Genomic DNA, 57,671 nt, shown 5'->3' on the forward strand with positions numbered 1-57,671 from the left:
CTGTACAAGGTAAAGAGTAACAATGTGGAATATGAGAATGGAGCTAAATGATGAGTAAAAAATACAAGTATGGTTTGATAGCAATTATCATTGTCCTTGCCTTAAAAGGGGGCTGGCACTACTTAACGGTGACAGCGATCACCTACGGACCGTTTGAAATCCAGATTATGACGCCAGAGCCGATGGAAGATATAGTGGTAACACTGACTTATAACACGGCTCCGAACCATGGTGTTGACGATGATTATTACCATAAAGTGAGAGTGGTTAAGAGTGGCGAATGGGTGACCTTTCCTGCTGGTAAATTTCAATTGGGTGGCAAACCCAGCATGCTTGTGGGGGTATATCACCCCGAACTCTCGACTAAAACGCTGTCGCCGTTTGGTTCCGCGACCGTTAGACAACAGTGGGATGGTAACGGCATAAAATTTCCGCCACTTAAAGTAAAACGTTGGCAAGGTGAAGAGGTAAGAGCGCACCTAATGAGCATGAACCGTTCCTATCTAAAATATTTCCCGCTAGATGAGCGTAAAAAATTGCATAAGTATGCTGCTTTTCTGGAACAGCAAATAGATAACGTTAGTGATGATGTGAATGAAAGATATATCGGCTCTGCTCGCGACAGTTTAGAGCGATTTAAAGCGGCAACACAATGAGATATAAGATAATGGTTATAAAGATAAATAAGATAGTTTTTCTGGTTATACTCGTTATAAATGCTGTAATGCTTGCTGTTGAGAGAGCATGACTGCGAAACTTCGTTTCGGTTTCTCATCGTCTACACGCCGTCAAGGACGGAAGACCAACAAAGAAAGTTAAACCAAGCGCTTACAAGTGTAAGCTTACAAATAACCGATGCGGCTATCAAGATCACCGTGCAGAGAAAAACGGGCTGAAGCCCGCGCCCCGTTTTACCATCTACACGCCGTCAAGGGCGGAACTCCAACAATGAAAGTTACAGCAGACGCTACAAGCGAAAGCTTACAGATAACCTATGCAGCTGGAGCTGAGATTCCCGACAAAACAATTCGGGAATGACAGGGAGGGGATTCGGGAATCGTAATTGACGGTTGAGCCTCGTATTTTCTAACCTCAGCCAATACAGGGACGTAATGTCTGAGGTGGTGCGTTAAAAAGTGGTTGGGCAGTGCAAGATTAAAAAACGTCTCGGACGGCACTGTTAGTTATGCGGCAGCATAGTGGTACGAACAAAACTCTCTTTATCTTATTTTTCTTGCTGTTGAGAAGCATGACTCTCTCGAACTGCGAAACTACGTTTCGGTTTCTCATCGTCTACACTCCGTCAAAGGCGGAAGACCAACAATGAAAGTTACAGCAGACGCTACAAGCGAAAGCTTACAGATAAGCAATGCAGCTGGCGCGGGGATTCCCGACAAAAAAACTCGGGAATGACGGTGGGAAGTTTCTGGAACGAAAAGGAATATTAGGACACTCTCTTTTATTTCATAGAAAACTCACTCTCTTCAAATGCAAGCCAATGCGGCGCCGGTAAATTACGTACGTTTAACGGGTTATCAGAGATGATAAACGTGGCGCGATAAGTCAGCAAAAACCAAGCCTGCTTCGTTCAGCAAAGCCATTCAGCATGCAGTTTTTCACTGTCTCCTAAATAGTTTAATAACCAAATAACAGCAGGATTTAAACTATCGTTGTTCCATGCAAGACAGCAAGGGCTATTGGGATGTGGTTTGCTTAACGTGCGCGTAATCAGCTTCCCTTGTTCAACCAGTGGCCTGGAACGATGCGAGGGCATAATGCCAATTCCCAGTCCGGCAATAAAACACTGCTCTGCACTGTGCCAGTTGGGCACAACTAAACGTTTTTGATTGTCCAGCAGCCATGTTGTACGTTTCGGCAGCTTCCGTGAACTATCATCCAAACAGATACAGGGGTATCGAATTAAGTCAGTTTCCTCAAGCGGCTCAGGTAATTGAGCTATTGCATGATCTGCACTTACCACAAAGTTCCACGCAAGAGAGCCCATCGCGCGATAAGATATATTGCCAGAGATTGGGACCGAAGCCGTAGCACCAATGGCAATATCAGCTCGCCCGTCAGCCAAAGCATCCCAAACACCGTTAAAAACTTCCATGGTTAATAACAACTCAACATCAGGAAATTTATCGTAAAAATCTCTTACCAGCTGATTCACACTGGCTTCCCGAACCACATTATCAAGCGCAATTGAAACACTGCTCTGCCAACCGTTAGCAACCCGTTGAGTTTGAAATTTAACTTCATTCATTTGCTTCAATAGTAAACGCGCCTGCTCAACAAAATAATGTCCAGCAGGTGTTAACTTCACCTTACGGTGCAGACGTTTAAAGAGCAGTACGTTTAACTTATTCTCAATAGATTTAACCGTATAACTTATAGCACTCGGCACTTTATGCAGCTCATCGGCGGCAGCAGAAAAACTACCTCGTCGAGCAACGGCATCAATAACAACAAGATCTTGATTAGAAAACATACGCATCAGTTATTTTGAAAGGAATGGTGAAAACATACCGTTTCACAACGGTAAATAGCAAGCATAAACTAAATAAAATTCATTCTTTCAGAGGTAAAAATGACAAAAGAAAAATTCGTAATTCCCTATATCTGGTTAGCTGGTTTAAGTATGCTTGGGTTTTTGGCAACAGATATGTATCTGCCTGCTTTTGATATTATTCGTCAAGATTTGAACACCAGTGAACTGCTCATCGGTTGGTCTCTTGCTATATTCCTATTCGGTATGGCTTGCGGTCAGCTGGTATACGGTCCGCTAACAAAACAGTTCGGAAAAAAATTCGTTTTATGCAGCAGCTTGATAATTTTCAGTATTGGCAGCATCATTTGTGCATTTTCAAGCAGCATTGAAATTTTATTATTTGGCCGATTTATACAGGCAGTTGGGGCATGTGGTTCGACAATAATATGGCAAGCGTTTGTTATCGAAAAATATGATTCAAAAACCTCACAACGAGTATTTGCAACCATAATGCCGTTAGTTGCGTTATCACCAGCGCTCGCACCATTATTGGGAACCGTCCTTGAATCTCATTTTGGATGGCAGTCTATTTTTTATACATTAGTTGCAATTGGTGCCACTCTGATTATACGCAGCAGCTTCATTAACTTCTCTACACCTAAGGATCTGGCATTTCAACAAGCAGAGTTGCCATTAGCTGATACAAAGCCATTAAGTGCCTTGCAATCGTATAAGACAATTTTAAAATCAAAAAAATTCACTGGCAATATGCTTATTTATGCAGCCTGTTCAGCGGCCTTTTTTGCATGGCTAACGGGTTCACCTTTTGTAATGACTGCCATGGGATACTCTGGCGCGGATATCGGCCTAAGCTACGTGCCGCAAACCATTGCATTTATTATTGGCGGTTACACTTGCCGAGTTTTATTAAATAAATACGAAGGGGCGCAAATACTGCCGTGGTTAATAAAACTATTCATTATCAGTGTGCTGTTAATGTTTATTGTCGCAATGAACCATTCTGCAACTTCCATAGTTCCAGAGCTAGGACTTATGTGTTTCATGGCAATGGCGAATGGTGCGATATATCCGATTGTTGCTAATAATGCCTTATCTGATTTCAGAGAGCACAGCGCTTCAGCAGCCGGTCTGATGAATTTTTTACAGATGATGTTCTGCGTAGTTGCAAGTGCGCTAGTCTCAACCTTTATCAGTGATTATGGTTTAGTTGCAATGACAGCGGTGATGTTCATTCAGGTCCTCGTGGTGATATTTAGTTACCCGTTAATTGGCAAAAAAGTCACCATCGAGCAAGCAGCAGAGGCGCTTAATAACTAAATAAAAACTCCTATAAGCCACGAAGTATTGCGCCTCGCTGCTTATTTAGGTGTTGAACAAACCAAATAATGTCAGGCATCGGACGTAAAGGGGCATTGGCAGTTTTTAATAATTTAGCCGCTTGAATGTTGGCAATCTTTATTGCTGAGTCAGGGAACAAGTGCATTCCACGAGCATGGTCAGCATGGTGATGTGAGTAGATCACATGGGTGACCTATTCTTCTCAGTCCGGCCTGAAGGAGTTTGAGACTCTTTCAGGCCGGTGGTCGCTTAGTGGTTACTGGGCAATAGCAATATCGATGTATACCTCGGTGTCGGATACGCGGACGCCATTTGTTACAGTATCGATAAATGTATTATTGTCGGCAAGTGTAGCTCCAGAGCCTGTGTTGTCGGAATCAAGCAAGAACGTGATCCTCCAGGTACCTGCTTTTCCTGTCGTGATGTCAGCAGGAAGAGTATCGCTCTTGAGGTTCCAAACAAACCCGTAAGTGAAGTTACCTGCGACATTTATCTCTGCACCCAAGTTTCCTGGTCCGTCACCTCCCCAGAGATGCTGATCGTATAGCGGTGAGCCATCTGGCGTCCCGTTGCCATCCAGTTTCTGAATCGTCAGGTGGACATTCGAAGCAAACACGAATGCGCTCGAGTTGTCGTAGGTTGTTCCGTCTGTGCCAAACACCTCATTTAGTTTTGATCCATAGAGGGATTTCATCGTATAAGATGTCATGGGTGTGGCGAGCGCCTTGGAGAGCACCATCTCAATCCGGATCGTGGAATTTGCAGTCAGACTCTGACTGATCAGGTTGTCGCCCCATGCGGCATTAACAAGCTGATTTTCAGCTGCGCCATTTTCCCACTGCCCCTGCCACGTGCTGACCGTTTTTTGTTTCCAGTAGTCCACGCCACCTAGGACAAATATCGAGGTATCATCAAGATATGCCAGTGTAGTTACAGGGACTGTTTGACCCAGTAAACTTGCCACTTCTTCCGAGGATGGACGCAGACCCGTGTTGGTGTCAATCAACGCCAGGTCGGTCGTCCAGCCAGTGGAACCGGCGAGATCCGCAGCGCTAATGCCGATATCGTCAGCGAAGATCAGAGCGGCTGCAAAGTTGTTGCCGTATCCTTCGTCGTCACCGGTGCCCCCAGGAGGACCAATCGGCCTGAACTGGACTTCAAGAGTAGGCGTTTCACCACCCGCGTTCTTGGCGGCAACCACCCAATAGGTATCGTCATTCGACAGCCCGACATTGTCGGTGTATGTGTAGGTCGTTTCGCCAGCCACTGCAGGTACCGAAAAAATTTGATTGTCGTCCTGAAAAACATCGAGGGGCGCCGTGGAGCGGTAGATCTCATAACTGACCGGGTCACCTCCAGCTGCTGGTACCGACCACGACAGTTCCGCTGTCAAGAGGGCGTCCCCCGGTCTAGACACCGTGAAATTCGTTGGTTGTCCGGGTGCGGGCGGTAACATGACTTCAGCAGTGGGCGTTTCACCACTAGCGTTCTTGGCGGCAACAACCCAGTAGGTATTGACAATCGTTGTCTCGGCACTGTCGATGTATGTGTAGATCGTTTCGCCGGCCACAGCCTGTATCGAACCGATTTTATTGCTGTCCTGAAAAGCCGTGCCGGCTGTCGTAGATAGGTAGATCTCATAACTGACCGGATCTCCACCAGTTGCTGGTACCGACCACGCCAGTTTCGTTGTCAAGGGAACCCCCGTTCTTACCACCGTGAGATTCGTTGGTTCTCCGGATGCGGACAGCGGAGATGTACCATCATCGCTATCGCTGCTGCCGAAACAGCCGGTCAGGGCGAAGATGATGACGACGAATGCCGCGAGCGCAGCAACGACTGACAACATACGTCGCCACCCATACTGCGTAGTATCTACATAGGTAACATTTTTCATGACAATTCCCCATTTTGCTTCGTTAGTTTTAATTTAGTTACACAACTATCTGAATATAACACTAGACCAATAGATAAAATATTGATTAAATAATGACAAAAATAGATCAAGTTAATATGTGGGGCTGATGGGTGACCCCAATATTTCGCGGATGATATGTGACATGCAATTCCGGGCAGACTTTGCCTTTTGCCACAACAGAATGAACCAATAGAGTCAGATCTTTAATCTTGACTGTCAACGCAAAAACCGGGGCAGAGTAATACTAAAAGTGCATTCGAGTGCAGCTATAACTTTGGCTTATTAATAATTGTATTTTTTATGGTGCAGCTGAGATTCCCGATAAAACAACTCGGGAATGACGGGGAGGGGATTCTGGAATGGGAGAAAAGGTTTGGCTGTGCTGCTCTTCCTTTTCCTGCTTTTCTTCGTTTAACACTCTCGTTAACGGCTTGTTTCGCACAATCAACTAAAATTCGGTTCTGGACATTTCCCAATTTACTGAATATTTGAATTTATCACTGTGTGGGCGGTATCTTCGTGCATCGCTACACTTGGAATCACATTTTCCCAGCTACCGCCGCTATTATTTTTAATGGTTGAATCTTCGATGTGAATATCGCCAGAGTGATCATTGGTAACAAAGAAGATAGCGCTGCCATAAGAATTGACCTCATTGTTTTCAATGGAGGTTCCGAAGATGGACAACGTCATGGTGTTGCCGTCATTGTAAATAGCGCCGCCACTACCACCACCTGGAGTGCCGATTTCAGACGGGTTCCCTCCATTTCCGATAGCGCGATTGTATTGGAATGAGCTGTTGTAGATAGACCACGAAACACCGATGCTACTGATGGCTCCTCCGTTGGAGCATACATTGGCTAACTCACCAGGACCGCCAAAGGTACTGTTAGCAACATATACTGGAAGACCGTCGTATTGAGAGAATACACGTATGGCACCACCGCCCACATCGGGGCCAGTATCGGCGCAGGTGTTGGAGAAAAAATGACTATTAACGACTTTAAAACGGCCGCCGCGTACCCATATTGCTCCCCCTCCATCAAATTCGGTTTCATTGCGCGAATCACCATCTGTAAAAGTTAAATTTTGAATGGTGAGCTGCGGGTGATCCTGATTTTGACAATGGCTGGTGGTCCATTTTTGGGCTTCGTCACAAGTGTTCATATACAGAATACGTCGCTCACCTTGACCACTCAAGGCTACCTTTCCGCCGCCATCGATAACGATCTTGGGTCCAGTATCATTGACAATCTTGGCCGTTTCATCCATGGGAATACTTACTGGATCAGGACCGCACTCAAAGGTGATAACCCCTCCCTTTGCAATGGCGGTGACAACTGCTTCGCTGGTACAGCTTTGGGGCGTGCCGTTACCAATCACTGTGGTGGGGGATCTGACATCTTCTGCAAGGGCTGCATTGGGAACTAGGGTGTTTTCGTTGGGATTCTCGGTAGTGGGTAACTCATCAGTAAAATCTGTGTACTGGGGATGGGTTCGATCGCCGCTGTCCTCTCCCTTGCAGCCAATAAGCAATACGATGGTCACGCTAATAAGAACAATCTTTCCCAGAAATCTATACATGGTTGCATTCCTTGTTTCTTTTTATTATCAGGGCTATTTTGTATTGTACGATCATTCAAAGGTTAGCACCAAAGTGAGGACCGCCATACCTTTTTGACGGTTTGTGAATTTATACCTACTTTATAATTAGTGGTTTTAACAAAAGGATTGGCGGTCCTGTTTTTTTTGTTTGTTTTTAGCCAGCGCTGTCCTATCTAATGCAGAAGTAATTGATGTGTAATCGCCAGTTTTATTTTCTGCATTCATTACATTTCATCCTTTTCTGCTTTAACAAAAAGAGGTTTTTGATGTTGCGACAAAATCTGTTTTACTTGTTCGGCGAAATCTTGAGTCGACAATTCTGCATGGCCATAGGTTGAAAAACTTGCAAATAGATCCAACATAGAGCGATCTTCATACCAAATCCAGCTGGCAAGTTGCTGATCGTTGGTGGTATTAATAAGTTCAGCTTCAATTGTGATACCACCGTTATCTAATGGAGCAAAAAATGCCAGCATTGTTATTACATTGAGCGTTGGAGAGGAGGTATCTATATCACTCACGGTTAACCTTAACTCAACAGGTGAGGTTGACTCTGTATTAGCAAATGGCGCGAGTGAATTGCTCATTAATTGCTGCATCTTCTCTCTTTCATCCAACCAATCTTCTCTCACCTGAGATTGAGCTTCTGTGATAGATAGGGTAATAGGCATTACCCTTATGCAGCTAAATTCAGGCCACTGCGAGGCTGGTGCAACAAAACGAAATTGTCGGTCATCAACCTTTTGAAGCTGTTGATAGTTATCAATAAAACCTGTTTTAGTTGGCTGCATTGCTGAGCAGCCAGTTAATATAACTAACGCTATAGCAATAAAAACATGCTTCATATGTATCTCCTAATTAATTAAAAAAATATCGCTAATTGAGGACTGCCATACTTTTTTACCGTTGATCACTAGGGCGTTTTGATAAAAGGCTTGGCTCCTATTTTTCTGTTTCTATTTTTCTGTTTTTCTCTTGCTATTTTTCGGTTTTTCACCGCTATGAAAGGAGTTGATGAGTTGATTTTTTGGAGGAAAGGGCGCATTCCGACAGATAACTTTTGTACTATTTATCCCCATTTACATAGCTTTTTCCAACCGCAATCAACATCTTCCAGTGCCAGGCGCGCTTTTGGCAGGCCATTGTTATAGTCTTCGCCCTCCAGGTGATACCCGACATCCAGTGCTACTTCGCACACGTATCCATCAAGATCTTCTTTAAAAATTTCGCCAATCAGCTGGGAATCGACGCTTTCCATTGGGGGTGAATCAAGAATCTTTTAACTGATTCATTTTTTTCCTTTAATTTTGAGGGTAATTGTCAATGTTAAAAATACAGCTGTTTCAATATCAGCTGCAAACCTTAGTGATTTTTTACATCAATAAGATCAAAATTAACTTTACTTGAATAAACTGTACTGTACAGTACAGTTTCTTGCAGGTAAAGTCACTAACAAAGGTTTTTAAATGAAGAAAACAGCAATCGCGTTAACGTTAATTCTGGCAGCTTTAGTAGCGGCCTGCGTTTCAATTTACCAACCGGATAGGGTAACGACAGATAACGCCTACGTGCAATCTGATGTGACTGCAATATCTATCGAGGTAAGTGGTCAGGTAAATAATATATTTGTGACTGATAATCAATGGGTAAATAAAGGTGATCCGCTATTTTCTATCGATAATATGGATTTTTTAGCCAACCAGCAGATTGCCAGATCGACACTTGAAGTTGCAAAAGCGGCACTGACAGCTAACCAAAGCCAAAGCGATATGCAGCAAATAAAAATTGCACAAGCACGGCAGACTATTCACAGCTCTGCGGCGAATGCCGAGTATCAGCGTGCAGAGTTAAAACGCTATGCAAGCTTACTTAAAAAGCACTCTGTCAGTACCAATCAATTTGAAGCTCAAAGAACAAGTTCAATTGCCATGGATAGTAGCTTAGAAACAGCGAAGTTAGGGTTGTCGGCAGAGCAAAAACAATATGAGACTTTATCGGCGCAGAGACTGCAATTAACAGCGCAACTGAAACAGGCGCAGGCTAATCTTCGTTTAGTTAATATCGCATTAGATCGCACCATCGTGAGTTCACCTTTCGATGGTTATGTGGCTAACAGGCAAGTTCAAATCGGTAAATATATTATGCCCGGAATGGGGCTACTGACCATGGTGCCGGACTACATCTGGGTTGAAGCTAATTTTAAAGAGACTCAGCTTAAGCATCTAATGAAAGGGCAGAGTGTGGACGTTATTTTGGATATGTTTCCAGACAGAATTTTGCATGGCCGAGTTGCTTCGATTACACCGGCAACGGGTGCACAATTTAGTCTCTTACCGCCACAAAATGCAACGGGTAATTTTGTAAAAGTAGTGCAGCGGGTGCCTGTACGTATTGAGCTTGATATTCCTGCTGATTTAAAACAACGTGTTTATCCGGGGTTATCTGCTGAAGTTTCTATCCATATTCAGCAGCAAGGTTAACTTTTATGAATAAACGCACTTCTTTGCTGTTATTGCCGCTGTTTTCTGATGAAATTTCTACCGACACTCACTCAGCAGCAAGGTTAACTTTTATGAATAAACGCACTTCTTTGCTGTTATTGCCGCTGTTTTCAGATGAAGTTTCTACCGACACTCACTCAGCAGCAAGGTTAACTTTTTATGAATAAACGCACTTCTTTGCTGATATTAGCGCTGTTTTCTATGGCTGCCTATGGCCTCAGCACGGTTATGTTTAATGACCTATCCTATGAAATGGCTGCTTCTATCGGTTTCTCTATTGATGAAATGTCCCAAGTTAAAGTCGGCTTTACTATTTTTCAGGTATTGGGCCTGCTATTAACGCCACTGTTGATTCGCTTATGGGGCACTTCTCGCGCTTTGCTGATCTCCTTGCTGGTGGGACTTTTTGCTAATCTCGCGCTGGCGATGGCACCATCCAATGAATTGATTTTTATTATTGCGTGGCTGGCCAGCGGATTTATGCTCAGTGTGTTGCTTGCCGTGGTGAATTTACTGGTACTTAACGATTTTGCAGCAAGAGTGCTGCCGGTTATTATTGCGCTTATGCTTATTTTTACAACCTTGCTGCCGCTAGGTGGATATCCCTGGCTTACCGCAGAGCTGTTGGAGAGCTTTAGCTGGTCACTCTTTAGCATGGTCTTAACATGGCTGTTCTTCGCTGCATTAGTGATTAGTTGTGTGTTTCCGCCGAAACCTTTGCAGATTGAACTTCAACCTAAATCAAGTCTTGTTGTGTACCTGTTTATTGCTTCGGCAATCAGTTTGATTGTGTTTTTGTTAATGCGCGGTGATTATTATAACTGGCTGGATTCAGTATTGTATTCAGAGCTAACTGTTATTGCCGTAATACTGTCGCTATCGGCAATTTACCTGTTAGTGAGAACGCGTGGCAAACGGCGCAGCGCAGCAATGCAACTGCACAGCCAATTAAAGATAAATGTTTTTATGTACAACGCTTTTTTAGCGGGCTTTGCCGTTTCGGGCAGCACTATTCTGTTTTCTAATTTCTTAGGGAAAGTACTCAATTACAATAGCTTGAACGCGGGTTATGCTTATTTGCCCTCTTTTTATGCGATGCTTGCAGGTATGATCTTGAGTGTTTTGGTGTTTTGTTATCGACGCCCGCTAAGTGATGCGGTGGTTCCATTTGGGGTGGTGATGATTTTGCTTTCAGTTTACACTTTTAGCCAACTGCCGAGTAATGTCGACCCCGAATCGTTGTTGCGGCCTATGCTGTTGCGCGGGTTTGGTATTGGTTTACTCAACGTCTCAGTAACAATATCGGTTCTGATGCATTTCAAGGTGGATCAGCGCATTGAAGGTATTTGCAACTTCTATCTATTTAGAACCATGGGGAGTTTAATCGGCGGGGCATTCTTTTCCCGAGTGATTCAAAACCAGAGTGCCCAGGCTGCCGGTGAAATCGGTCGAACATTAGACGCTGCCAGTCGCGGTTTTAGGTTTTATCAGCAGGCGCTTGGAGATGCAATTCTGACTCAGGGGCATCTATCCACATTCCCCATTGAAATGGGGCAAATAACTAATCGGGTCACCGAGCAAGCGACAACCTTGGCATTGAATAACACTTTGATCGTGTTTATTTTATCGATATTTGCACTGGCACCGATCTTACTGATCGGTAAAAAATTAGCTGAAAAACAGTCGACAACTTGATAGATGGTGATTAACACGGTTTTTTATTTCTGATAAAGAGATAGAAAAGTACTTACCGCCTTTTTTATGTGTTGACGTAATTGCTCATCACCGGGCAACTCAAGCCCTAATAATGCCAAGTTCTGGTAATCGAGTTTGATCAGTGACAGCAGTTGGGCACAGGCCAGATCGGCATCTTCTATATGTAACGATTGACAGGCTTCGCTGGTTTTCAGAAACTCAATCAAATATTGATGAATACGTAAAGGCCCGGTCTGCCAGAATTGCAGAGGTACCGAGTCATGCTTATTAAAATCGGCTGCAATAATACGGAATAGCCCGAGTATGGTGCTCGTACATATGCCTTTTAGATACTTAATTGCAAAGTGTTCGAGGGTCACCTGTAAAGGTTCATTGTGCTTTTCAGTTAACTGAAATACAGACTCTAAACTGCTTTTCGTATTGTGTGCCAGTACTTCAACAAAAAGTCCTTCCTTATTGGAAAAATAACGATATAAGGTTTGTTTTGAACCGCCGCAGATTGCCACAATTTGATCCAGTGATGTATCTTTATAGCCCCGTTCGATAAATAATTCAGTTGCTACCTCAATAATTTTAATTCTTTTTTTCTGAGTTGAATCGCGCATGTAAAAACCTAACCATAAACAAAGTGTACTGGATAGTATCATTTTTAAAGCTGTCATTAATTACTTTTTGACGATCAACAGACAAGCAGATTTTTCCCCTGCGTATCAGGCAACCAGAATTAAAGGGCAATGCGCACAGCTAAAATTAACTATTGGTAATAATGAGATAAATGCGTTTATCATGACCGGTAGTCGCAAAGCAGAGATTTATATAAGTTCAAAGCATTTGTTGTTAGTATTTTATTAGGCAGCAATAGCAACCATAAAAAATGGAGTGAAATAGATGTTAAATATGAATTTTGACAAAAAAATGGCTATTCAAACCGATTTTCAACCCTGGGTTGCCAGTCCATATTCAGGTGTTTGGCGTAAGCCCTTAGCCCGAGAAGACGCTGAAAGAGGGCATGCAACCAGCTTAGTTAAGTTTGACCCGGGTGCCAGTTTTAAAGAGCATGATCATCCTTTGGGTGAAGAAATACTGGTGTTGTCAGGTATATTCTCTGATCATACTGGCGACTATCAAGCGGGTAGTTACTTTCGAAACCCTGAAGGATTTAGACACGCGCCTTTTAGCAAAGAAGGCTGTGTTATTCTGGTGAAATTACATCAGTTTCAACCCGGTGATAATGAGCATGTGGTTATCAATACGCAAAAAACAGCCTGGTCACCCGGAATAGGTGGTTTGCAAGTGATGCCTCTGCACCATTATAAAGGCGAATCGACAGCGCTGGTTAAATGGCCTGCAGGAGAACACTTTCAAACGCACCGTCATTTTGGGGGAGAAGAAATATTTGTTATCAGTGGTGAGTTTATTGATGAGTATGGTCGTTATCCCCAAGGAACCTGGCTTCGCAGTCCACACTTAAGCGAACACTGTCCTTATGTTGAACAAGAAACAGTTATCTTGGTGAAGGTAGGGCACTTATAAACAGTGCTGCTAAGCAACTATCAGTCAGCTTGGCAACACTCCAATTATTTTTTTAGATGCCTTTTTAGCGCCTCGATAAACTTCAGAACAAGGCTGTAAATCGGCAAAAAATGGACTTTTTACCCTTTTTGAAGAAGATGGAAGGCCGCAGCCCGTTCACACCAACATAACTTCAATATCACTGCGTATATGCGTACTACATGCGAGAACATAACCTTGATTTATAGCATCGTCTGTAAGTACGTTTTTACTCGTATCTTGTACGTCACCTTTTGTAACTTTGCATTTGCAGGCACCGCAAATGCCTGATCGACAATCTTGGTCGATCGGTACATTCATCTCATCGAGTACATCAAGCAAAGTTACAGATCCGTTCACTTCACTGGATGCAGCATAATCAGGAACATTAACGGTAAATAGAGTTGTACCTTGGCGACCTTCACGACTCTCCTGTGATTGACCGAAACTCTCTTTATGGAAGTAGTTCATATCAAAATCACGGCTTTCTAGACAATCTTGTAAAATATCCATAAAAGGCTCTGGCCCGCAAGTGAATACGGCTCGCTTGGTTAAATCAGGTACAAGTTCATCTAGCAATATATTGTTAAGTAATCCAGTTCTATGGCCAGCGCTAGGTTGCTCAGATAATACGATACTTAAGGTCATGTTTTCGTGGTGCTTGGCGAGTCTCTCCAGCTCTTTCCCGAAAATAAGATCATCGACACTGCGTGCAAAATAGATAAATTGGATATGCGACTGAGCGTTCATATCGAGTAAATAACGGGTCATTGACATTTGCGGCGTGATCCCACTTCCAGCGCTAAGAAACAAATAGTGTTCATCTGTTTTGCATTCTGACAAGTTAAATTGACCCGTTGGAGGCATTGCCTGAATCAACATATTGGGCTGAAATTGATCCACCAGATAGTTGGAAATCCGCCCGCCTTGCACACGTTTGACCGTAATAGTCCAAGTTGTTGGACGCGAGGGGGTTGATGAAAGTGTATAGGCCCTGCGATAAATTTTTTGATTAATATTTACCATCAGAATAATGTGTTGCCCCGAAATATAATTAACAGCAGGCGCCTTGAATATGAAGGTTACCGTATCATGAGTCTCATCAATTCGTTCAATACATTGCAGTGTGATAGGTGAGGCTGAAAGAGCAGGAGCAAGCGTCTGATTAGTCATCATAGATTTGCTATGACGTTTGTTAGTAATTAATTCAATAATTCGCATAATAGCCAAACACAGTAGTGCGGGTACCAGAGTCAACACTACGACCTTTACAAATGGCAAAATCATCATCATTAGCGCAGACAGATCCGGTTCATCATGAGCTTCTACAGGTTTAGCATTTATTGTTGCTGCCCACTCGCTCATTGATAATGTCCATAAAATCAGGCAGATAATAAAAGACACGAGAAAAATGATAGCACTGCGTTTTTTCCACTGGTTTGTAATATGTTTCATCGCTCAGTCCTCGGGTCTTATTTTTTACTGAATATTTTGACACTAAGGCTCTTGATCCACTTCCAGTGCATGGCCAAGTGAATACCTAACATAGGCATCAGCAGGTTACTAAATACATCATGGATTTCAGCCCAGAAAGGTTGAATGGTTAACTGAATTCCAAATTGCGGTAATATTGCTTCCGATATTAAGAATCCACTCAGGATAACGATTAACATCGCAAAATAGAAAATCAAATCCCATAATAGATTAAACCGAGCCTGACCTTTAAACGCTTTAAAGTTGCTTATAAGCTGCTTTGGCAGAGATATGATCCAATCCCAATGCAACAATAGATGAATAACAAAAGGGATAATAAATAAAAGGCTTAGCCATTCATGTAATAGGATCCCTGTAATATTGGGCAGACAAAGTAAAATAAACCCCACTAGAAGACAGATATCCATCAGATAGCGAGTGACCGATAAATTATTTTTCCAACTTTTTTGAATCATTTTTTCACCATAAATGTAAACAGCAGGGTGGCAGGCCCCTGTGGTCAGCAAGCATCTTTAATAATAAAATTTGCTATCGATATCTGTACTGCTAGGCATACATGTTAACTATTATTTATTCGGGTTAAGCAGCAAATAACGTAATCGATGGATTAGTTTTTCATTTCCGGCAGCCAGGCCAAAACACCTTGTTTAAAGCTCGGACGCTGGATAATCGCTTTTTTCCATTTTTCCAAATTCGGATAGTTTTCAAATGGATAATTTGCAGCTTTGAGGACGACTAACTGTGGGATCCAGGTAATATCAGCCAAAGAGAAACTATCTCCGACTAGCCAGTTATGGTCGTTTAGTCGCTCGTTCATTTTTTCGAAACAGTCATCAATAACAGCAGTGGCTATCTCTAAATCTGCTTTAGTCAAACCCTGAGCGGAATTAAAGCGTTCATGAAACGCGAGTAAAGCCGTATCAAAGGTTTGATTTTGGCGATACTCAGCCATCTGCTCGACTGTTCTCTTCATATTTTCACTTGCACGTCCAATATTGCCATACATGTAAGTTTTAATGGAAAGGTGATTATCTCTGGCTAAATACATCCAGTAGTAGATCAATTTCTGGTCTTCTGCCGACTCGGGGCGAAGTGAACCAGGCGTAAATTTTCTATCCAAGTAATCAATAATGTCAGCAGAATCGATAATAACGACGCCATCATCGATCAAGGTTGGAACAACAGCATTGGGGTTGATACCAATGTATTCCTTAGTTAGATTCTCGCCCTTTGAAAGGTCGACAGGATGGCTGGTCCAATCCAGACCTTTCTCTTCCAGAGCGATTCTGACACGCATTGCACAATTGGAAAACCCAGTGTGATACAGGTGCAGGCCCTTAAGGCTTTCCACTGATTTATTTGTTGGTTTGATAATTCCCATCTTCGCTACTCCATAATATAAACAGACCCTAGCAACATGAAGGTATTCAGTTTGTTGACTTTACTTCTATACTGATCAGCCTTCTTTACATTACAACACTTAGTTGATAAAGTTAACTATACCTATGTAGTTGATATTGTCAATCAATTCAAAATTAAAAAGATCTTTAATGAATAATTTAACCAGTAAGTATTTGTTTACTTTGATACAAAGCTATCGCACCGAGATGCGCAGAGCGATCGATGCAAAATCACTAAATATCAATGCGATGCATGTCCATTGTTTAAGGATTATTGCACAAATATCCAGCTGTACAGCAAATGATATTGTCCAGGGATTAGGTCGCGATAAATCACAAATATCGATATTAATCAAAGACATGCTTAGCAAAGGGTGGGTTGAAAGAAAACCGAATGAAGTCGACAAACGCAGTAAGCTATTAGTGCTGACCGAATCAGGACGTGATCTGATTGATAAAGTTCATCAAGAAGATATTGTGATCAGCAAACGGATGCAACAGGGACTCTCGAAAGAGGAATTAGCAACCTTTGAAGATGTTATTCAAACCATGATTAATAATTTGAATTTATAGTGCTATCAATCAGCGGTATTTTAAATTTTCAGGTGATTTGAAATCATAAAGACGAAGTAAGACAGGGAATGTATTCCGAATCGAGAAAGAAAATCTCTATGACTTAACGGTAAAAATTATCGATTGTGGCAGCGAAAATGGCAATTACGAAGGACAAGGTTCCTTTATTGAATCTCCTGATTTCCCACCAGTTTGCCCTCACAAGAATTGGCTGACCTACCTTTTTTTTCTCTCTATTACAATGGTTTAACCTTTTTCTGCGCTCCGAAGCGATCCGCATCAACGCCTTTTTTCCAGTAACCTACCGCACTGACATTCAGTCTGTCGAACCCAATCTCTTCCTGCAGCACAGGGCGAAGTGAGCGAATGCTGCCGGCTTCAAGTCCCAAGAAAACATGGGTATCTTTGGCCATCTCTCTTGCCGTTTCGATAACCTTTTCTTCCAGTGTAGTAGTGGCTTCATCTTCAATAAACCATTGGGTATTAAGTGAATCGTCATAATCCATTTTTATGATATCGGCGCGATCAGGCACCGCAATAATGGCTCTAATATTCGCTCCCTTTTTAAACCTTGGTATATAGCCGTTGATCGCGTTTACTGAAGTAAGATCACCAACCAACAGATAGCTGTGATGCTGATAGTTGGTCATTTTTATTGCTCCAGGCCCTGCAATGCCCATACTGTCCCCTATTTTTGCTTCGCGGGCCCAGTGAGTTGCAGGACCATTATGACGATTAACGACAAAATCCAGAGCCAGCTCTTGTGTTTCCGGATTGAAAAAACGAATAGTGTATGAACGCATTTTTAGTTGTTTTTCACCTTTATGTTGAAAAACAACTTTGACATAGGATCCTTCCAGGGCAACCGGAAAATCTTTCAGACTCTCACCAGAAAATACGATGCGTCGCAAATGAGGGGAAAGATCAATAATTTTTGAAACATGTGTTAATCGCATAGTGGGCTTTTTCAGCGGCATTCTATTATTCCTTTTTGGCTTGAATAGACTAAAATAAGTTGATAAAGTCTACTATAAAACAATTAAGTTGACTTTGTCAACTAACTACCAGAGGCTCGTTATATGGATAATAATTTTATTTCAGATACTGTTTTCAGTATTGTTGACTCATACCGGTTAGTGATGCGTTCAACACTTAAAGCCAACGAAATTGGTTTAAACGCCATGCATGTGAAGTGTTTAGGGTTCATCAACAGATCCGAAATTTGCACTGCTAACGATATCGTGCATTTCTTCGCCAGGGATAAGGCGCAAATCGCGCGTCTGATTAAGGAAATGATTGCTAATAAGTGGCTGACTAAAACAGCTAATCCGGAGGACAGAAGAAGTCAGCTTCTGTCACTGACGGAACAGGGAAAAGTGCTGGCAGAACTTATCAGCAAGACTCAGCGCAATGTCCAAAAGAAGATGCAGGAAAACCTGACAAGCGAAGAACTGCAAGCGTTTAAGAGAACGGCAGATATCATATCGACCAATCTTCGGACCTTTAAATAAAAACCAGTGAAATAATGCAGGAAAGTATGAATTCATTTAATAGATGGACAATATCAATCTAGAAGTAAAAGATGAGATTGTCTTAACTCGCTATTTAATATGACCGGGTTAATAAATTATTTTTCCATTTTTATAGGCAATATTTTTCTGCATATTGCCCGGATAAAAAGCTGATAGGGCGGCTATCTATTTTTATAGTCTGCAAATTTTGACGCTAATAGATGATCAACAGAAAACTTGCCTGCGCCCTGAAAAGCCAACGACAAACATGCAGTGGCGAGTATTAGCCCGCACTCATAACCTTTGTTAGCCACAAAAAAACCATGGCTGAAATCAACGGATATTGCCATTAGCATTGTAAAAGCGGTGACCACAGCAGCAGGGCGGGTCAATAATCCAAACAATAATGCAATACCGCCAAAGAACTCAGCACTGCCTGCCATCAACGCCATTAGATAACCGGGTTCAAAACCAATACTTGCCATCCACTTGCCAGTTCCCTCCAGGCCGTACCCACCAAACCAGCTGAACAGTTTTTGAGCGCCATGTGCGGCTAAGATCAACCCCAATGGCACCCGTAATATATACCCATGTCACCTCAAGATGCTTTGTCAGGCGCAAGCTCGGAGACCAGAGCAAGACGCAACATGAGGTAATGGTTATTCCCTTTTCGATTGGTGCAACGCAGCGCTGGTTTTCGAGCTAGTGCCCCGAAGGGCAAGGTAAATTGTGCCCATCTGCGTTGTTATAAAATCTCTATGTAGAATAACTATACTTCAATTTTATGCCTAGCATCTCGGCACAATTTTTCTTGCTGACTTTGCATCTTGAAGTATCATGGGTATGAGTGCCGATACGCCTGTTTTTGATGAAAGTATTTTCTGAATCATAGTTGTTTCCTGTGTTTTTTAGGTTGTGATTGTGCACTCAATTAAGTGTGCTGATTAAATTATTCCACGCAGATATATTCTGGTAGTAGGCTGTATGTGCAAGATGCTGAGGCCCATCAGCCGTCTCTGCAATTAAGCTCGGGTAGCCTTGCACCTTATATTGATTCATCAGTCGATGGCTTGCTTGTACTGCCTCTGTGACTTTTGGCTCGGCTTGCTGCATCTGCGCCTGCCAGCGGGTTTTATGCAGACCAAAAGAGACTGCAATTTCTTCTAAAGTTGCCAGTAATTCGACCTGTTTTCCCTGCTCAAAATGTGCTTTTTGAATTGCCTTGAGCATGATCAATGGGGTCACGCCATTTTCTTCGGCAACCAATATTGCGCGTGTCGTAATATAGGAATCAAAAACCAAATTTTCTCTGTTTTTTAAGCGCGCCTTATAGGGGGCTGCAAAAACGGCACCGGTTTGGCTTGCGATCTCCTGATCATTTTTAAGAATATGCTCCTTAAATGAGGCGGCAATAGTTTGTCGGTTGATCATGCCTCCCGGGTGATAAATCAGTTCAATGTTAGCGGACGCGATCAGTGTTTCAAGCAGTGCGGTGGCGCCGTAACACCAACCGCACATCGGGTCATAGAAGTAATGAACTTTTACCATTTCATCTCTCCCATATGCACTTTTGCAGCAATTCCCAGTGCCAGTGAGGTAGGATCTGCGTACTTCGCCGAAATCTTTTCAATCAGTTCGGTACTGTTCTTACTGGCAGCTTTTGCGGCCTGAAAATCTTTAATATAACCCTGTGAGTAGCTGATAGTTTCAGCGTTTAACTTCGTTCCTGCTTTCATATGACCCGGCACAACCACTTCAGGTTTGAGTGCCTGCATCTCATCTAACTGGGCTGACCAAGCATTAATGGACTGATCCGTCTGTGTATCCGCCATCCAAAGGTGGATATTGCCAAAAACGCCGATATTACCAATAATCGCTTTGTTATCCGGGATCCATAAATAAGGGCGGTGGGCTAGGATGCCTTTGGTGCCGCGAATTTCGATTTTATGTCCATCCACGCTCAGCGAGTCTTGTGTATAGGCCGTAAGAGTCGCCGGTTTTACTGGCGCGTTTGCACCCAGTTTGGGTCCCCAGAATGACAGTTTCTTTTGCAGTTTTTGCTCGAGCGCCTGTTTAACGGCAGGGGTTGTCAAAGCATTTGCTTGAGGAAACAAGTCATGCAGCACCTCTACACCAAAGTAGTAATCGGGATCGGCCTGACTAATAAAGATTGTTTTCAGTTCTTTGCCGGAATCCAATACCTTAGCTGCAATGCGCAGCGCATCTGCTTTGCTAAAACCGCTATCAACCACGATCGCTTCGGTTTCCCCGTAAACGACAGTCGCGTTAACGTTAAAGCTGCCTGCTCCCGCGTTGTATACATCGAGCGTCAATGCTTTGCTGTCTGCCAGCGCAGTGTTCGCGGTTAATAATGTTGCCACTAATAAACTAACTTTATTCATTTTAATCTCCTGGAAAGGTTGTAATTGAGTACGGAGATAATAATAGTGGATTGTGATGTTCGGAAAAACACCCTAAAGTATGCACCATTGTTTCTTAAATCGAGCTAATAAATGGACAGACTCACTGCCGCAAAAGTCTTTATTGACGTCGCTTACTCCCGTAGCTTTACGGCCACTGCCGAGAGGTTGGAAATGTCCCGGCCAATGGTGACCCGTTATATCGAAGCGATGGAAAACTGGTTACATGCACGGCTACTGCACCGTACCACGCGCAAAATCTCCTTGACCACTGCGGGTGAAAGCTGTTTGAAGGATGTAGAGGCGTGGCTTGCACAAGCTGATAATTTAACTGCTTTAGTGGCGCCAGGTGAAGAACTGTCTGGCAGCGTGCGTATTGTTACCAGTATGTCCTTTGGTTTTTCACAATTGATCCCGGCAGTCACCGCGTTTATGAAGCTGCATTCGAAGGTCAATATCGATATTGACGTACAGGATTCAGTGACTGACTTTGTTGAGCAACGAGTGGATTTAGCAATTCGAATTGCTTCCGAACCCGATCCGGCATTGATCGGTAAACCTATTGCTATTTGTGACTCGGTATTAGTTGCCTCGCCTGAATATCTGCAGGACAAGCCTGGCATCGAAAAACCTGAGGATCTAAGCGTGCATGATTGTCTCGGTTATAAGAATTTCGAACGAAATGTCTGGCATTTATCACAACAGGAACAGTTTGAATCGGTAAATATTCACTGCCGTTTAAGCGCTAATGAAGCAAGCACACTGCTTCACGCTGCTATTTTACATGCCGGAATCTCTATGCAGCCCTGTTATCTGGCGAATCGTTACATCAAAGAAGGGGTGCTAAGTGCTGTGCTACCCGACTGGAAGGTGAATGATTTGAAAATTTATGCTCTGTACCCTTCAAGAAAGCATCTTTCCCCTACGGTTAGAGCATTGATTGATTATTTAGATGCCTATTTTCGGCAGTACCCCTGGTGATTGCCCTGTACAAGCGCAGTTAATACAATGAACTTTAGCCTATACGTAGGCGTGATGCAGGAATGCATTTAAGAGAGGGACGATGGATATGGAATGGGTTCAGCGCAAAATAATAAAAGTACATTCGAGTAGAACGATCACTTTGGCTTATTAAGAATTGTCTTTTTTATGGTGCGGCTGGAAAGGGCACGCAGAGCGTGGCTACGAGAAAATAGATCTCCTAATCTTTTGTTGCTGAGATTAGTCTCTTTTAGCCTTTTATGGCAAAAAACAAGCCGTTAAGGTGCTTTTCTGTGCTGAACTAAAATTTTCAATATATGTACAAATCAAGATAAATATTTAGTGTACGTGTGGCAATATGCGTCATTTTAGATTAAATTGCATATTATCTTTATACCTTTTATAAGAGCACCTTATGTTAGAAAATACTCTGCCTCAACTCGAACAGTTGATCGAACAAACAATTGAAAAGAGCAACCAGCTTAAAAAGCAGGTCAGTGAACTTCAAGAGCAAAAAACTAAACTCATCGAAGAAAATGAAATGTTGCAGCTTGCAGCATTAGAAAGCGATGAAAAACAACAACAAACGGAAGCAGGCTTAAACAGTCTGTTATCTAGATTACAAGAAGCACAACATGATACGCACAATGAACATGAGCATCATGAGCACAATGAACATGAACACCATGAACACCATGAACATCATGAACATCACCACGGTTAATCTGACCTTGGCCCCGAAAAATGGGGTCAGAGTAAAATAATAGATGTGCATTGGAGTACTTCCATAACTTTGGCTTATTAAGCGTTGTTTTTTTATGGTGCGGTTGGCGCTGATATTACCGCGCAGAGCGTGAGAACGATAATATTCGCTTAGCCTTTAATTAAATAAGATCTTCACAACTTGTGCTCAAATGCAATCTCATTCCTGTTTTGTCTGTTTTTCTGGTCAACCATCATGCTGCAACCGGTAAGAAATCCTAAGCCGCTAACTAGTCTGTGATTTGCCGGGATGCTTTTGGCTAAAACGGGTATTGATAGTGAAGGCTGCTTTTACTTTAGTTGAGATGCTTTAAGCATGATAGATTGCGATAACTATATATACCGATACTAGCTAGATGCCCTCTATAGTTAGCTTCTATCTAAGAACAAGGTAATTTATGACTAATAAGCCATCTCAGGCGAGCTTTGACCAACGACTTCGCATGCAAATAGATTTTCTCTATCATGGCGCGAGTGTGAGGGCGCGCAATTTTCGTTGGGGGCTACTTGCCTTTGACGGCATTACTATCTTTTATTTTGTAATAGGATCATTTTTTTACACCCTGGATAGTCAGTATCTGCTGGAGCAAGGCATCGGTCTTATCTATCTGATCGAATTCGGCGCCCGGCTGTATATCAGCAAAAAAAGGCTGCGCGATATATTTCATCCGGTTGGATTAGCTGATTTGATCGTCATTGCCTCATTGCTGGCTCCCTCGCTGGCGGGAAATTTCAGTTTTCTGCGCGTTTTACGGTCACTTCGATTGCTGCGTTCTTATCGCATGCTTAGAACTCTGCGCCAGCAATCAACGTTTGTACGTTTACATGAAGATATCATTTTCAGTATTGTTAACCTGATGGTCTTTGTTTTTATCATTACCGCCATCGTCTATGTCAGTCAGGTGGGCGCTAATCCCGCGATAAAAAGCTATGTCGATGCTTTGTATTTTACTATTGCGACGTTAACGACAACCGGTTTTGGTGATATAACGCTGATTGGTACAAGTGGACATATCCTCGCGGTGCTGATTATGATTTTCGGCATTTCCCTGTTCTTGCGTCTGATTCAAACAATCTTCCGACCTGGTAAGATACGCTTTGAGTGTCCTGCCTGCGGACTAAATCGCCACGATACGGATGCTGTTCACTGCAAACATTGCGGACAGGTGTTACATATCACCACCGAAGGGAGCAATAATTAGTTATTAAGCCGCGAAGAAAAACCAAGTGAACTATGTGGATTTGGAATAACAAAGGTTGGTCGAATTTTAGTTGGAATAGTGAGTTAATAAATCCATTGCTTAGGAAAGTGCAATTGAATCAGGATGTAAGTTTTGTTGGTTTAAAGCTAAAGAGCTGATGCACCGATTTATGTAAAATTTAGTCGTCCAAAAACTATTTAAAAAAGTGTTATCAAATAATGGCTGGGGATTAAGCCGCTATTTGATAACACTCTTTTCCTGAGTGCTTTGCTTTACGATTGAATGATCCTTTTCCTTTTTTTGCTTGCACGACTCTCATGCAAAAAACCTTGCTTGTTACGAGCGCGCCAAGTGCAGAGTGGTTGATCGTACCGCGAGCAAGCTCTACCTGTTTTTGTTTTGGGCTCAGCGCAGGCGCTTTTACCAATTTATTATGTTTAGCCATCTGTTTTCTTCTCCTTTGAAGTGCAATCAGTCTATCACTATTATAGTAAATCCGATCAATAACTAATCAATCTTGCTGGTTAAAAGAAGCTATTTAGTCTTTAAAGTTTTGTAAAGGGGATGTTCTCAAGCAAAGCCTGAGAACAAATTTTTTAATTAGTGACCAGAAACAGCTTGAACTGCGGGTTTAATATAAAAGCCTAAAACTTCATATTGAGTATACCAAACAGCAACGGATGCAAAGTAACCGATAACTATCGTCCATGAGTATTTCATGTGCGCACCAAAAGTATATACACCTTTAAGTTTGCCCATTACACCAACACCTGCAGCAGAGCCAAAAGAGATCATGCTGCCACCAACACCGGCCGTTAAAGTAACCAGCATCCATTGAGCTAAAGGAATATCCGGAGACGCTTTTAAAACGGCAGACATAACGGGCACATTATCAACAATTGCCGATAAGAAACCGACACCCATATTTACATACATTGGATCAAACATTGTATATAACTTAACTGCATGACCTAAGAAACCGGCAAAGTGAAGTGCACCTACGGCTGCTAATATACCGAAGAAAAACAGCAGTGTGTCATTTTCAACTTTTGAGACAGATTTATAAATCTGAATATCGTGGTCATGATATTTTTTAAGTGTGTATGCATAAAGTTGTAAAAGCGAAAGACCAAATAACATTCCCCACATAGGCGGCAAGTGCATCAGTTGCTTTCCTAATACGGCTGAAGCGATTGTAAATATACCCAGCCCGATGATTACTTTACCTCCCTTGTGAATATGAACGGGCTCTGAACCTTCAATTTGTTTAGGAGATCCTTCTGGCACAAAACGAGAAAGTAAGAAGGCTGTAACACCCCAACCAATGATAGAAGCAGGAAATAAAAATAAGAAATCAATAAATCCTCCCTTACCCGCAGACCATGCCATGAGTGTTGTAATATCACCAAATGGCGACCAGGCCCCCCCCGCATTCGCCGCGACGACTATATTGATTGCAGCCGGCACTAAGAAAGCTTTGTTGTCTTTTTCTATTGTAATAAGGACGGTGGAAAGAATAAGCGCTGTTGTGAGATTATCTGCAACTGGAGAGATAAAAAATGCTAAAAATCCAGTTACCCAAAAGAGCTGTTTATAGTTATATCCAGCTTTGAGTAGTTTTTCTTTTAAAGCATCAAAAACATTTCTCTCAATAAGTGCTTCAATAAATGTCATCGCTACAAATAAGAAGAAGAAAATCTCTGCAATTTCCAGTATCAGGTGTGCTATTTCTGTGTCAAATGCTGAAAAATCAAGTCCATTTATAGCGTAATAACCGCCGAGCAACATAAACATAAATGTACCGGTAAACAATGCTGGTTTAGCTTTGTTTATATGGTATTTTTCTTCTGCAGCTATAAAATAATACCCGACTATAAATATTGCTAATAATAACCAACCAAATGGTTCAACGGCTAAATCAACTGCTTGAATGCCTCCCTCTGCTCTTGTCATGTTACCTCTTGTATAATTTTGTGAATACTCATAGATATCTCTCTAGCTAATGGCGATAGGAAAATCTATTTTAGCGTCAATCCTCTGAATGTTGAAGCTTTAGCCACTTTTTTCCATTTAAACCTTTGTTTTTTTTCACAATGGAGATGTTTTTGCAGGTAATATCAAGCAAATGGTTCATTTTGCATCTTGCCTTACTGTCTTGGCTGCGAGTTCATCAATAATTTCGTTCGGTAACGGATATCTATTTTCACCGTCATCCTCAAGGAGATACTGATCCGGCATCTTCAAGGAGATATTACTCCGTCGTATTCAAGGAGATATTACTCCGTCGTATTCAAGGAGATATTACTCCGTCATCCTCAAAGTGTTTTGTTGAGGAACTCATTGAGTTCTGCTGCTCTTAGCGCTGAGATTCCCGACAGGACAACTCGGGAATGACGGAAGGGGGACCGCTCGGGAATGACGGAAGGGCCATTACTCTATAGACCTTACTTACTCAGAACTTCATCCAGCCTTTTGTTCTTCACTAATAAGGCCAGAGATTCCCGCAAAGCGGCGACCCATTATTAAGCAAAAAATATCGAGATAAAGCTATAGATGAGATTCTGGACAACATCAATAACCGGATACAAAACACCGGTATAGAGCAATATTAAGATGATGAAAAATCCATAGGGTTCGATTCGCACTAACGGTGCCTGCATCTGCTTAGGGAGAAATTCCATAAGTACTCTAGAGCCATCAAGCGGGGGAATAGGAATTAAGTTAAAGGCCGCTAGCATAATATTGATTTTTGCCACAATAGGTAAAACCGTTGAAAAGATGGAACTCGTACTAAAAACTTCAAACTGCATCAACAATATTGCAGCCATTGCAATGCAGATATTTATTGTACAACCGGCAAGCGCGACACAAATAACACCCAGCCGAGAGGGCTTTAGGTTTGCGAAATTTACCGGTACCGGCTTAGCCCAGCCAAAGCCAATAAGCAAAAGCATCAGCGTGCCAATCGGGTCGATGTGTGCAATCGGGTTGAGGGTTAATCGCCCGGAACGCCTTGCCGTGTTGTCACCAAACCACGATGCAACCAGCCCGTGTGCAATTTCATGAAAAATAATGGAATACAAAAGCGGTATCGCTAACATTAAAAATGTTACCGGGTTTTGCATTAAAAGAGATAATAGACCCATAGCTAATTTTTTAACCCTGTTAAGTTATAATTTTTGTTTAATCACTTTACCATTAATCACTTTACCATTAATCAATGAAAACAGCTCATGCTCGTCACTGCTGCAGTTGCCATAACATGAGTAGAGAGTAGAGAGAAGTGAGGACAGACAGAGGGACTCAGGATGTAAGAATAGATGAGCCGTACGAGATTAATAGATATGTACGGCTCTGTGAGATGGGTGGGGCAGAAGCCTCACCCTACCCGATATTATTAATTAGATAATTAAAAAGTAAATGCTAAATTAGCAGAAGCACCAAGCTGATTTTCACCTGTATAAGCGCCCGCTATATCTATTCTTACTAGATCGAATGGACTAATACCGATACCCGCTGTAAACGTATTATCAATAGTATCCTGCAAATCGACCTCATAACCAGCACGTAACGCAGCCCAACCCCATGCATTGCCTTCTAGGCCAAAACGTAAAAATTGAGTATCATCGTCTAAATTTTGGAAACGCGTTTGTTTGGTTAAATCGGCATCAACAGCGGCAGTAAAATAATCAGAAGAGTAAGCGACAGCGGCAGTGACTTGTGTATCTAAGTTATAGGTATCATTTATACTTGTGCCATTAAATACGTCAATCTCTTGTGCCAATATATCTTTAACTGCGATACCCACACGGAAATTATCTTTATACCACATTGCACCTAAATCAAAGTTAAACGCATTTTTTGTGATTTTATTTTCATCGTAATCTTCAATATCGAAGTCACGGATTGTGACGAGCTGCGCATACGTTGCCATGTTTTGGTATTTAGGCGTTACACCGAAAGAAACTCTTTCGCCTAAGACAGAATATTCCTTGGCCAAGGCTAAACCAACTTCAGAATAACCAAAGGCACGCATATCTGCAGTCGAATTTAAATAACTGGCGGTTATCTGTGTATCTGCAACGATTTCAGTATAACCGTGGGCAAATAAATTAGCAGAAACTACCTTAGTTGGAAATGCAATCGCAAAGCCAAGACCGGCTGTAACCGTTAATGGTGTATTGCCGTCCAGCTGATCAAGGTATCTATTGATATCCTCAAGGTCTGACGCTGAAGTTGAACCTGAAGCTTCAAATGCTTCAATAGACGATTGTAGATCATCAATGGTCGTTAAACTGTCATCTTTATCACTGACAGAAACGCCGATAGCAGGGATAAGTAGACCAAAATTATCGTCGTTTTTAAAACTGGCCCCCAGTGCCGGATTATAAAACGGTGCAGTAAGATAATCAGCAGAAGCAACACCCGTGTTACCCATTGCATTACCTCGGGCATCAGCCACTTTGTTGGATGCATTTACATTTGAGGTTAATAGAAGCGTACTAATGCTCAAGGCTAATATCGTTTTTTGATTCATAAATAGAATATCCATTTTGATTTGCTGAGTTTGAGTAAATAAATTTTGATTTATTGTAATTTAGTTACGCTGAAATATCGATATTATCTTCCTTAAAACGGGGGCAGGGTAAAATAATAAAAGTGCATTCGAGTGCATCTATAACTTTGGCTTATTAATAATTGTATTTTTTATGGTGCAGCTAGTGCGAAGATTCCGACAAAATAACTCGGGAATGACGGGACGGGGATTCTATTCCGTCATCCTCAAAGTGTTTTGTTGAGGATCTCGCTTAGTTTTGGTGCTATTGGCTCTGGGTAAGGGCACGCAGAGCTTAGCCCATTCATGACACTGAACTGTTGTAAATGACTCGGGCGTCCTGACCTACGCCTTTCAGGTCATTGTCGTAAATTCCAACGTTTAAATTTATTCCGGACAAATTTTTCACTTCCCGACAAAATAACTCGGGAATGACATTACCATGCAGAGTGTGGGAACAAGAACATGAACATGAGCATCACCACGGTTAATCCGACCACTAGCGTGAAATTCTGCCTCTAAGTTAACGATGCCTGGTCTTTGATTTTGATGCCATTTACATCCGCATTAGATCCTTTATTAGCTGTATTAAAAACAGCCATCTGAGAGATAGTTTGTCTTTTGTCTTCTATAGAAAAATTGGAGGGTGTTAATGCCGATTCACTATATAGCGAGGATTTAGCTGAAGTTTATTTTTTTAAGCTGTGATCTAGATTGATTATGATTATTTATCAAGCGCTTAAGTGTCACTGTTTTTGTTGTGTGGTTAGCGTATAAAACGCATCAAGATAAATAAATTTTAATAGTGCTACGGCACAGGGAATATTATGAAATTCAAAAAACTATCGATAATTTTCGGTCTGCTTTATTTGCTCGTTACTACGGCTAGTCAAGCCTTTAATGATACCAGTTACCTGCAAGATCCAGAACATCAGTTTTGGTTTGATATTGACGATCTTCCTAAAATGCGACTGCATTTTAGCGAAAACCAGTGGAGCTTATTACTCAGCTCTACCAGTAGCGTTCGTGAAGAGGTGAGTGGCGACATGATCTTCATTAAAGGCGGTGTTGAGTATCCCTTAAGCAATATTGGCATTAAGATCAGCGGCAATACCAGCTTTGTATTACCGCAGCAGCCAAACGGTAATTATACGCAAGCTAACTTCACCCTCGACTTTGATGAATTTGTTGATGACCAAGAGTTGAGTGGCATTGCCAAGCTTAAACTGAAACGCTTTAAAGATGATCAGAGCTATGTCCGTGAGCCTTTGTCTAATCATATTATGCAAAACTTTAATGTTTGGACGACGCACTCTTCTACCTACGCGCGCTTAGATATTAGTGTGGGTGACAGAGTTGATGTTTACTTTGGTGTTTATCGCATGAATGAAAGTGTTAATCGCAAAGAATACTTAGATAAGCGTTTTGGCCCAGACAATGATGGTGGTTTTTTGTGGCAGGGTAATAATAAAGCTTGGGGTAAAGCGCATTTTTCACGGATAAATGGGAGTTGGGGTGGGGTAGGTGAATTTGACCAAGCCAGTTTTGAATATAAAGGCAAGGGCAGTAAATATACACAAGCACATGCCCAACTGGTTGAACTAGCACAGAACTTTAGTAACTTAGAGGGGCCGGATTTTGAGGATTATGTTGCACTGCATATTAATATTCCCCTCTTACTTAAAGGCTTAGCAAGTGAAGCTGTATTAGGACATTGGGATGGTTTCTGGGGTAACGGTAATAACTTTTTTATCTATATTGATGAAAGCGAAGTGATGCATTTTGTTCCTTATGATACCGACAATACCCTAGGCACCTCTTTATTGGTCGGTGATGCGGGGGAGCGCAATCCATTGGAGTTTGCATCGGCTAATGATGCACCACTGTTGGTACGGAAGATTTTAGCCATTGACCACTATAGTGCAGAGTATCAAGGTTACCTTAAAGACTTGGTCACAGAGTCGGGGCTAATGCTTGAAGTAGATTCACTGCCGTGGATAGAAAGTGTCCATCAGCTGATCCGTGACGATCTGAAAAATGATACCGGTGATAATGAAATTATCAATGATAGTCCCGCTTATTGGGGCAATGAAAGCAGCTATAGGATTTTTGATCTAGATGCCGGTAAAAATTGGTATGAGACTCGCCGTGATGCTGTTTTACGTGCCTTGAACCTCGTTGAAAATATCTATTCAACGGTATATTACCGCGGTGTCAGCAATGACTGGGGAGCCAGTTTGATGACGCAAGTAGAGCCTAATGTTTGGCGTATTACCGTAACGAACGATCCCGAAAGTAACGTTACAGACTCGCCACGCTTTAAGTTCGATATATACGCCGATTGGAGTCAAAACTTTGGTGATAATGGTGGCGATGGGATCGTAGATGCCGCTGGTGCAGACATACTCTTTACCGAAGGTGAGGGCGAATACAGCATTACCTTCTATGCGATTGATGGTCGCTATGAGCTTAAAATGTTGAACGATAATGAACCAGAAGCTAGCCCAGAGCCAGAGCCAGAGCCAGAGACTAGCTTAGCGCCAAGCTCAGTGACCGCTGGTAGTAGTTCTGTGACGATAATCTTGTCGTTGTGTTTGATGGTATTGATTAGGCGCCGTAGTCTTGCACCTTAACTAATAGCAAAAGACTCAAGAAGGTGAGTAGTTGCTTGTAAAATAAGGATTATTAATATAAAGGTAGATTCTCCCCAAACAGATTTGGGGAAATGTACCTTTTCAAGTTAAGCCAGTTTAATGACGTTTTTAACCAGCTTTGAAATACCTGCATAGACATCCGCTATCCTGGCACTGCCATCCATATAAGCAGGCGTGGTGACAATTTTATGCGTGACATCGACGACACACTCAGATGTTGCACAGATTTGATGTTTTGCCCCTAGTTTTTCCAGTTCAGCGGCCGTCCCCTGATCTGTACCAATAGTGAGTAGCGGTTTTTGATCGCCAAATGACAGAGCCACCAAGGCAGGGGCAATACAGATTGCACCAATTGGTTTGTTAGCTTTTTTAAACTCTTGTAGTTTGGCAGCAACTTGTTGGTCAACAGAAGCTGTACTGCCATCGAATGCGAATGAACAGAGGTTTTTGGCCACACCAAAACCACCCGGAATAATCAAAGCATCAAAATCACTGGCATTTAACTGCGCCAAATCTTCAATTTCTCCACGCGCAATTCTGGCTGATTCTTCAAGCACGTTTCGGGTGGCACCAGTAACTTCTTCACCTTTAAGGTGATCAATAACATGGTGTTGATCTTTATTAGGTGCAAATATTTTATATTTGGCACCTTCACTGTCCAGAGCTAAAAGGGTCAGAACCGATTCTCTAATTTCTGAGCCATCAAGAAAACCAGATCCAGCCAATATCACTGCTACATATTTCATATTAATTTTCCTCTTATAGTCTTATATAAAGCGATTTATCTGTGCTGAACATTGAACATCCACAAAACAGTAACTCTGCTCCCATTCGTACATTCTAGTCTTTCTGAGTTTAGTTGCTATCACAGCAAACAGTAATCTGAAAGGGGCGGTGAGACTGAACAAAAAGTTGTCTAGTCCAAGCTTTATTGGTTTAGCGGCTAAAAAAAGGATATTCTCCACTTTTTATTATATTGAGTTGGGTAAATGGTTCTTTCTGATCGTTTTGTGATACGGCATCAACATATGCTGCATATTGCACGTGTTGTTATCGCCTGTGCGATAGCGCTCTTCGTTATTCGTGTTTTCGATTTTCCTCACTCAAACTGGGCACTGATCACCATCATCGTTGTAATGGGACCGATTTCCTATCTCGGCTCCGTATTAACTAAAGCCAATCAACGCTTAATCGGAACCATTATCGGCGCCAGTCTGGGCTTAGCACTTTATCTGCTTCCTGCTGCATATATAATGCTGCATGACTTTTTCTTACTGTTAATACTTGCGGTTGCTATGTATGCGGTAAAAGGAAAACACTCGTATGCGGCGGTTTTAGTCGCCTTAACACTGTTTTTAGTCGCCGGAGGGGGCGGCGGAGATATTGCCGTTGCAGAGTGGCGAGCGATTAATGTTATTTGGGGATCGGTTTTAAGCATTATCTGTAGCCGCCTATTTTTCCCATCAAGAGCACTGATCCACTTTCAATTGCTGGTCACTGAATTTTTACAGTTATCCAGTGATTATTATCTAATGCACAGCAAACACTTACATAGCAGCGTACAAATCAGTGATTACAATCTAAAGTTGCTAAGCGTTAACTTGGCAAAACAACGTTCGTTGATGGAACATATATATAAAGAGTGGAAAGGCGAGAATCAAGATATTACCGATATCGTCATTATGGAACGACGAGTGCTAAGTGTTTTAGAAACATTAATTAATCGAGAATGGGACAGTCAAAATGCCGTCCAGACAATCAGAGAAAATTCACAGCTGATTAAAGCGACGGGCCAGCTGTTTAAACGGATCAATAAACTCAGCATGCAGGTTGATATTGGCGAGGTAGATCAATTATTAACCGATGATATTCGTTTATTGTCGATTACTTATGAAACCTTTAGCACCATTGATAGCAGTGAAAATATGGATAATTTCACTTTTTTTGGCTATTTATGGCTAAATCATGAGTTAGCCCACCATATTTCATCTATCTCATTCAACTTAAGTAAAGTCTTTAATAGTGAACATTTCCAAAGAAAAAAATAGTCGGACTTTCAGTGCTGGAATTTTTAAAAATAAATCTAAAAATGGTTGGGGTGTCTTCACTTTTTACATGCTGCTATCTGCTCTGAGATTCCCGACAAAAAAACTCGGGAATGACAGGGGCGATTCTGGAATGGCAGGGGAGATTCGGGAATGACAGAGGGAAATTCTAGAATGGCGGGCCGGGGAGCGAACATAAAAGGTTGGAGACACAGTGCTTAGCGCATGATTTTCACCAAAATAGGGCGTTATCTTTCTGCTGACTTTACTTTAACGACATTGCTCTTTAAGCTCCTACCCTTGATAAGTCAACGGCAGATAAACGATACGAAGTATGAATAAAAAATTGCTATATAAACAACTCATTCTTGCATTAGATGAAACCCATCAAGGTGCAGTTAATGCGGCAAAACGTGCCTATGATACGGCAACGGATAATGAAAATATCGCAGAAAACAGATACGACACGTTAGCATTAGAGGCATCGTATTTAGCGCAAGGACAATCGCAGCGCGTGGAAGAGTGTGCAATGGATCTTGCCGCGTTTCAAAAATTGAATATTAGCGCAGTATCCTCGCAATCGTCGGTTTGTTTAGGGGCGTTGGTTTTGCTGCGTGATATTGACGATAATGAAAAATATATTTTTTTCGGCCCGGCAGCGGGTGGTTTAAAAGTACAATTTGCAGAAAATGAAATTGTTGTTGTCACGCCCGGCTCGCCACTCGGTGCGGCAATCAATCATCGAGTCGTAGGCGATGAAGTGAGTATATCTATTGGCAATAAAGTAATGGAATATGAGATAGCCATAATTTATTAACATGGGATCAGAGTAAAATTAATGGTGAAAGCTCGCCTGTTTTTCTTATTAAAGATCTCGCGCCGCAAACGTTATTAAAATGGATAGAAAAGTATCACAACTGAACTCGAAATAAGGACCATTAATGAAACGATTATTTATAGGTTTAACACTGTTAATGCTAAGCAGTATTACCTTTGCAAGCGAGTCAGATTGGCAAGTCATACAAAATAAAGCCCAAGGGCAAACCGTCTATTTTTATGCATGGGGTGGTAGTAATGAAATTAACAATTATTTACGCTGGGCGAACAAGGCCTTGCAGGAACAATATGGTGTGACCTTAAAGCATGTCAAAGTAACTGATATTGCAGAATCTATCAGTCAGCTTTTAGCGGAAAAAACAGCTAATAAAAACAGTAACGGCAGCGTAGGTATGCTCTGGGTTAACGGTGAAAATTTCAAATCGATGAAACAGCAGCAGTTACTTGGCAAGGCCTTTGTTGCGCAGTTACCAAACTGGCGCTACGTGGATAAATTATTACCTGTTAGCAGTGATTTTTCCGAGCCGACTTTAGGATTGGAAGCCCCTTGGGGTGTTGGTCAACTAGTGTTTATTTATGATAGAAACACCATCACTACACCACCTGATAGCTTTAGCGCTTTACTTGAGTATGCACAGCAGCATCCCCAAAAAATCAGTTACCCAAAACCTCCGGCATTTCATGGTGTCAGCTTTTTAAAAGCCGCATTATTAGAGTTAACAGATAATAATCCGCAATTATATCGCGCCGTTGATAACAAAATTTTCCAGAAAATCAGTGCACCTTTGTGGGCTTATTTAGATAAATTACATGCCGTCGCTTGGCAAAACGGGCAACAGTTCCCCGCTAATGGTGGTGAAACATTGAAACTGTTAGATGATAAACAATTAGATATTGCTATCTCGTTTAACCCTAACGAAGTGATTAGTGCACAAGCTAATGGCACGTTAGCAAAATCCACTGCAACCTATGCAATGCAATCGGGTGCACTTTCTAATATTCACTTTCTAGCTATCCCTTGGAATGCCAGTGCACGAGAGGGGGCATTGGTGGCTATTAACTTTTTATTAAGCCCGGAGGCGCAATCGAAAAAAGGTGATTTGGCGGTTTGGGGGGATCCAACGGTTTTACAAAAACAGTATGTGACCGGTTCAGCTAAAAAGACAACGCTGTTTAAGTCAATCCCAGAGCCTCATCCAAGTTGGCAAACTGCGTTAGAGCTTGAATGGCAAAAACGTTATGGTTTTTAATGTTTAAAAAGACTAAATCCATTGCCAGTATAACCTTTAATTTACTGGTTTTACTGGCAATTATCATCTGCTTGGTACCCTTGTTACCTGCGCTATTAGGATTATTTTCCTCCGCATTTGCTTATCTTCCTGCATTAGGTTTAAGGCAAGTATCTTTACTTGGTTTTGAGCAATTAATAGAGTGGCCAGGTTTAATAAACTCCATTTTGCTGAGTTTATTTATCACCTTTGCTAGTACTTTTTTGGCGGCCTTGTTTAGCTTTGCTATTTTACAATCGATGTGGCAACGCAAAAGCTGGAAATTAATTGAATCCTTACTTTCTCCAATTCTTGCTCTTCCGCATGTGGCCTTTGCTATCGGTTTTGTATTTTTATTTAGTCCCAGTGGTTTGTTAGTGCGCTTTGTCGATCTGCTCACCGGCGATAATAGCAATACAGTTTGGAGCTTAGTACACGATCAATATGGATTAGGTTTAATCGCTGCGCTAACCTTGAAAGAGATACCCTTTGTTTTGTTGATGAGTGTTGCGTTACTTAAACAACTCAACCTTAATCAGACCTTTAATACGGCACAAACGTTAGGTTATTCAACTAAACAGATCTGGCAAAAAATTATCTTTGCACAATGGTTAGTAAAAATTCGCTTCAGTTTATTTGCTATCGCGGCCTACAGTTTGTCGGTGGTGGATATCGCCCTGATTATCGGCCCAACCAAACCCTATCCTTTAGCGGTTTTAGTCTGGCAGTGGTTTAATGACGGTAATATCAATCATTACACAACCGCCTCTGCGGGGGCGTTGCTGTTATTGTTATTAGCCGTTTTTTCATTGCTTATGGTTCGCTGCTTTGAGTGGTTTTTTGTTGAAAAATGCCGTTCCTGGTTAAGCAGTGGCCGTTATAGCTTCCCTCTACCCGGTGCACTGGCAGTTACTCTTTGTTATGGCTTGTCATTATTGATATTACCTGTACTACTGCTTTGGTCTGTGGCATTTCGTTGGCCATTTCCTTTGCTGTTACCCAGTTCATGGTCGTTTGACTATTGGTTAGATGAACTCCCTTATTTTACTCAATATATAAATAACAGCTTATTAATCGCCTTGATCAGTGCGACCTTAGCGTTAGGCTTTGCTATCCTAATTCATGAATTTAATGAGCGACGAACAAGATCTAAAAATTCACTGTTTGTTCCAGAGCTATTGATTGCGCTGCCGATGTTAGCACCACAAATATCACTGCTATTTGGTTTGCAAATTGCAACGATATTAGTCCCGCAATCGCATTACTATTTATGGGTGATTTGGGCTCATATTATTTTTGCTTTCCCCTATATCTATTTAGCTTTAAATGGTGCGTATAAAAGCTACGATAAACGCTTAGATAAGGTTGCGTTAAGTTTAGGATTAAAGCCGTTTAAGGTTTGGTGGAAAATAAAACGGCCGTTATTAATGCCCGCTATACTGATTGCATGGGCAGTGGGCATTAGTGTCAGTTTGGCACAATACCTGCCAACCTTAATGCTAGGTGCCGGGCGTATCACAACCATTACTACCGAAGCAGTTGCGCTCGCCAGTGGACAACAACGCCGATTAAGCGCGATTTATGCGCTGCTACAAACACTATTACCCTTTATCTTTTATCTGTTTGCGATTGTTGTTAGTCGCTATTACATTGTCGATAACATAAACGATAAAAATCAACAAAAAACAGTAAGGAACCGCTCATTATGAGCCTTGAATTAAACAGGTTATCTATTTATGAAAATCGCGGCTCAACGGAGCAAGCTAAAGTATTAATTAGCGATTTCAGCTACACAGTGGACAACGGAGAAATATTAACCTTAATGGGGCCAAGTGGCTGCGGAAAATCAACATTATTGAGTGTGATTGCAGGGTTTCTTAGTCCAGATTTTAGTTATACGGGGGAGCTTTATTTACAAAAAATGCCATTAACAAATATCAAACCAGAGGATCGTAAAATAGGTGTTTTATTTCAAGATGATCTGCTTTTCCCGCATTTAAGTGTGTGCGAAAATTTAATGCTAGCCTTACCTAATACTGTTAAAGGCAAACAACGCAGAGTGGTTGCGCAGCAGACTCTGGCGCAGCTCAATTTATCTGAACTAGCCAATAAATCCCCACAGCAAACATCCGGGGGGCAAAAAGCTAGAATAAGTGTGATGCGACTTTTACTTGCACAGCCTCAAGCTGTGTTATTAGATGAACCCTTCAGTAAGCTAGATAAACCTTTACGTCGTGACTTTCGTGACTGGTTATTTGATGAACTAAAACAACGTAACTTACCGACCATTTTAGTTACTCATGATGGCGAAGATTCCCCTCACGATGGAACAACCTTAGATTGGCCTTGGACTCAAAAGGATTCATTAAATGCTTGACCGTTATACGATTACATTAATCAAATACCCAGTTAAACAATTGGCGTTAGTATTACATAAAGGTGGATTCAGTGCAGATCAAGTGTCGGTGATTGGATTTTTATTAGGGGTTATGGCCTTACCGAGTATTGCCTTTGAATATTATTATTTTGGCTTAGGTTTTATCATTTTAAACCGCGTTTTTGATGGGATAGATGGCGCTGTAGCACGTATTCAAGGTATTACCGATAGCGGTGGTTTTCTAGATATAAGCTTGGATTTTCTATTTTATTCGATGTTGCCTTTTGCTTTTGTAATGGCCAATCCAGCCGCTAATGCAGTCGCAGGTGCTTTTTTGATTTTTGCCTTTATTGGCACTGGCACGAGCTTTTTAGCGTTTGCAGTAATGGCCAGTAAACGCAATATTGTAAACCCCGTTTATAAGCATAAATCACTGTATTACATTGGCGGCTTGACCGAAGGTACAGAAACAATTGGTTGCTTGATATTGTTTTGTTTATTACCCGGTCACTTTGCAAGTATCGCTTATGCCTTTGGGTCTTTATGTTGGATAACTACGGCAACACGGATCTGGACGGGTTATTGCACCTTAAAATACTAAACGGATCAGAGTAAAAGTAATTGTTAAAGCTCGCCTGTTTTTCTTATTAAAACAGGCACTTGCTCTAGCTTCGCGCCTTTTGTCAGGTGTAATAGCCTGTAATTGCAATATTTAGTTGGTTTGTATAACTTCAGTATTTTGATTTAACATACTGAGCCTAAAAATATATTAGAGGTAGAACACCTTTTTACTATGTCCGTTACAGTAAATCTCTAAATGAGAGAATGTGATCTAGTGTTCTTTCCTTAAGCTGGGTTTAGTTATGTAAACAGATACCCTTCGGGTACAACGACAATACCTTGCTCTGAAATGGTGAAACGTTTAGCATCTTGCACTGGGTCAATTCCTATTTTTGTTTCGGCAGGAATTTTTACATGTTTATCAATAATGCAATTTTTTAACTGACAACCCTTGCCTACTTCCACATGATTAAACAAAATACTACCTGAAACCGTTACTCTGTCATCAATACGAACATTAGGTGAAAGAATGGAGTTGTGAACGGATCCTCCGGAAATAATCACGCCATTAGAAATAATTGAGTTAATAAAAACCCCTTCATTGCCGACTGCCGAAGAGACGGTACGTGCGGGTGGTAATTGTTGCTCATAGGTTCGAATTGCCCAGCTAGATTGGTATAAATCTATAGGTGGAACCGGTTGTAACAGATCCATATTAGCTTGGTATAAGGAGTCTATAGTGCCAACATCTCGCCAGTAAGAATCTTGAGAAACACGGCCTACTCTATCTGCAAAGGGGTGTGCATAAACGTTATTATCCTTAATTGCTCTTGGAATAATGTCATGGCCAAAATCGTTGCTGGAGTTTGGATCTTGCGCATCTTCTTTTAAAATTTTAATAAGAAAATCAGTGGTAAAGATATAAATTCCCATAGAAGCCAAGCTTTTGCTTGGATCGTTCGGAATGGTTGCCGGCTTCTCTGGTTTTTCGACAAAATTAATGATCCGTTTTTCATTATCGATATTCATAATACCAAATGAGCTGGCTTCTTCTACTGGCACTTCCATACAGGAAATAGTTAGATCTGCTCCTTTGGATTTATGCAGCTCCAGCATTGGCGCGTAATCCATGCGATAAATATGATCCCCAGAAAGTACGACGACATATTTAGCGGTACTGCGAGAAAGAAGCCAGAGATTTTGATAAATAGCATCAGCGGTACCGCTATACCACTGATCCCCGGTGCGCATTTGCGGGGGAACAGCGGTCACATATTCACCCAGTTCGGGATTGAAAACCGACCAACCATCACGCAGATGTTTCTGCAGAGAGTGAGACTTATATTGAGTCAGAACAAGAATTTTTCGTAATCCGGAGTGCAGGCAGTTAGTTAATGTGAAATCAATAATTCGGTATTTTCCACCAAAAAGTACCGCTGGTTTTGCTCTATTATCGGTCAATGGTGATAATCGCGATCCCATTCCACCCGCTAATACTATGGCCAATGTATCTTGCATCATTCTCTCCTTATGTAGTCTGTCATTATTAACATTCAAAGAGCGCGCCAATTTTTAATTGATTGAAAAATATAGGAAAGTTAATTATTAAGTTAAAATTTGCACCAATAAGGGGGGTTAATAGATGGTAATGCACTATAACGAGAGATTGATCTGTTCATATTTAGGCTATATTCGCTTAACTATTTAATAGTCGATATCCATTTGTTGAGTTCTAAAAATCAATCTATCAACCTGAAAAAGGTTTGCTTGTTCCCACTTTCCCCAAGTAAAAAAATTGATGCCCAGTACGTGGCAGTAAATTCGGTAATATATAAAGTCTGATGGATAACATGCAATTTAAGGCTCAAATATTCGAACGCTTAACCACGCAAGAGAGCGGGCAGCTTTTGTTAAGCCGAGATAATCTCAAATAAAAAAGGCCAGCATTGTGCTGGCCTTGATATTTTTTGCCTTGGACTCGTTAAGGCAAATGTCTACTTAATGGATTAATTTAGTATATCAGCGAGGTTTTTGTCGCCGTTAAATAATTCAAATATTTTCCCGCCTAGCTCAGATTTACCGACTGCATAGGTCAGTGTGTTGGCAACATCTTCGCGGTTAATGGTCATATCTTCATTGTTGCCGGGCCTGGTGGTTTGCATTTTACCTGTGGCGTTATTATCGGTTAATAAGCCAGGCCTAAAAATGGTGTAATTTAGCCCACTGCGTATCAAGTGTTCGTCGGCCATATGTTTGGCAATCATGTAAGGCTTCATGGTTTCTGTACCTTGGGAAGGGTCGTCAGCGCCAATAGAGCTGACCATAACGAAATGTGAAACATTAGCGGATTTTGCGTAATCTACCGCTTTACATGCGGCCCATAAATCAATAAGCATGGTTTTATCAGCGCCTGTTTTGCCACCGGAGCCGGCACTGAAAATAACCTGATCGCAATCTGCAAAGGGCTGGCTGAAGTCTTTTTCCAAATCCCCCTCAACTATTTGCAGCTTATCGCTGCAAATATCAGCTAATTTATTTTTATCACGCACTAAGGCTATCACTGCTTTGCCATCAGCTAACAGTTGCTTTGTCGTCATTTTACCGATGTGTCCGCTTGCGCCTATAATTAGTGTTTTTTTCATTTTATCTTCTCCTTAGTAAAGAGGTACTCGCAGAATATGCTTCTAACGATCTTATAAAATCGAAAAACGGCGATCCAGAGCACCATCTAGGATGGATGGTGTAGATTCTTGGCTGATTCAACGTCCCACCAACAAACAACAAAGTGCATACACACGCAAATAGCGCCTGCTTTACTCCTTTTGAGACAATAATCTTATCGATGACCCACTATACTGAAATATTTGTGTATTGCACCTGGCCATTTTAGGGGGCATGGAGTCAAGTCTTTCCTTTTGCATAAATTGTAAAAAAGATTGCCTGTACAGCCTTTTGTTATTTTACTAATAAGCTAAAGTAAAGACTCGTTACAAAGTAAAAAATATCGAGATAAAGCTATAAATGAGCATCAATAACCAAAAGCATCAGCGTGCCAATCGGGTCGATGTGGGCAACAGGGTGAGGGGTAATCGCCCCAGAGCTGATTTTAAGTGATAATTTTTGTTTAACGACTATCATTAAGTAATGAAAACAGTTCATGTTTGTCACTGCTGTAGTTGGCATAACGTTATGGTATTCAACTCTTCAAATCAAACACATCACCAACCGATAGCCAACTTCGCTGTCATGCCATAGGTAGGCGGGCATTGCTTGAGCTAACTTCTAGGTTATATTCATCAATTGACGGAAAACTGAACATCCATAAACGTTTCCATTTTTGTTGTTAGTTTAAAGTTGTTTAACTGTTTTGGGATTTTTGACGGGTATTTAAAGGCGCTTCCCACTATTTATTTAGTTTGTTTTTTGCGCGCTATAACATTTGTTTGGCATCTAGTCGGGTATAATTTACTCCAATTTTATGCATCACATGAATTTAAGGCATAGTGGCCAATATTTTGTGCCTTTTTCAATATTTTCCAGGATGATTGTGACTTATTTTTTGCCGCAATTACCTGCGAAGGTCGATACCTTTATTAAACTCTTTATAGACTATTCAACAACTTAAAGTCACAAGAGGAGGGAAGCGTATGAAAAAGTTAATGCTAAGCTTGTTACTGGCTATGATGGTTTTATCCGGTTGTAATACAGGAACATCGACGACAGATGACTCGACAGGTGGAGTGGAACCACCGGTGTTTCAATCTGGTGACTATACCCTTTTGGCTTGGAACGATCTTGGTATGCACTGCATTGATGGAAAAGATTATTCCGTATTCTCTATTCTGCCCCCTTACAATGATCTCAAAGCGCAACTGATTCTCAAACAAGGCATAGTCGACAAACATGTCACATCGGGTGTTACCCTGACCTATGAATCGGCTCCAAGTCTGACCGGCGAACTCAACACCAGCAGTGTTAATAAAACCAACTTTTGGGATTATGTTAAGCTCCTCTTTGGAGTGACACTCGACGATGACCTGGGCTTGGTTGGCAATCGAACCCCAAGTACGACTCCAGCCCCCTTGGCCTATAATAACGAACATACCTGGTGGGAAGCGGATGGTATCCCGATAATGAATTATGATGACAACGGCAAGGTAAACTATTATCCGATGGTAAAAGTCGTTGCCAAAGATTCTCAGGGCAATCTCTTAGCTTCCACGCAGGTTGTACTTCCTGTCAGTGATGAGATGGACTGTCAGCAATGTCACGCTTCAAACAGTCACCCTGATACAACTCCAAAAGCAGGGTGGGAGAATAATTCTGATCTGCTTAAAGATTTTAAACTCAACATCCTCAAACTCCATGACGATAAACACGATGTCAGCAGCTACTTGAGTCAGTTACAGGGCAACGGATACAATTACACCGCCTCTTTATATGAAACCGCGATTAACGGCACACCTATTCTTTGTGCAGCCTGTCACCAGTCCAATGCCTTGGGCACGAAAGGGTTTAGCGGTATTAAGTCGCTAACGGCATCTTTGCACGCTCTTCATGCCAATGTCACCCTGCCAGGCAGTACTTTAATACTTGATGACAGCAGTAATCGCGATAGCTGTTACGCCTGTCACCCAGGTGCGACAACAGAGTGTCTTCGCGGGGCGATGGGAAAAGCCAAAAACCCTGACGGCAGTCAGCTGATGCAGTGCCAAAGCTGTCACGGTAATATGAGTGCTGTCGGTCAAAGCGCTCGTAACGGCTGGATGGAAGAGCCCGATTGTCAATCCTGCCATCAAGAGGGGCTGCGTTATACGGAAGCTGTTATCGATAATGCGGGCACTCTTCGCAGTGCATGGGATACGACCTTTGCGACCAATGATAATACGCCAGTTTCAGGAAGTAATCTCTACCGTTTCAGCAGCGGCCACGGTGAGATGCAGTGTTCAGCCTGTCATGGCTCAACCCATGCAATCTATCCGAGCAGTCATGCCGAAGACAACCTGCAAAGTATTGTTGTTCAAGGGCATAGTGGAACAGTTGCCGAATGTACTGCTTGTCATAGCACCACCCCAAAGACGAGTAACGGTGGTCCACATGGTATGCACAGCATTGGTCAATACTGGGTAAATGAACATAAGGACAGCGCTGAAAAAGATACTCAGGTTTGTGCACAGTGCCATGGCGCAGATTATCGCGGTACATTTCTATCTAAAACATTCAGCGCACGCAGTTTTGCGACAGAATGGGGAACCAAACAATTTGCATCCGGACATCAGATAGGTTGTTACGACTGTCACAACGGTCCGAAAGATGACTAGTCCCCTGTCTCTAAAAATAAATTTTGCTCTCGTGAAATCGATTATCAATTGGGCAAGGGTTAAGATTCGTAAAAAATATTCTAAGGCGGGGCTATAAATAGAGCGGACACAGGTCTTGAATTTGCAGAAATAAATAAAGAATTATGGGGCCGTTTTTCCAAGCCACAAGTACCTACCACAAACGGCGCTTAACGCGCCGTTTTACCAACAAAAAAATCCCTTCAGCCTACAACCAACTTTACTGTGTCATGCTATAGGTGGTTGGCGTTTATTGATCAGATTTTTGGGTAATATAAGCTAAGCGCTTGCCTGAAACCGGCCTGTCAGTATTTTACGTTTGCTGATCCCTGAAGGGGGCGAATAATTATTACCTATATTAAAGAAAACCCATGCTGCTGTTTATTGACATAAGTCAGGCATATAGCGTTTACGTTTATGCGCTTTGATCATAGTGCTGTCTATTAGTACCAAACCATCAACACAGGAGCGAAAGTCTGGATCTACGCCAAAGTCTAAAAAGTGTACGCCACCAGGATCTGTTAATTCAGTGTATTGTTTGAAAAAAGTGGGGACAGAGTAGCCCATATTGGTGAGCAGATATTTAAGGGTGCGGAAATCATCTTCATAACACTCTCCCTTAAATGCCGTCACCAGGGGCTCTAAATCTGAAAATCGATAAGGATGATTGGATTTTGCGAATGTTTTTTTATGGAAATGAATCTGATAAAAATAGATCATCAAATCTTTAGCCAATTGCGGCATCTCATTGCTGATGGATACCGGGCCAAACAAGTAACGGCAATGTGGATAGCGGGTCAGATAGGCGCCAATGCCATGCCATAAATAGTCCAAAGAGCGTTTTCCCCAGTATTTGGGTTGCACGAAGGCGCGCCCTAACTCTAAACCGTGGGCAAGATACTTATTCATATTTTCATTAAAACTGAACAAGCTGTTGCTATATAGGCCGGATATACCCTGTTTATCAATAATCTCTTTAGTATCGGCAAGGCGATATGCACCTGCTATTTCCAGATCATCACTGTCCCATAGGATCAGATGCTGGTAATGGGCGTCGTACAGATCCATATCGCGTTTATAGCCGGAACCTTCGCCTACCGCTCTAAAGGTATATTCTCTTAGCCTGCCAATCTCACGCATTATTGGGGAATCTAATTGGCCTGCAAATAAGATGATTTTTTTGTTATCAGGTGTTGTGCCTAACAATTCACAGGACTTTAGTGCATTGGCTAATACTTGCCGATCGACAGGATGAGCAATGGCGGTTTCTGTTTTGAAAATCCCTGTTTTATTTTTAGGCAAACGGTATAAATGACGTTTAAATAATTTAACTTGGCAGGGGAGTGACAGCTTCATACCAGAGTAATTTGCATAGGGTATCGCTTCCCCTATGCGGATTTTTATTGAGCTGCACTTTTGCTTAAACATCTCACTAACTAGCATTAATGTTGATAAAGGTTTGTAGATCATCGATGCCCCATAAAACAGCGCTGAATTTTTTCCGTCGATATGGACAGGAATAATGGGGGACTTAGTATTAAGTGCTAACTTTAAAAAACCACTGTGCCATTGCGTATCTTGTATGCCATTTGCTTTCATTCTAGAGACCTCTCCAGATGGAAAAATAATGATCGCGCCTTCGGCTTTAAGGTATTGAGTTAACGCTTTTAGTTGCTGTCTATCCGTTTTTCCTGACATGTTATTGACCGGCAGTAACAGGGATTGTATGGGGTTTACGTTATAAAGCAGTTGATTCGCCATCACCTTAACATCAGGTCTGATTTTACCCACCATATTTAATAACGCCAATCCATCAAGAGAGCCGATAGGGTGGTTAGCGATAATAACAACACGGCCAGTTTTAGGGATCCGTTCGATCTCGTTAGATTGCAGTGAGTAAGTAAACTGAAAATACTCTAAGCTTTGCTCGACAAAATCAAACCTTTTAAGATAGGGGTAATCTTCAGCGAACTGCACAAATGCGCGTTCATGTAATACACGTCTTAACAGGGCCTTAATCGTTTTCTTTAGCCATGAGTTAGGTTTTAATCTTGGATAATTTTGATCAACCAATTTATCTACAGATAACATATGCGTACTTCATTCGATGAATTTGTTATCAAGTTACTTAACATCTATGACAATTATATTGCATAAAAACAATGTGCTTTTTGAAGTTAATCGGTTTCCATAATAAAAATAACGTTGAAATGATGAGGCTTAATAATTATCTCTTTCACACTGCTGTCATATTCATAGGATAAAAAAGGTGCTCACTATTACTTAATTGCTTATGCTGGGATGCTTTATGAAACTTAATTTATTAACCTCGGTTATTTTATCGACCTCACTGATGGCTTGTACGACTGCCCCCTTACATACCAATCTGGTTGGAAATACAAAAACGATTCATTTGGTTGAACAAGGCCGTTATCACTCTAATATCTTTAATGAAAGTGCGGCTGAAATTGTTACCTTTGATAAAAAAACGCAGAACACTTTTGTGGTTAATGCAGAGTCCAAAAAAATAGATGTTATTCGCAGTGGCGATATAACAAAACCAATATTATTGACCAGTCTAAATGTCGGTGCAGATATACAAAAACATCTTAACGCAGAAGCGGGGGCGGCCAATAGTGTTGATGTTTTTGATGGTCTGTTGGCTGTGGCCATTGAAGCAAAAAATAAAACCGATGCGGGCTGGGTCGCCTTTTATGACACACAAAACTTAAGCTTTATCAGCGCCGTTTATGTTGGTGCATTACCCGATATGGTCACATTCACGCCAAATGGTAAGCAGTTGCTGGTGGCGCTTGAAGGTGAGCCTTCCGCTAAAAATTATGCCAGAGATCCCGATGGTGAGGTTGCTGTAATAGATCTAGATTGGCACAATAAAAAATTAACAACCATCCTGACGCGTCTTGGTTTTTATGAGTTTAATGAAGGTGGGGTGCGCTCGAATGAGTTACCAGAGCAGCTGGTGTTAAATGGTTTTCAGGCAAGCGTAGAGCAAGATTTGGAGCCTGAATATATTGCGGTTAATAAAAATTCAACCAAAGCGTATGTTAGTTTGCAGGAAAATAATGCCATAGCCGTGATTAACCTTGCCGATAAACAGATCGAAAAAATTATGGCATTGGGGTTTAAAGATCATCTGCAGACCGGCAACGAGTTGGATGGTAATAGTAAAGATAAAAAAGCGCTATTGAAGAATGAACCTGCACTGGGTATGTATCAGCCGGATTCTATCGCTGTTGTTACCCTTGGCGGCACTGATTATTTACTCACAGCAAACGAAGGTGACGATCGCAGTGACTGGCTAAGTGAGTTAGCGCAAGCTGAATGTGAAGCGGGTAATTATTATTATAATCTGCAAGATAAAGACTGCGGCGATGATATTACATTACAAGAGGCCTTAGATAGCGGTGTTTATAATCCATCTAATAAACAGAGCCGACTTGATTTAAGCAATTTTGAGAAAGGTGGCGTTTATCAAGGTGCGGTAAAAACCCTAAAATTTTCACACTCTGCCAGCAAACAATTTGGCGACCTAAATGATGATGGAAAAATGGAGCGTATACTAACGTTCGGTGGACGCTCATTTTCTATTTGGAATGTCGATACAGAGCAATTAGTCTTTGATTCCGGTAGCGATTTTGAACGTATTACCGCGCAGAAATACGGTGCTAATTACAATCAAAGCCACAGTAAAACAAAAGCTGAGGATCGTAGTGGTAAAAAAGGCCCTGAGCCGGAAGCATTAACGACCGCTGTTATTGAGGGTAAAATTTATGCATTGATCGGCCTTGAACGAATGGGGGGGATTATGGTTTATGATATTTCAAACCCTGCTAAAGCGCAGTTTGTCCAGTATCTCAATAACCGCGAACTGAGTGTGAACCCCAATGACAATGTTGAAAAAAATGGCGAAGGTGTGAATACTTATCGTATAGATGCCGGTGATTTAGGTCCTGAAGGCTTCCGTTTTGTGGCCGCTAAAGACAGCCCTACAAATTCACCGATTCTTATTGTCGGTAACGAAGTCAGCGGTACAACGAGTTTTTACCGTATTGATTTAATCGAAAGATAAGGTAAACGGATCTCTGGCAATAATTCTGTGTAACTGCAGTTTTTAATAAGGCGGCCTTTGAATACAATCATAAAATATTCAAGGCCGTTTAGTTAATTTTCTGGTGGTTTAATACAAGCTTACGTATTAGTCTGTTTATGCTATTGCGTGATTAATGGTGCTGTTTCCAACCGTGTAACAAATAACTGATCGGTCCAACTTATTGCCTGCTGGTAGGATTCAAGAAGACTATCGTGATCAATATTAAGTATTTCTCGCAGTTTAACCACGTTATCCCAATCGGCCTGTTCATAGGCAATAACAAGCGATAAAATCTGACCCTGTTCGCCAGTTCTAAAAAGTAAGGCTTCTTTTATATTTTTATCAATCGCAATAGCATTGACTATAACCTCTAATGACTGATCAAGTAATGAATCTAAAAGTGAAAACATGCCAGTTAAAAAAGCTTTGCTTTTATGCCTGTTTGAGCATTGTGCAATAAGCTCTGAAAACCGAGCTCTTTGAATTGATAGGCTGTAGAGCGACTCGGGTTTGCTTCCTGTTGTAGAGGCTATTGCCGTTAACGAAATAAATTTACGTAAATTTTGTTGCCCTAAATAAGTTAATGCCTGGCGAAAGGATTTGATTTCAGAGGTGAGCGTTCCCGAGGCATTAACATAACGCAGTAGTTTATAAGACAAGGTAACATCAGTTGAAACAATTTTTTCTACTTCAACATAGTCGATATCATCTTCAGATATAACTTTACAGAGTTTAATGATGGTTAAGAATGAAGATTGAATCGCTTTTTGTTTTATTATCTCCGGTCTACTAAAAAAGTAACCTTGAAAATAAGTAAAGCCTACGGCCAATGCCTGTTTATATTCTTGATAGGTTTCGACCTTTTCTGCAACAAATTTTATGTTACGGCCCACTAATTGCGAGCGTTTAATAAACATAGCGGCTTTTTCAATGGGTGTTAATCTTAAATCAAATTTAATAATCGTGATAAGGGGTAAAAACCGCATCCACTCAGGGGAGGGGACAAAATCGTCTAAGGCAAGTACATAGCCCATTTCTGTTAAAGATTGAAGTGCCGCAAATAATTCATCCGTTGGTAGGCAGTCTTCTAAGACTTCGATAATAACCTTATCTTTAGGGAACAAGGTGGGGATTTGATTTATTAAGCTTTGATAAGGAAAGTTAATGAATCCCAGTTTATTACCTAGTGCATTATATGGCGCGCAAAAAAACTGCTCGGATAACAATCTACTGGTCGCTAATTCAGCCTCTATTTCAGGAAAAGCATTATGGGGGCCATCTCTAAAGAGTAACTCATAGGCAACCGTATTTTTGTCGACATCTAAAATTGGTTGGCGAGCAACATATGAAAAACTCATAACTAGTCCCATTAAAAAGTGTGTTTACAATTGTGTTGTTGATCTTTAAGTCTGTATTAAAGCGCTATAAAAATAATCAGTAACGAATAATGTTACCTTTTCAATTATTAAGCGAGTTGATGAAATGTGACTTTATCGGGGTATGACAGTCATTTATTTACCCTCATTCATTTTGTTAACGTTATGTTGTATACATTACTCTATTCATTCATACATTTGCATAAGAATCAGGTGATTTTAATACAAATGTGATACGCAGCTAGGAGTGTAAACGTAGATCTGCGTAAATAGCTATTTACTCCGTCATCCTCAATGATATTACTCCGTGATCCTCAAAGATTCACTCCGTCATCCTCAATGATATTACTCCGTGATCCTCAATGATATTACTCCGTGATCCTCAAAGATTCACTCCGTCATCCTCAATGATGTCACCTAGTCATCCTCAAAGATTCACCCCGTCATCCTCAAAGTGTTCTGTTGAGGATCTCGTTGAGTTAGGGGGCTATTAGCTCTGGGTAAGGGCACACAGTGCTTAGCCCGTTCATGACACTGAACTGTCGTAAATGACGCCGGGCGTCCTGCCCTACGCCTTTCAGGTCGTTGTCGTAAATTCCAACGTTCAAATTTGTTCCTGACAAATTTGTCACTTCCCGATAAAAAACTCGGGTGCATAAAATATTCGAGTACCTATTGTTTATAATAAACAAAATAAATGTAGATCCGCTTTTTTTAAACCGATATTAATAATCAGTCGTTTTTTCACCTCCACCAAAGTGCCAATCATAATGGAAACTTTGCTGCGAATCCTGATCCTTACGGCGGTAAGTATGGCCGCCAAAATAATCGCGCATTGCCTGAATAAGGCTCGCAGAGGAATCCGCTTCACGGTAGCAATCGTAGTAGCTCATTGCCGCGCCGATCGCCGGCATTGGCATTCCCTGCATAATCGCTTTGGTTAAGACCTGCCGCCAGGAGAACTGACTTTTCGCCAGACCGTTAGTGAACCTTTCTGCAAGCATTAAATTGAGTAATTCAGGCTCTGCTTGATATGCTTTGGAAATGTCATCTAAAAAGTGAGCGCGTATAACACAACCGCCACGCCAGATTCTAGCGATTGAAACGTAATCAAGTCTCCAGTTATGCTCTTTTTCAGCCGCCGACATCAACTCGAATCCCTGCGCGTAGCTGCAGATTTTTGAGCAGTACAGCGCATCTGCCAGTTTATCAATCCACAGCGTTTTATCTGCTGTACTAATGATTGGGCCGGTTAACTGCGCTGCGCCGATTTGACGAATCGCCTTTTGAGTACTCAGGCAGCGTGCAAATACCGAGGCGGTAATCGCCGTTGCCGGTACGCCAAGTGCCAACGCTTCACGTGCGGTCCAGTTCCCCGTGCCTTTTTGACCGGCCTGATCCATGATCACATCGACTAGCGGCTGACCGGTTACAGGATCGACAGCCTGGAGAATGTCAGCCGTAATTTCAATCAGGTAACTTTGCAGCTTTCCTCTATTCCAGCGGCTGAATACCGCACCGACTTCGGTGGCCGACATGGCTAAGATTTGGCGCATAAATTGTACTATTTCAGCAATCATCTGCATGTCGGCATATTCAATACCGTTGTGCACCATTTTTACAAAATGACCGGAGCCAATCGGGCCAATATACTCAGCACACGGTTCTCCTTCCGGCAGTGGTTGCTCTGTCCTGGTTCGCGCTATTTCTTCACCGCTAACGGGATCTACCTTTGCAGAGATAGCCTGGAACATAGGTTTTAGCTGCTGCCATATCTTTTTGTCACCGCTTGGCATTAATGAAGCCCCAAAACGTGCACCTACTTCTCCGCCGGAAATGGCACAGGTAAAGAAGTTAAATTTACCCTTATATTTTTGCGCCCGATCGATTGAGTCGCGCCATTCACTGTTGCCCGTATCGACAATAATATCGTCTGGCTGTAAACCTGCTGCCAGCAAATCCTGACAGATAATATCCACAATAGAGCCGGCAGGAACCGAGAGTATGATGCAGCGTGGCGTAGCAAGTTGGTTGATTAACTCAGAAAGATTAGCAACGCTCTTTAGTTTTGCAGCCGATAGCGTTTGCTGGCGTTTAACTGTGTCGCGGCAACGAGCCTCATTAGTGTCGAAAGCGGCTATCGAAAATCCACGTTCGGCTAAATTAAGTGCCATATTAGCACCCATCACGCCCAAGCCGATTACGGCGATATCAATTTCAGTATTCATTCAGATCTCACTATTTTGGTAAATGAGTGAAAATTTATTGACCAGTACTTGGCAGTAAATTCGGTAATATACAAAGTTCGATCAATAAAATGGAATTTCAGGCTCAAATTCACGCACGCTTAACCACGCAAAATAGCTGTTTTTTTTGTATAAACCTATAAAAAATCAGATAGATAAGGCGAGCATTGTACTGGCCTTGAACTTTTTTTCTGTGCCCCTGAACTCGTTAAGGCGAATGCCTACAAAACGGATTAATTTAATAGTTCAGCGAGAGTTTTTCCGCCTAGCTCAGTTTTTCCGACTGCATAGGTCAGTGCACTGGCGCCAATAGAGTTGACCATAACGAAAGGAGACATATTAGGCCTTTGCGTAATCTACCGCTTTACATGCGCCCATCATGGTAGGAGTTAATTGAATAAGCAACTTATGCCGATATTCTCATGGAGAGGTTAATTTTTTGTGCTCAGCGATTTAAGTTAAAAGTGAATCGCTGCGTAAAATAGCCATAAACAGATTGACGGATCCTGGATAAAGACTTACAACTCGATATCAGTGCAAAGTGTTCGGCATCAAAAGAATGACGGATCGTCATGATGAAAATATTCAAAGTGTAAAAATCGACAAAAGGAAGTATTAATGGCTATTGGTTTTTTTGCTGTATTTGATGATATTGCCGCCTTATTAGATGATGTGGCCATGATGAGTAAGGTTGCAACTAAAAAAACAGCGGGTGTGTTAGGAGATGATCTTGCAGTGGGGGCTGAGCAAGCATCTGGTTTTGTTGCCAGCAGAGAGTTACCTGTATTATGGGCAATTACAAAAGGTTCACTGCGTAATAAACTTATTATCTTGCCGATTGCTTTTCTTTTAACTGCATTTGCATCTTGGATTATCATCCCAATATTAATGGTCGGTGGGCTTTATCTTGCATTTGAAGGTGCCGAAAAAGTATATGAGTACTTTTTCCCGGTAGTGCATAACATTGAACAAGTTCGTCGTTTATCAGAGCAAGATATATTGGACTATGAAGCTAAAAAGATTAAATCGGCAATTCGCACTGACTTTATCTTATCAATTGAAATTATTGTTATTGCCTTGGGAACCGTATTGGGGAAACCACTGATAGTACAAATTCTGGTTGTCTCTTTTGTTGCACTATTAGCAACGATAGGCGTTTATGGTTTTGTTGCGTTACTGGTCAGAATGGATGATTTCGGTTTGAAAATAATCGCCTTCTCTGCAACAAGAAATCGCTTTTTAACACTTATTGGTAAAATGTTAGTCACCGCCTTGCCTAAGGTTATCCGGTTATTAACTATTGTTGGAACGTTAGCTATGCTGCTCGTTGCCGGAGGCATATTTGTTCATAATGTTCACTTTATTGAACTATCCTTACACTTTATGCCAATCCTGCTGGCTGAATTTCTGACCGGATTGCTACTTGGGACGCTTCTTTTACTTTTTGAAAATCTGTTTGTAAAAATAAAAAACAGGTAGATATAGCAGCCAAAAGGCGCTAGGAAAAAAGATGAGAGCAACACTTTTTGATGGGGTTTCAAAATCAGTCTGTTAACCTAAAAAAGGTTTGGGTCCTCTTTTTCTTCTCTTTCCTTTAGTCCGTGTCAATATTGACCGGGTTGGATTGTGCGGACGATAAATAGGATCGCTGCGTGCAAGATGAGGGACAGGGAAGCGTAAATTTGTAGTTATTAAAGAGAAATAGAGTATTATTCCAAAGGATGGTATCGTCATTTTGGTGGTTAATTTACCATTGCAGTTGAACTATCTAAGAAACCAATAGCCTAAGAGTTACAACGTACTGCATCCTGTGCGTTTATTTTGGCTCTTTGAGGGTGTAATCAAATAATCCACCGACTCTGCCGGAGGTAAGTAAACTTCCATAGTCGGATATTTATTCGGGTCGATATGATCTTGGTAATAGGCTAGTATTTCTTGATTTCTTTACACGTGGAGTTTTAACTCCGCATCATGTTAGACTCGATTTTATTTTCAATAACTAAAAGGCGGTATCAGAATGGCTGTTTCTCTACAAAAAGGCGGAAATGTTTCACTAGAAAAAGTTGCCCCAGGTATGTCTAAATGTTTACTCGGTTTAGGTTGGGACTCAAGAAGTTCTGATGGAACTGATTTTGACTTGGATGCATCTGGCTTTATGGTTAATGCAGAAGGTAAAGTACTTTCAGATAAAGGTTTTATTTTTTACGGTAACTTACGTTCTGAGTGTGGTTCTGTTGAACATACTGGTGATAACTTAACCGGCGAAGGCGAGGGCGATGACGAAGCTATTAAAATTGATTTAAGCAAAGTCCCTGCTGATGTTATGAAAATTATTGTTGGCGTAACGATTCACGAAGCTGAATTACGTAAGCAAAATTTTGGTCAAGTTTCTAATGCTTTCATCCGAGTTGTAAATGATCAAAACAACGAAGAAGTTGCTCGTTACGACTTGTCTGAAGACTATTCTACTGAAACGGCACTACTTTTTGGTGAATTGTATCGCCACAATGGTGCGTGGAAGTTTAAAGCAGTTGGTCAAGGTTTTGCTGGTGGCTTAAAAGCGATGGCGCAACAATATAATGTTAATGTTTAATAGATTTAGTTGAACAATATTTATTCGGGTGGAACATCGGTTTCACCCTTTTTTTTTGCATGTTTAGATTGAGGAAATAACTATGGCGATTTCGTTAGAAAAAGGGCAAAAAATCAGCCTTGAAAAAAGCAATGGTTCGAACTTGGAACAAATTTGTGTCGGTGTGAACTGGGGCGCTCTTGAAAAGAAAGGGTTATTTGGAGGCATAAAAAAAGTTGCAGTTGATCTAGATGCAAGTTGTATTGTTTTTGATGCTAATAATGAAGTATTAGACACTGTCTACTTTGGCAAATTGACAACCCAAGGTATCAAACACTCTGGTGATGATCGGACGGGTGATATGGATGGTGATGATGGCTTAGATAATGAAATAATCACTATTAATTTAAATGGGTTAGACAAGAAAGCTCATCAAATAGCGTTTGTTTTAAACTCTTACAGCGGTCATGATTTTAAAACTATTCCTTTTGCTTCTATCCGTCTATATGAAGGCTCGCCAACGCATGTAAACAGTGTATATGCAACTTATGATGTTACTAATGACCCGCAATTTTCAGGCGCGCTTTCGATGGTATTAGGTAAATTTTATTTACATAATAAAAATTGGAAATTTTCTGCTCTTGGTGAACCGACTAAAGACAAAAAATTACCTGGCATTATAGAAACGGTTAAAAGACATTACTTATAATTTTATTTGAATATTATTACCGGTCTTAATAGCAACGTTCTAACCTGACACAGTTTGTTGTGATCGGTGATTTATCTGAGGATTATTCAACAGAAAGAACATTAATTTTTGCTGAATTATACCGTCATAAGGGAGAGTGGAAATTTAAATCCATTGGCCAAGATTACTCTGGTGGACTGCATGTGATGACAGTCAACTATGGAATTAACATCACATAGCATTTTTCATGTTATGTAAAATGTACTGAATATTATTAGAGATATGAAATGAACACAATGCAAAACTTATTGCCCTTTATATTAATTCTTTCTTCATGTTATTTATTAAAATACGCATGTGATACTTTTGAGCAGGCCGCCTCTTATTTAGGGAGGAACTTCCCACCCGGCGTGAAAGGTGCGACTGTAAATGCAGTTGGATCAAGTATGCCTGAAATGTGCGTAGTGATTGCATGTTTGTTCTGGTTTAACGATCCATCATTGGTGATGGTTGCATTAGGTGTTACAGCCGGATCTGCAATATTTAACGGCTGTGTTATACCGGCGCTTTCTATTATCATGGCCAAAGATGAGGACGGTGTAAGCGTCAAATCGATTAAATTAACCAAACGAGTGTTAATAAGAGACGTATTTTGGGTGTTAACGGCAGAAATTGCATTGATCATCTTTCTCGGTTTTAATCACTTTTCGTTATGGATGGCGGTCGTATTAAATATCATCTATTTCTTTTACGCCGTTCACTTATATATTGATTCAAAACGTGATCATGAAGGTGACGATGAAGACGTGTATGAGTATGAAGAGATTAATGATCGCGGCGTGTTTTTAAATTTAATTACATTTAACTTCAATACATTATTTTTCAAAAATAGACCCTTTACACTGGTATCGGCGCTTGTTGTTTTAATTTTAGCTATTGCTGTTATTTCCGGCTCTTCGCATCTATTAGTTGAAGGTGTATTAGGCAGTGCATCAGTGCTCGGTGTACCTGAGTTTTTTGCAGGATTAATCTTTGGATCTGCGGCATCTTCTGTGCCTGATTTAATGTTGTCAGTGAAAGACGCTCAAAAAGGAGAATATGAAGATGCTGTTGCTAATCCGCTAGCATCAAATACTTTTGATACGACTGTTGCCTTTGCATTACCTTTGCTGGTTTGGTTCCTGATTAATGGTGTTGATTCATTACCTTTGCTTCAAGATGAAAGTTTAACCCTGTTACGTTGGTCTATTGTCGGTATTACCGGATCAGTTGCAGCAAGCTTAATTTTTAACTCTAAGAGAGTAACTCGAAATGTTGCTTACTTCCTGTTAGCAATGTTTTTTGTTTGGGCTGGCGTGATGTATGCTTTGATTGGCTAAATCAATCTAAATAATGACGCTCAATATTGGAGCTCCAGCATTCAGCTTTTTTGTGGTGATGATCACTTGCGAGCATGAATGATGGAGCTTTATACTTATTAACCGCTACTCAAAATGAGTGCGACTGGTTTATTTAAAAAATTAAATTAAGTAAATACTCTATGAATTACAATTTTGAAACTCAAGCGGGACTTATTTCGCTTAAAGTACTAAATACAAAAAAACCAGTCGAAGAATTATTAACCTTTGCTTGCAGGCAAAATCCTAAGCGAAGTTTTATGCTTGTTAGCAAAGTGATTGGTCGTTATGTTCCCACGAAACCGAATGTGATGAGAGAGGTTTATGATTCATTATCTGGGTCTCTAGGAGATGATAAATTAACTTATGTTGTTAGTTTAGCGGAAGCCGCGACGGGATTAGGGGCAGGGGTTGCTGATAGTTTAACGAGAGTTCAACAAGAAAACGTCTATTTTCAGCATACGACGCGTCATAAATTGAATCGACCTTTATGGTTTTCCCTTGATGAAGCACATAGTCATGCGGTTGACCATATGTTCTATGCACCTAAAAAAGAGTTGCTTGAAGGAATCACTGAAAGTAAACGCTTAGTGATTGTGGATGATGAAATAACCACAGGTCGAACCGTTAAACTGCTCATTACCCGGTTATTAAAACACTTAATGAATATCGAAGAAATTGTGATTATTTCATTAGTTAATTTAATAGATAAAAAACAGAGTTTATCCATAAACGATTTTAATATTCCTGTTCGTTATGTGTCATTAATGGAAGCTCAAATATCAATGCTGAAAAAAGAAAATTTTAAGCCCGAATTACCGGAAAATGTAGATACCGGGTTATGTGAAGCACTCTCATCAGATGAACTGGGGCGCTGCGCCATGTTAATGCCCTATTCTGGTCATTTTCCCAGTATTACTTCATCAAAAGAGATGACCATTATAGCTAATGGTGAGCATCAATATATTCCCTTCCTGATTGCTGAAAAACATGAACAAGCAGGGTGTGATGTGCTATATCAATCCATTAATCGCTCTCCTTTACTCTTGGGAGAATCGATCCAGAAAAAAATATCTTTTTCTTTTGACGGGCGTGATGTTGAACATTATCTTTATAATTTTGAAGAGGGTAATAGAGACGTGTACGTATTATTAGAAAATGAAAGCGCAAGAGATGCGCATGAGTTTGCAAGTAAATACCCCTTAACAAAATGTGAGATCGCTTAAATGACACAGTCACCTCGCGTATTTGTATTCACAGATTTAGATGATAGTTTGTTTAGTAGTAAGAGAAAACATACAAAAACGGATGATAGTCAGATAACCTCTATTAACAAACAGGGTGAAATAGAATCTTATGCAACACTGCAACAACAAAAATTAGTGCAGATGTTAGCTGCCTTGAAAGCCTCGTTTATTGCGGTAACAGGACGCAGAACCAGTGCATATGAGCATTGTATTATTGATCAAGTGAGCAACAGTGAATATGCCATCGTTTCTCATGGTGCGCTGATATTAGATGATAAATCAGAATTATTGCCTTGCTGGTTTAAATATTTAAATAACAATTTTGATATGACCCATTGGCAGGAAAAACTGACTCAGACCCATTGTCAGCTGATAGATTATTTTAGCGCCATTAATTGTGATGCCCGGGTTCGTTTAATTATCGATCATGATATTTGTACCTATATTTGCATAAAAATCCCTGTTCATTACCAGCAGGAAAGCTTGTTAGATAAGATTAATTTATATCTTCAGCAACTCGATTTTAGAATTCATGGTAATGAAGGTAACTTCGCCATATTACCCCCCTATGCTAATAAAGAATTAGCTGTTAACTATCTGATTAAAAAACTAAATATGTCTGATAAAGATGTGGTATTCGGAATCGGTGATAGTTTGTCTGATCTGCCCTTTATTCGAAATTTAGATTTTGCTATCTTCCCTAAATCCAGCCAAATAATGAAAGCTATATCCCATGTTGAATAATTTACACTCTGATAAAACCCCGTTGTTGGGCAGCTATTGCGCAGAAGATTGTTTGTTTCTGTTAAAAAATATCGAACCTAAATTTTATACTATTGAAGACAAGGAGCGGTTAATTCAAACTGGCGCAATGCATTATTCAGAAATGGTGAATCAAGAAAGCGCACCATCGC

The 57,671-nt window shown here is 41.2% G+C and carries 52 protein-coding genes (1 of these 52 running past the window's edge); 29 read left to right on the forward strand and 23 right to left on the reverse strand.

Going from position 1 to position 57,671, the window contains the following annotated elements; all coding sequences use genetic code 11:
• The first annotated feature begins 47 nt into the window (after positions 1–47).
• The gene (locus ACJAT7_RS02785; RefSeq protein WP_415225273.1) at positions 48–656 is read left to right on the forward strand and encodes a hypothetical protein; all 609 of its coding nucleotides are present in this window, start codon (positions 48–50) and stop codon (positions 654–656) included.
• 932 nt (positions 657–1,588) lie between these two features.
• Here ACJAT7_RS02785 and punR read toward each other — a convergent pair.
• Positions 1,589–2,491: a DNA-binding transcriptional activator PunR gene (gene punR / locus ACJAT7_RS02790; protein ID WP_415225274.1), complete on the reverse strand. Its 903-nt coding sequence runs from the start codon at positions 2,489–2,491 to the stop codon at positions 1,589–1,591.
• Between the two features lie 99 nt (positions 2,492–2,590).
• On the opposite strand from punR, the gene punC reads away from it, so the two are divergent.
• Positions 2,591–3,829: a purine nucleoside transporter PunC gene (punC, locus tag ACJAT7_RS02795; protein ID WP_415225275.1), complete on the forward strand. Its 1,239-nt coding sequence runs from the start codon at positions 2,591–2,593 to the stop codon at positions 3,827–3,829.
• A gap of 277 nt (positions 3,830–4,106) precedes the next feature.
• Here punC and ACJAT7_RS02800 read toward each other — a convergent pair whose 3' ends face one another.
• From ACJAT7_RS02800 to ACJAT7_RS02815, 4 genes are all read right to left on the reverse strand, one after another.
• Positions 4,107–5,747, reverse strand: coding sequence for a hypothetical protein (locus ACJAT7_RS02800; RefSeq protein ID WP_415225276.1), 1,641 nt, complete (start codon positions 5,745–5,747; stop codon positions 4,107–4,109).
• 498 nt (positions 5,748–6,245) lie between these two features.
• Complete coding sequence (locus ACJAT7_RS02805) at positions 6,246–7,352, reverse strand: hypothetical protein (RefSeq protein ID WP_415225277.1); 1,107 nt, start codon at positions 7,350–7,352, stop codon at positions 6,246–6,248.
• Positions 7,353–7,597: 245 nt separating this feature from the next.
• Entirely contained in the window at positions 7,598–8,218 is a 621-nt protein-coding gene (locus ACJAT7_RS02810; RefSeq protein WP_415225278.1) for a DUF3313 family protein, read from the reverse strand.
• Between the two features lie 224 nt (positions 8,219–8,442).
• On the reverse strand, positions 8,443–8,631 hold the full coding sequence (locus ACJAT7_RS02815) for a hypothetical protein (protein ID WP_415225279.1): 189 nt from the start codon (positions 8,629–8,631) through the stop codon (positions 8,443–8,445).
• 208 nt (positions 8,632–8,839) lie between these two features.
• On the opposite strand from ACJAT7_RS02815, the gene ACJAT7_RS02820 reads away from it, so the two are divergent.
• Genes ACJAT7_RS02820 through ACJAT7_RS02830 form a run of 3 tightly spaced genes read left to right on the forward strand, consistent with a single transcriptional unit; the run spans position 8,840 to position 11,569 of the window.
• Entirely contained in the window at positions 8,840–9,853 is a 1,014-nt protein-coding gene (locus ACJAT7_RS02820) for an HlyD family secretion protein (protein WP_415225280.1), read from the forward strand.
• A 5-nt stretch (positions 9,854–9,858) separates the two neighbouring features.
• Positions 9,859–10,041 carry a hypothetical protein gene (locus ACJAT7_RS02825; protein WP_415225281.1) on the forward strand — a complete coding sequence of 61 codons (183 nt, stop codon included), beginning with the start codon at positions 9,859–9,861 and terminating at the stop codon, positions 10,039–10,041.
• The gene (locus ACJAT7_RS02830) at positions 10,034–11,569 is read left to right on the forward strand and encodes an MFS transporter (protein WP_415225282.1); all 1,536 of its coding nucleotides are present in this window, start codon (positions 10,034–10,036) and stop codon (positions 11,567–11,569) included. Before ACJAT7_RS02825 ends, ACJAT7_RS02830 begins: the two co-directional genes overlap by 8 nt.
• A gap of 23 nt (positions 11,570–11,592) precedes the next feature.
• Here the strand turns inward: ACJAT7_RS02830 and ACJAT7_RS02835 are convergent, their stop codons facing one another.
• On the reverse strand, positions 11,593–12,195 hold the full coding sequence (locus ACJAT7_RS02835) for a TetR/AcrR family transcriptional regulator (RefSeq protein ID WP_415225283.1): 603 nt from the start codon (positions 12,193–12,195) through the stop codon (positions 11,593–11,595).
• A gap of 283 nt (positions 12,196–12,478) precedes the next feature.
• Between ACJAT7_RS02835 and ACJAT7_RS02840 the strand changes: the two genes are divergently transcribed.
• Positions 12,479–13,123: a cupin domain-containing protein gene (locus ACJAT7_RS02840; protein WP_415225284.1), complete on the forward strand. Its 645-nt coding sequence runs from the start codon at positions 12,479–12,481 to the stop codon at positions 13,121–13,123.
• A 156-nt stretch (positions 13,124–13,279) separates the two neighbouring features.
• On the opposite strand, the gene ACJAT7_RS02845 is transcribed toward ACJAT7_RS02840, so the two are convergent.
• The 3 genes from ACJAT7_RS02845 to ACJAT7_RS02855 form a co-directional block, all read right to left on the reverse strand.
• Positions 13,280–14,596, reverse strand: coding sequence for a 2Fe-2S iron-sulfur cluster-binding protein (locus tag ACJAT7_RS02845; protein ID WP_415225285.1), 1,317 nt, complete (start codon positions 14,594–14,596; stop codon positions 13,280–13,282).
• A gap of 17 nt (positions 14,597–14,613) precedes the next feature.
• The gene (locus tag ACJAT7_RS02850) at positions 14,614–15,090 is read right to left on the reverse strand and encodes a cytochrome b/b6 domain-containing protein (RefSeq protein WP_415225286.1); all 477 of its coding nucleotides are present in this window, start codon (positions 15,088–15,090) and stop codon (positions 14,614–14,616) included.
• A gap of 152 nt (positions 15,091–15,242) precedes the next feature.
• Complete coding sequence (locus tag ACJAT7_RS02855) at positions 15,243–16,016, reverse strand: glutathione S-transferase family protein (RefSeq protein WP_415225287.1); 774 nt, start codon at positions 16,014–16,016, stop codon at positions 15,243–15,245.
• 169 nt (positions 16,017–16,185) lie between these two features.
• On the opposite strand from ACJAT7_RS02855, the gene ACJAT7_RS02860 reads away from it, so the two are divergent.
• Complete coding sequence (locus ACJAT7_RS02860) at positions 16,186–16,608, forward strand: MarR family winged helix-turn-helix transcriptional regulator (protein ID WP_415225288.1); 423 nt, start codon at positions 16,186–16,188, stop codon at positions 16,606–16,608.
• Between the two features lie 236 nt (positions 16,609–16,844).
• Here ACJAT7_RS02860 and ACJAT7_RS02865 read toward each other — a convergent pair whose 3' ends face one another.
• A complete protein-coding gene (locus tag ACJAT7_RS02865) occupies positions 16,845–17,585 on the reverse strand; it encodes a siderophore-interacting protein (protein WP_415225289.1) in 741 nt (246 codons plus the stop codon).
• 102 nt (positions 17,586–17,687) lie between these two features.
• On the opposite strand from ACJAT7_RS02865, the gene ACJAT7_RS02870 reads away from it, so the two are divergent.
• The gene (locus ACJAT7_RS02870) at positions 17,688–18,119 is read left to right on the forward strand and encodes a MarR family winged helix-turn-helix transcriptional regulator (RefSeq protein ID WP_415225290.1); all 432 of its coding nucleotides are present in this window, start codon (positions 17,688–17,690) and stop codon (positions 18,117–18,119) included.
• Between the two features lie 182 nt (positions 18,120–18,301).
• Here the strand turns inward: ACJAT7_RS02870 and ACJAT7_RS02875 are convergent, their stop codons facing one another.
• The 3 genes from ACJAT7_RS02875 to ACJAT7_RS02885 all read right to left on the reverse strand — a co-directional run bounded on the left by ACJAT7_RS02875 (position 18,302) and on the right by ACJAT7_RS02885 (position 20,521).
• On the reverse strand, positions 18,302–18,703 hold the full coding sequence (locus tag ACJAT7_RS02875; protein ID WP_415225328.1) for a DoxX family protein: 402 nt from the start codon (positions 18,701–18,703) through the stop codon (positions 18,302–18,304).
• Between the two features lie 343 nt (positions 18,704–19,046).
• A complete protein-coding gene (locus ACJAT7_RS02880; RefSeq protein WP_415225291.1) occupies positions 19,047–19,667 on the reverse strand; it encodes a DsbA family protein in 621 nt (206 codons plus the stop codon).
• Positions 19,661–20,521: an MBL fold metallo-hydrolase gene (locus tag ACJAT7_RS02885; protein ID WP_415225292.1), complete on the reverse strand. Its 861-nt coding sequence runs from the start codon at positions 20,519–20,521 to the stop codon at positions 19,661–19,663. The genes ACJAT7_RS02880 and ACJAT7_RS02885 overlap by 7 nt, the downstream gene beginning before the upstream one ends.
• A gap of 111 nt (positions 20,522–20,632) precedes the next feature.
• Here ACJAT7_RS02885 and ACJAT7_RS02890 point away from each other — a divergent pair, with 111 nt between their 5' ends.
• From ACJAT7_RS02890 to ACJAT7_RS02905, 4 genes are all read left to right on the forward strand, one after another.
• On the forward strand, positions 20,633–21,520 hold the full coding sequence (locus ACJAT7_RS02890; RefSeq protein WP_415225293.1) for a LysR family transcriptional regulator: 888 nt from the start codon (positions 20,633–20,635) through the stop codon (positions 21,518–21,520).
• A 415-nt stretch (positions 21,521–21,935) separates the two neighbouring features.
• A complete protein-coding gene (locus ACJAT7_RS02895; protein WP_415225294.1) occupies positions 21,936–22,244 on the forward strand; it encodes a DUF904 domain-containing protein in 309 nt (102 codons plus the stop codon).
• Between the two features lie 436 nt (positions 22,245–22,680).
• On the forward strand, positions 22,681–23,484 hold the full coding sequence (locus tag ACJAT7_RS02900) for an ion channel (RefSeq protein ID WP_415225295.1): 804 nt from the start codon (positions 22,681–22,683) through the stop codon (positions 23,482–23,484).
• Positions 23,485–23,516: 32 nt separating this feature from the next.
• Positions 23,517–23,642, forward strand: coding sequence for a DUF4172 domain-containing protein (locus ACJAT7_RS02905; RefSeq protein WP_415225296.1), 126 nt, complete (start codon positions 23,517–23,519; stop codon positions 23,640–23,642).
• 71 nt (positions 23,643–23,713) lie between these two features.
• On the opposite strand, the gene ACJAT7_RS02910 is transcribed toward ACJAT7_RS02905, so the two are convergent.
• From ACJAT7_RS02910 to ACJAT7_RS02925, 4 genes are all read right to left on the reverse strand, one after another.
• A complete protein-coding gene (locus tag ACJAT7_RS02910; protein ID WP_415225297.1) occupies positions 23,714–23,929 on the reverse strand; it encodes an alternative ribosome-rescue factor A in 216 nt (71 codons plus the stop codon).
• Between the two features lie 155 nt (positions 23,930–24,084).
• Positions 24,085–25,437 carry a sodium:proton antiporter NhaD gene (nhaD, locus tag ACJAT7_RS02915; protein ID WP_415225298.1) on the reverse strand — a complete coding sequence of 451 codons (1,353 nt, stop codon included), beginning with the start codon at positions 25,435–25,437 and terminating at the stop codon, positions 24,085–24,087.
• A gap of 569 nt (positions 25,438–26,006) precedes the next feature.
• Positions 26,007–26,630, reverse strand: a complete 624-nt coding sequence (locus tag ACJAT7_RS02920; protein ID WP_415225299.1) for a site-2 protease family protein — start codon at positions 26,628–26,630, stop codon at positions 26,007–26,009.
• 263 nt (positions 26,631–26,893) lie between these two features.
• Complete coding sequence (locus ACJAT7_RS02925; protein WP_415225300.1) at positions 26,894–28,021, reverse strand: conjugal transfer protein TraF; 1,128 nt, start codon at positions 28,019–28,021, stop codon at positions 26,894–26,896.
• Between the two features lie 845 nt (positions 28,022–28,866).
• On the opposite strand from ACJAT7_RS02925, the gene ACJAT7_RS02930 reads away from it, so the two are divergent.
• On the forward strand, positions 28,867–30,672 hold the full coding sequence (locus ACJAT7_RS02930; protein ID WP_415225301.1) for a CotH kinase family protein: 1,806 nt from the start codon (positions 28,867–28,869) through the stop codon (positions 30,670–30,672).
• Positions 30,673–30,779: 107 nt separating this feature from the next.
• On the opposite strand, the gene elbB is transcribed toward ACJAT7_RS02930, so the two are convergent.
• On the reverse strand, positions 30,780–31,439 hold the full coding sequence (elbB, locus tag ACJAT7_RS02935; RefSeq protein WP_415225302.1) for an isoprenoid biosynthesis glyoxalase ElbB: 660 nt from the start codon (positions 31,437–31,439) through the stop codon (positions 30,780–30,782).
• Positions 31,440–31,682: 243 nt separating this feature from the next.
• On the opposite strand from elbB, the gene ACJAT7_RS02940 reads away from it, so the two are divergent.
• The 6 genes from ACJAT7_RS02940 to ACJAT7_RS02965 all read left to right on the forward strand — a co-directional run bounded on the left by ACJAT7_RS02940 (position 31,683) and on the right by ACJAT7_RS02965 (position 37,821).
• On the forward strand, positions 31,683–32,741 hold the full coding sequence (locus ACJAT7_RS02940; RefSeq protein WP_415225303.1) for an FUSC family protein: 1,059 nt from the start codon (positions 31,683–31,685) through the stop codon (positions 32,739–32,741).
• A gap of 331 nt (positions 32,742–33,072) precedes the next feature.
• Positions 33,073–33,555 carry a GreA/GreB family elongation factor gene (locus ACJAT7_RS02945; RefSeq protein ID WP_415225304.1) on the forward strand — a complete coding sequence of 161 codons (483 nt, stop codon included), beginning with the start codon at positions 33,073–33,075 and terminating at the stop codon, positions 33,553–33,555.
• Positions 33,556–33,679: 124 nt separating this feature from the next.
• A complete protein-coding gene (locus tag ACJAT7_RS02950; RefSeq protein ID WP_415225305.1) occupies positions 33,680–34,825 on the forward strand; it encodes an ABC transporter substrate-binding protein in 1,146 nt (381 codons plus the stop codon).
• Positions 34,801–36,552 (forward strand): ABC transporter permease, encoded by a 1,752-nt coding sequence (locus tag ACJAT7_RS02955; protein ID WP_415225306.1) that lies wholly within the window; start codon positions 34,801–34,803, stop codon positions 36,550–36,552. Before ACJAT7_RS02950 ends, ACJAT7_RS02955 begins: the two co-directional genes overlap by 25 nt.
• A complete protein-coding gene (locus ACJAT7_RS02960) occupies positions 36,549–37,220 on the forward strand; it encodes an ATP-binding cassette domain-containing protein (protein WP_415225307.1) in 672 nt (223 codons plus the stop codon). The genes ACJAT7_RS02955 and ACJAT7_RS02960 overlap by 4 nt, the downstream gene beginning before the upstream one ends.
• Positions 37,213–37,821: a CDP-alcohol phosphatidyltransferase family protein gene (locus tag ACJAT7_RS02965; protein WP_415225308.1), complete on the forward strand. Its 609-nt coding sequence runs from the start codon at positions 37,213–37,215 to the stop codon at positions 37,819–37,821. The genes ACJAT7_RS02960 and ACJAT7_RS02965 overlap by 8 nt, the downstream gene beginning before the upstream one ends.
• A 260-nt stretch (positions 37,822–38,081) precedes the next feature.
• Here the strand turns inward: ACJAT7_RS02965 and glgC are convergent, their stop codons facing one another.
• Together glgC and ACJAT7_RS02975 are read right to left on the reverse strand one after the other, a co-directional pair.
• Positions 38,082–39,338 carry a glucose-1-phosphate adenylyltransferase gene (gene glgC, locus ACJAT7_RS02970; protein ID WP_415225309.1) on the reverse strand — a complete coding sequence of 419 codons (1,257 nt, stop codon included), beginning with the start codon at positions 39,336–39,338 and terminating at the stop codon, positions 38,082–38,084.
• Between the two features lie 449 nt (positions 39,339–39,787).
• Positions 39,788–40,423, reverse strand: a complete 636-nt coding sequence (locus tag ACJAT7_RS02975; RefSeq protein WP_415225310.1) for an SDR family oxidoreductase — start codon at positions 40,421–40,423, stop codon at positions 39,788–39,790.
• 1,005 nt (positions 40,424–41,428) lie between these two features.
• On the opposite strand from ACJAT7_RS02975, the gene ACJAT7_RS02980 reads away from it, so the two are divergent.
• Complete coding sequence (locus ACJAT7_RS02980; protein WP_415225311.1) at positions 41,429–43,102, forward strand: multiheme c-type cytochrome; 1,674 nt, start codon at positions 41,429–41,431, stop codon at positions 43,100–43,102.
• Positions 43,103–43,501: 399 nt separating this feature from the next.
• On the opposite strand, the gene ACJAT7_RS02985 is transcribed toward ACJAT7_RS02980, so the two are convergent.
• The gene (locus ACJAT7_RS02985; RefSeq protein WP_415225312.1) at positions 43,502–45,211 is read right to left on the reverse strand and encodes a GNAT family N-acyltransferase; all 1,710 of its coding nucleotides are present in this window, start codon (positions 45,209–45,211) and stop codon (positions 43,502–43,504) included.
• A 217-nt stretch (positions 45,212–45,428) separates the two neighbouring features.
• Between ACJAT7_RS02985 and ACJAT7_RS02990 the strand changes: the two genes are divergently transcribed.
• The gene (locus tag ACJAT7_RS02990) at positions 45,429–47,210 is read left to right on the forward strand and encodes a choice-of-anchor I family protein (protein ID WP_415225313.1); all 1,782 of its coding nucleotides are present in this window, start codon (positions 45,429–45,431) and stop codon (positions 47,208–47,210) included.
• Positions 47,211–47,350: 140 nt separating this feature from the next.
• On the opposite strand, the gene ACJAT7_RS02995 is transcribed toward ACJAT7_RS02990, so the two are convergent.
• Together ACJAT7_RS02995 and gndA are read right to left on the reverse strand one after the other, a co-directional pair.
• Positions 47,351–48,589, reverse strand: a complete 1,239-nt coding sequence (locus ACJAT7_RS02995) for an EAL and HDOD domain-containing protein (protein ID WP_415225314.1) — start codon at positions 48,587–48,589, stop codon at positions 47,351–47,353.
• A 743-nt stretch (positions 48,590–49,332) separates the two neighbouring features.
• Positions 49,333–50,835, reverse strand: coding sequence for an NADP-dependent phosphogluconate dehydrogenase (gene gndA / locus ACJAT7_RS03000; RefSeq protein ID WP_415225315.1), 1,503 nt, complete (start codon positions 50,833–50,835; stop codon positions 49,333–49,335).
• Positions 50,836–51,471: 636 nt separating this feature from the next.
• Here gndA and ACJAT7_RS03005 point away from each other — a divergent pair.
• The 8 genes from ACJAT7_RS03005 to ACJAT7_RS03040 all read left to right on the forward strand — a co-directional run.
• Positions 51,472–52,332 carry a DUF808 domain-containing protein gene (locus ACJAT7_RS03005; protein ID WP_415225316.1) on the forward strand — a complete coding sequence of 287 codons (861 nt, stop codon included), beginning with the start codon at positions 51,472–51,474 and terminating at the stop codon, positions 52,330–52,332.
• A 538-nt stretch (positions 52,333–52,870) separates the two neighbouring features.
• Positions 52,871–53,446, forward strand: coding sequence for a TerD family protein (locus ACJAT7_RS03010; protein WP_415225317.1), 576 nt, complete (start codon positions 52,871–52,873; stop codon positions 53,444–53,446).
• 82 nt (positions 53,447–53,528) lie between these two features.
• On the forward strand, positions 53,529–54,134 hold the full coding sequence (locus tag ACJAT7_RS03015; protein WP_415225318.1) for a TerD family protein: 606 nt from the start codon (positions 53,529–53,531) through the stop codon (positions 54,132–54,134).
• A gap of 59 nt (positions 54,135–54,193) precedes the next feature.
• A complete protein-coding gene (locus ACJAT7_RS03020) occupies positions 54,194–54,352 on the forward strand; it encodes a TerD family protein (protein WP_415225319.1) in 159 nt (52 codons plus the stop codon).
• Between the two features lie 48 nt (positions 54,353–54,400).
• Complete coding sequence (locus tag ACJAT7_RS03025; RefSeq protein ID WP_415225320.1) at positions 54,401–55,492, forward strand: sodium:calcium antiporter; 1,092 nt, start codon at positions 54,401–54,403, stop codon at positions 55,490–55,492.
• Between the two features lie 161 nt (positions 55,493–55,653).
• Positions 55,654–56,736: a phosphoribosyltransferase domain-containing protein gene (locus ACJAT7_RS03030; protein ID WP_415225321.1), complete on the forward strand. Its 1,083-nt coding sequence runs from the start codon at positions 55,654–55,656 to the stop codon at positions 56,734–56,736.
• Positions 56,737–57,501 (forward strand): HAD family hydrolase, encoded by a 765-nt coding sequence (locus ACJAT7_RS03035; protein WP_415225322.1) that lies wholly within the window; start codon positions 56,737–56,739, stop codon positions 57,499–57,501.
• Positions 57,491–57,671, forward strand: partial view of a cysteine protease StiP family protein gene (locus tag ACJAT7_RS03040; protein WP_415225323.1) — the beginning only. Its footprint extends 929 nt past the window's final position; 181 of the gene's 1,110 nt are visible here — the first part of the coding sequence; the start codon lies at positions 57,491–57,493; its stop codon lies off the right edge, out of view. The genes ACJAT7_RS03035 and ACJAT7_RS03040 overlap by 11 nt, the downstream gene beginning before the upstream one ends.

It is taken from the genome of Psychromonas sp. (assembly GCF_047632995.1).
Classification (GTDB): domain Bacteria; phylum Pseudomonadota; class Gammaproteobacteria; order Enterobacterales; family Psychromonadaceae; genus Psychromonas.

Coding starts and splice junctions, on each gene's coding strand:
- ACJAT7_RS02785 (WP_415225273.1), top strand. CDS start 48: ATGATGAGTAAAAAATACAAGTATGGTTTGATAGCAATTATCATTGTC.
- punR (WP_415225274.1), bottom strand. CDS start 2,491: ATGTTTTCTAATCAAGATCTTGTTGTTATTGATGCCGTTGCTCGACGA.
- punC (WP_415225275.1), top strand. CDS start 2,591: ATGACAAAAGAAAAATTCGTAATTCCCTATATCTGGTTAGCTGGTTTA.
- ACJAT7_RS02800 (WP_415225276.1), bottom strand. CDS start 5,747: ATGAAAAATGTTACCTATGTAGATACTACGCAGTATGGGTGGCGACGT.
- ACJAT7_RS02805 (WP_415225277.1), bottom strand. CDS start 7,352: ATGTATAGATTTCTGGGAAAGATTGTTCTTATTAGCGTGACCATCGTA.
- ACJAT7_RS02810 (WP_415225278.1), bottom strand. CDS start 8,218: ATGAAGCATGTTTTTATTGCTATAGCGTTAGTTATATTAACTGGCTGC.
- ACJAT7_RS02815 (WP_415225279.1), bottom strand. CDS start 8,631: ATGGAAAGCGTCGATTCCCAGCTGATTGGCGAAATTTTTAAAGAAGAT.
- ACJAT7_RS02820 (WP_415225280.1), top strand. CDS start 8,840: ATGAAGAAAACAGCAATCGCGTTAACGTTAATTCTGGCAGCTTTAGTA.
- ACJAT7_RS02825 (WP_415225281.1), top strand. CDS start 9,859: ATGAATAAACGCACTTCTTTGCTGTTATTGCCGCTGTTTTCTGATGAA.
- ACJAT7_RS02830 (WP_415225282.1), top strand. CDS start 10,034: ATGAATAAACGCACTTCTTTGCTGATATTAGCGCTGTTTTCTATGGCT.
- ACJAT7_RS02835 (WP_415225283.1), bottom strand. CDS start 12,195: ATGCGCGATTCAACTCAGAAAAAAAGAATTAAAATTATTGAGGTAGCA.
- ACJAT7_RS02840 (WP_415225284.1), top strand. CDS start 12,479: ATGTTAAATATGAATTTTGACAAAAAAATGGCTATTCAAACCGATTTT.
- ACJAT7_RS02845 (WP_415225285.1), bottom strand. CDS start 14,596: ATGAAACATATTACAAACCAGTGGAAAAAACGCAGTGCTATCATTTTT.
- ACJAT7_RS02850 (WP_415225286.1), bottom strand. CDS start 15,090: ATGATTCAAAAAAGTTGGAAAAATAATTTATCGGTCACTCGCTATCTG.
- ACJAT7_RS02855 (WP_415225287.1), bottom strand. CDS start 16,016: ATGGGAATTATCAAACCAACAAATAAATCAGTGGAAAGCCTTAAGGGC.
- ACJAT7_RS02860 (WP_415225288.1), top strand. CDS start 16,186: ATGAATAATTTAACCAGTAAGTATTTGTTTACTTTGATACAAAGCTAT.
- ACJAT7_RS02865 (WP_415225289.1), bottom strand. CDS start 17,585: ATGCCGCTGAAAAAGCCCACTATGCGATTAACACATGTTTCAAAAATT.
- ACJAT7_RS02870 (WP_415225290.1), top strand. CDS start 17,688: ATGGATAATAATTTTATTTCAGATACTGTTTTCAGTATTGTTGACTCA.
- ACJAT7_RS02880 (WP_415225291.1), bottom strand. CDS start 19,667: ATGGTAAAAGTTCATTACTTCTATGACCCGATGTGCGGTTGGTGTTAC.
- ACJAT7_RS02885 (WP_415225292.1), bottom strand. CDS start 20,521: ATGAATAAAGTTAGTTTATTAGTGGCAACATTATTAACCGCGAACACT.
- ACJAT7_RS02890 (WP_415225293.1), top strand. CDS start 20,633: ATGGACAGACTCACTGCCGCAAAAGTCTTTATTGACGTCGCTTACTCC.
- ACJAT7_RS02895 (WP_415225294.1), top strand. CDS start 21,936: ATGTTAGAAAATACTCTGCCTCAACTCGAACAGTTGATCGAACAAACA.
- ACJAT7_RS02900 (WP_415225295.1), top strand. CDS start 22,681: ATGACTAATAAGCCATCTCAGGCGAGCTTTGACCAACGACTTCGCATG.
- ACJAT7_RS02905 (WP_415225296.1), top strand. CDS start 23,517: ATGTGGATTTGGAATAACAAAGGTTGGTCGAATTTTAGTTGGAATAGT.
- ACJAT7_RS02910 (WP_415225297.1), bottom strand. CDS start 23,929: ATGGCTAAACATAATAAATTGGTAAAAGCGCCTGCGCTGAGCCCAAAA.
- nhaD (WP_415225298.1), bottom strand. CDS start 25,437: ATGACAAGAGCAGAGGGAGGCATTCAAGCAGTTGATTTAGCCGTTGAA.
- ACJAT7_RS02920 (WP_415225299.1), bottom strand. CDS start 26,630: ATGGGTCTATTATCTCTTTTAATGCAAAACCCGGTAACATTTTTAATG.
- ACJAT7_RS02925 (WP_415225300.1), bottom strand. CDS start 28,021: ATGAATCAAAAAACGATATTAGCCTTGAGCATTAGTACGCTTCTATTA.
- ACJAT7_RS02930 (WP_415225301.1), top strand. CDS start 28,867: ATGAAATTCAAAAAACTATCGATAATTTTCGGTCTGCTTTATTTGCTC.
- elbB (WP_415225302.1), bottom strand. CDS start 31,439: ATGAAATATGTAGCAGTGATATTGGCTGGATCTGGTTTTCTTGATGGC.
- ACJAT7_RS02940 (WP_415225303.1), top strand. CDS start 31,683: ATGGTTCTTTCTGATCGTTTTGTGATACGGCATCAACATATGCTGCAT.
- ACJAT7_RS02945 (WP_415225304.1), top strand. CDS start 33,073: ATGAATAAAAAATTGCTATATAAACAACTCATTCTTGCATTAGATGAA.
- ACJAT7_RS02950 (WP_415225305.1), top strand. CDS start 33,680: ATGAAACGATTATTTATAGGTTTAACACTGTTAATGCTAAGCAGTATT.
- ACJAT7_RS02955 (WP_415225306.1), top strand. CDS start 34,801: ATGGCAAAAACGTTATGGTTTTTAATGTTTAAAAAGACTAAATCCATT.
- ACJAT7_RS02960 (WP_415225307.1), top strand. CDS start 36,549: ATGAGCCTTGAATTAAACAGGTTATCTATTTATGAAAATCGCGGCTCA.
- ACJAT7_RS02965 (WP_415225308.1), top strand. CDS start 37,213: ATGCTTGACCGTTATACGATTACATTAATCAAATACCCAGTTAAACAA.
- ACJAT7_RS02975 (WP_415225310.1), bottom strand. CDS start 40,423: ATGAAAAAAACACTAATTATAGGCGCAAGCGGACACATCGGTAAAATG.
- ACJAT7_RS02980 (WP_415225311.1), top strand. CDS start 41,429: ATGAAAAAGTTAATGCTAAGCTTGTTACTGGCTATGATGGTTTTATCC.
- ACJAT7_RS02985 (WP_415225312.1), bottom strand. CDS start 45,211: ATGTTATCTGTAGATAAATTGGTTGATCAAAATTATCCAAGATTAAAA.
- ACJAT7_RS02990 (WP_415225313.1), top strand. CDS start 45,429: ATGAAACTTAATTTATTAACCTCGGTTATTTTATCGACCTCACTGATG.
- ACJAT7_RS02995 (WP_415225314.1), bottom strand. CDS start 48,589: ATGAGTTTTTCATATGTTGCTCGCCAACCAATTTTAGATGTCGACAAA.
- gndA (WP_415225315.1), bottom strand. CDS start 50,835: ATGAATACTGAAATTGATATCGCCGTAATCGGCTTGGGCGTGATGGGT.
- ACJAT7_RS03005 (WP_415225316.1), top strand. CDS start 51,472: ATGGCTATTGGTTTTTTTGCTGTATTTGATGATATTGCCGCCTTATTA.
- ACJAT7_RS03010 (WP_415225317.1), top strand. CDS start 52,871: ATGGCTGTTTCTCTACAAAAAGGCGGAAATGTTTCACTAGAAAAAGTT.
- ACJAT7_RS03015 (WP_415225318.1), top strand. CDS start 53,529: ATGGCGATTTCGTTAGAAAAAGGGCAAAAAATCAGCCTTGAAAAAAGC.
- ACJAT7_RS03025 (WP_415225320.1), top strand. CDS start 54,401: ATGAACACAATGCAAAACTTATTGCCCTTTATATTAATTCTTTCTTCA.
- ACJAT7_RS03030 (WP_415225321.1), top strand. CDS start 55,654: ATGAATTACAATTTTGAAACTCAAGCGGGACTTATTTCGCTTAAAGTA.
- ACJAT7_RS03035 (WP_415225322.1), top strand. CDS start 56,737: ATGACACAGTCACCTCGCGTATTTGTATTCACAGATTTAGATGATAGT.